Source organism: Xanthomonas sp. F14 (assembly GCF_014199865.1).
The window spans coordinates 55,429-110,800 of the sequence record NZ_JACHOM010000001.1; the positions used below are offsets into that span (position 1 = coordinate 55,429).

50 protein-coding genes, 10 tRNA genes and 1 other RNA gene are annotated in these 55,372 nt (G+C 66.0%); 40 read left to right on the forward strand and 21 right to left on the reverse strand.

Annotated features, from left to right (window positions below; genetic code table 11):
* The first annotated feature begins 390 nt into the window (after positions 1-390).
* Positions 391-1,644, forward strand: coding sequence for a zinc-dependent metalloprotease (locus GGR73_RS00315; RefSeq protein ID WP_024938410.1), 1,254 nt, complete (start codon positions 391-393; stop codon positions 1,642-1,644).
* Between the two features lie 135 nt (positions 1,645-1,779).
* Positions 1,780-2,199 (forward strand): hypothetical protein, encoded by a 420-nt coding sequence (locus GGR73_RS00320; RefSeq protein WP_102255759.1) that lies wholly within the window; start codon positions 1,780-1,782, stop codon positions 2,197-2,199.
* A gap of 319 nt (positions 2,200-2,518) precedes the next feature.
* On the opposite strand, the gene lpxH is transcribed toward GGR73_RS00320, so the two are convergent.
* From lpxH to GGR73_RS00360, 8 genes are all read right to left on the reverse strand, one after another.
* The gene (lpxH, locus tag GGR73_RS00325; protein WP_016902232.1) at positions 2,519-3,262 is read right to left on the reverse strand and encodes a UDP-2,3-diacylglucosamine diphosphatase; all 744 of its coding nucleotides are present in this window, start codon (positions 3,260-3,262) and stop codon (positions 2,519-2,521) included.
* 156 nt (positions 3,263-3,418) lie between these two features.
* Entirely contained in the window at positions 3,419-3,961 is a 543-nt protein-coding gene (locus GGR73_RS00330; protein WP_024938413.1) for a phosphatase PAP2 family protein, read from the reverse strand.
* Complete coding sequence (locus GGR73_RS00335; protein WP_184455151.1) at positions 3,942-5,078, reverse strand: glycosyltransferase family 4 protein; 1,137 nt, start codon at positions 5,076-5,078, stop codon at positions 3,942-3,944. Before GGR73_RS00335 ends, GGR73_RS00330 begins: the two co-directional genes overlap by 20 nt.
* Positions 5,079-5,294: 216 nt before the next feature.
* On the reverse strand, positions 5,295-6,815 hold the full coding sequence (ppx, locus tag GGR73_RS00340) for an exopolyphosphatase (RefSeq protein ID WP_024938415.1): 1,521 nt from the start codon (positions 6,813-6,815) through the stop codon (positions 5,295-5,297).
* A gap of 63 nt (positions 6,816-6,878) precedes the next feature.
* Complete coding sequence (gene ppk1, locus GGR73_RS00345) at positions 6,879-8,981, reverse strand: polyphosphate kinase 1 (protein ID WP_024938416.1); 2,103 nt, start codon at positions 8,979-8,981, stop codon at positions 6,879-6,881.
* 122 nt (positions 8,982-9,103) lie between these two features.
* A complete protein-coding gene (gene phoR / locus GGR73_RS00350) occupies positions 9,104-10,432 on the reverse strand; it encodes a phosphate regulon sensor histidine kinase PhoR (protein ID WP_016902237.1) in 1,329 nt (442 codons plus the stop codon).
* Between the two features lie 77 nt (positions 10,433-10,509).
* Positions 10,510-11,199, reverse strand: coding sequence for a phosphate regulon transcriptional regulator PhoB (gene phoB, locus GGR73_RS00355; protein WP_002806631.1), 690 nt, complete (start codon positions 11,197-11,199; stop codon positions 10,510-10,512).
* A 174-nt stretch (positions 11,200-11,373) separates the two neighbouring features.
* Positions 11,374-13,020, reverse strand: a complete 1,647-nt coding sequence (locus tag GGR73_RS00360; protein ID WP_102252690.1) for a tetratricopeptide repeat protein — start codon at positions 13,018-13,020, stop codon at positions 11,374-11,376.
* Between the two features lie 148 nt (positions 13,021-13,168).
* Here GGR73_RS00360 and grxC point away from each other — a divergent pair, with 148 nt between their 5' ends.
* The 3 genes from grxC (at position 13,169) to GGR73_RS00375 (ending at position 15,223) form a co-directional block, all read left to right on the forward strand.
* Entirely contained in the window at positions 13,169-13,477 is a 309-nt protein-coding gene (gene grxC, locus GGR73_RS00365; protein ID WP_016902239.1) for a glutaredoxin 3, read from the forward strand.
* Positions 13,474-13,869 (forward strand): carboxymuconolactone decarboxylase family protein, encoded by a 396-nt coding sequence (locus GGR73_RS00370; RefSeq protein WP_046345833.1) that lies wholly within the window; start codon positions 13,474-13,476, stop codon positions 13,867-13,869. The genes grxC and GGR73_RS00370 overlap by 4 nt, the downstream gene beginning before the upstream one ends.
* A 346-nt stretch (positions 13,870-14,215) precedes the next feature.
* Entirely contained in the window at positions 14,216-15,223 is a 1,008-nt protein-coding gene (locus tag GGR73_RS00375) for an isocitrate dehydrogenase (RefSeq protein WP_005998180.1), read from the forward strand.
* A 113-nt stretch (positions 15,224-15,336) separates the two neighbouring features.
* Here the strand turns inward: GGR73_RS00375 and GGR73_RS00380 are convergent, their stop codons facing one another.
* Positions 15,337-16,098 carry a Bax inhibitor-1/YccA family protein gene (locus GGR73_RS00380; protein ID WP_016902241.1) on the reverse strand — a complete coding sequence of 254 codons (762 nt, stop codon included), beginning with the start codon at positions 16,096-16,098 and terminating at the stop codon, positions 15,337-15,339.
* Positions 16,099-16,250: 152 nt separating this feature from the next.
* On the opposite strand from GGR73_RS00380, the gene GGR73_RS00385 reads away from it, so the two are divergent.
* From GGR73_RS00385 to GGR73_RS00405, 5 genes are all read left to right on the forward strand, one after another.
* Positions 16,251-16,327: transfer RNA gene (locus tag GGR73_RS00385), tRNA-Pro, on the forward strand.
* A gap of 42 nt (positions 16,328-16,369) precedes the next feature.
* Positions 16,370-16,446 (forward strand) — tRNA-Arg (locus tag GGR73_RS00390).
* A gap of 31 nt (positions 16,447-16,477) precedes the next feature.
* Positions 16,478-16,554, forward strand: a tRNA-His gene (locus GGR73_RS00395).
* 84 nt (positions 16,555-16,638) lie between these two features.
* Positions 16,639-16,714, forward strand: a tRNA-Lys gene (locus tag GGR73_RS00400).
* Between the two features lie 213 nt (positions 16,715-16,927).
* A complete protein-coding gene (locus GGR73_RS00405) occupies positions 16,928-17,374 on the forward strand; it encodes a hypothetical protein (protein WP_456362899.1) in 447 nt (148 codons plus the stop codon).
* A gap of 125 nt (positions 17,375-17,499) precedes the next feature.
* Here GGR73_RS00405 and GGR73_RS00410 read toward each other — a convergent pair whose 3' ends face one another.
* Positions 17,500-18,795 carry a sensor histidine kinase gene (locus tag GGR73_RS00410; RefSeq protein ID WP_104541546.1) on the reverse strand — a complete coding sequence of 432 codons (1,296 nt, stop codon included), beginning with the start codon at positions 18,793-18,795 and terminating at the stop codon, positions 17,500-17,502.
* 266 nt (positions 18,796-19,061) lie between these two features.
* Here GGR73_RS00410 and GGR73_RS00415 point away from each other — a divergent pair.
* The 10 genes from GGR73_RS00415 (at position 19,062) to GGR73_RS00460 (ending at position 28,381) form a co-directional block, all read left to right on the forward strand.
* Positions 19,062-19,146 (forward strand) — tRNA-Leu (locus GGR73_RS00415).
* Between the two features lie 201 nt (positions 19,147-19,347).
* Positions 19,348-20,640, forward strand: a complete 1,293-nt coding sequence (tig, locus tag GGR73_RS00420) for a trigger factor (RefSeq protein WP_104608469.1) — start codon at positions 19,348-19,350, stop codon at positions 20,638-20,640.
* Between the two features lie 98 nt (positions 20,641-20,738).
* Entirely contained in the window at positions 20,739-21,365 is a 627-nt protein-coding gene (clpP, locus tag GGR73_RS00425; protein ID WP_002806026.1) for an ATP-dependent Clp endopeptidase proteolytic subunit ClpP, read from the forward strand.
* 125 nt (positions 21,366-21,490) lie between these two features.
* Positions 21,491-22,777: an ATP-dependent Clp protease ATP-binding subunit ClpX gene (gene clpX, locus GGR73_RS00430; protein WP_003483788.1), complete on the forward strand. Its 1,287-nt coding sequence runs from the start codon at positions 21,491-21,493 to the stop codon at positions 22,775-22,777.
* Positions 22,778-22,922: 145 nt separating this feature from the next.
* Positions 22,923-25,394, forward strand: coding sequence for an endopeptidase La (gene lon, locus GGR73_RS00435; RefSeq protein ID WP_016904733.1), 2,472 nt, complete (start codon positions 22,923-22,925; stop codon positions 25,392-25,394).
* Positions 25,395-25,608: 214 nt separating this feature from the next.
* Positions 25,609-25,881 (forward strand): HU family DNA-binding protein, encoded by a 273-nt coding sequence (locus tag GGR73_RS00440; RefSeq protein ID WP_024938423.1) that lies wholly within the window; start codon positions 25,609-25,611, stop codon positions 25,879-25,881.
* Positions 25,882-25,892: 11 nt separating this feature from the next.
* A tRNA-Val gene (locus GGR73_RS00445) sits at positions 25,893-25,967 on the forward strand.
* A 28-nt stretch (positions 25,968-25,995) separates the two neighbouring features.
* Positions 25,996-26,072 (forward strand) — tRNA-Asp (locus GGR73_RS00450).
* A 95-nt stretch (positions 26,073-26,167) separates the two neighbouring features.
* Positions 26,168-26,244 (forward strand) — tRNA-Asp (locus GGR73_RS00455).
* Between the two features lie 166 nt (positions 26,245-26,410).
* Complete coding sequence (locus GGR73_RS00460) at positions 26,411-28,381, forward strand: peptidylprolyl isomerase (protein ID WP_184455154.1); 1,971 nt, start codon at positions 26,411-26,413, stop codon at positions 28,379-28,381.
* A 657-nt stretch (positions 28,382-29,038) separates the two neighbouring features.
* Here the strand turns inward: GGR73_RS00460 and GGR73_RS00465 are convergent.
* Both GGR73_RS00465 and gloB read right to left on the reverse strand, forming a co-directional pair.
* Positions 29,039-30,223, reverse strand: coding sequence for a lytic transglycosylase domain-containing protein (locus GGR73_RS00465; protein ID WP_184455162.1), 1,185 nt, complete (start codon positions 30,221-30,223; stop codon positions 29,039-29,041).
* Positions 30,220-30,987 (reverse strand): hydroxyacylglutathione hydrolase, encoded by a 768-nt coding sequence (gloB, locus tag GGR73_RS00470; RefSeq protein WP_184455170.1) that lies wholly within the window; start codon positions 30,985-30,987, stop codon positions 30,220-30,222. Before gloB ends, GGR73_RS00465 begins: the two co-directional genes overlap by 4 nt.
* Positions 30,988-30,999: 12 nt before the next feature.
* Here gloB and GGR73_RS00475 point away from each other — a divergent pair, with 12 nt between their 5' ends.
* The 3 genes from GGR73_RS00475 to dnaQ are packed head-to-tail and all read left to right on the forward strand — an operon-like array spanning position 31,000 to position 32,894.
* Positions 31,000-31,656 carry a hypothetical protein gene (locus GGR73_RS00475; RefSeq protein ID WP_024938427.1) on the forward strand — a complete coding sequence of 219 codons (657 nt, stop codon included), beginning with the start codon at positions 31,000-31,002 and terminating at the stop codon, positions 31,654-31,656.
* A gap of 31 nt (positions 31,657-31,687) precedes the next feature.
* Positions 31,688-32,140 (forward strand): ribonuclease HI, encoded by a 453-nt coding sequence (gene rnhA / locus GGR73_RS00480; protein WP_184455180.1) that lies wholly within the window; start codon positions 31,688-31,690, stop codon positions 32,138-32,140.
* A gap of 19 nt (positions 32,141-32,159) precedes the next feature.
* Complete coding sequence (gene dnaQ / locus GGR73_RS00485) at positions 32,160-32,894, forward strand: DNA polymerase III subunit epsilon (protein WP_024938429.1); 735 nt, start codon at positions 32,160-32,162, stop codon at positions 32,892-32,894.
* Between the two features lie 593 nt (positions 32,895-33,487).
* Here the strand turns inward: dnaQ and GGR73_RS00490 are convergent.
* Positions 33,488-34,192, reverse strand: a complete 705-nt coding sequence (locus tag GGR73_RS00490) for a PP2C family protein-serine/threonine phosphatase (protein WP_024938430.1) — start codon at positions 34,190-34,192, stop codon at positions 33,488-33,490.
* Between the two features lie 197 nt (positions 34,193-34,389).
* Here GGR73_RS00490 and GGR73_RS00495 point away from each other — a divergent pair.
* Together GGR73_RS00495 and GGR73_RS00500 are read left to right on the forward strand one after the other, a co-directional pair.
* Positions 34,390-34,480 (forward strand) — tRNA-Ser (locus tag GGR73_RS00495).
* Positions 34,481-34,736: 256 nt separating this feature from the next.
* On the forward strand, positions 34,737-35,141 hold the full coding sequence (locus GGR73_RS00500) for a DUF6165 family protein (RefSeq protein WP_039530440.1): 405 nt from the start codon (positions 34,737-34,739) through the stop codon (positions 35,139-35,141).
* Positions 35,142-35,378: 237 nt separating this feature from the next.
* Here GGR73_RS00500 and GGR73_RS00505 read toward each other — a convergent pair whose 3' ends face one another.
* Positions 35,379-36,428: a glycosyltransferase family 9 protein gene (locus GGR73_RS00505; RefSeq protein ID WP_184455183.1), complete on the reverse strand. Its 1,050-nt coding sequence runs from the start codon at positions 36,426-36,428 to the stop codon at positions 35,379-35,381.
* 20 nt (positions 36,429-36,448) lie between these two features.
* On the opposite strand from GGR73_RS00505, the gene GGR73_RS00510 reads away from it, so the two are divergent.
* The 6 genes from GGR73_RS00510 (at position 36,449) to GGR73_RS00535 (ending at position 40,240) form a co-directional block, all read left to right on the forward strand.
* Entirely contained in the window at positions 36,449-37,198 is a 750-nt protein-coding gene (locus GGR73_RS00510; protein ID WP_184455185.1) for a 3-deoxy-D-manno-octulosonic acid kinase, read from the forward strand.
* The gene (locus GGR73_RS00515) at positions 37,198-37,947 is read left to right on the forward strand and encodes an MBL fold metallo-hydrolase (RefSeq protein ID WP_016902535.1); all 750 of its coding nucleotides are present in this window, start codon (positions 37,198-37,200) and stop codon (positions 37,945-37,947) included. Before GGR73_RS00510 ends, GGR73_RS00515 begins: the two co-directional genes overlap by 1 nt.
* Complete coding sequence (gene moaA / locus GGR73_RS00520) at positions 37,947-38,978, forward strand: GTP 3',8-cyclase MoaA (RefSeq protein ID WP_024938435.1); 1,032 nt, start codon at positions 37,947-37,949, stop codon at positions 38,976-38,978. Before GGR73_RS00515 ends, moaA begins: the two co-directional genes overlap by 1 nt.
* A 76-nt stretch (positions 38,979-39,054) precedes the next feature.
* Complete coding sequence (gene moaC, locus GGR73_RS00525; protein WP_047128244.1) at positions 39,055-39,552, forward strand: cyclic pyranopterin monophosphate synthase MoaC; 498 nt, start codon at positions 39,055-39,057, stop codon at positions 39,550-39,552.
* Positions 39,549-39,794: a MoaD/ThiS family protein gene (locus GGR73_RS00530; protein ID WP_184455188.1), complete on the forward strand. Its 246-nt coding sequence runs from the start codon at positions 39,549-39,551 to the stop codon at positions 39,792-39,794. The genes moaC and GGR73_RS00530 overlap by 4 nt, the downstream gene beginning before the upstream one ends.
* Complete coding sequence (locus tag GGR73_RS00535; RefSeq protein ID WP_167708533.1) at positions 39,791-40,240, forward strand: molybdenum cofactor biosynthesis protein MoaE; 450 nt, start codon at positions 39,791-39,793, stop codon at positions 40,238-40,240. Before GGR73_RS00530 ends, GGR73_RS00535 begins: the two co-directional genes overlap by 4 nt.
* A gap of 247 nt (positions 40,241-40,487) precedes the next feature.
* Here the strand turns inward: GGR73_RS00535 and ffs are convergent.
* Positions 40,488-40,584, reverse strand: an RNA gene (gene ffs, locus GGR73_RS00540) — signal recognition particle sRNA small type.
* A 69-nt stretch (positions 40,585-40,653) separates the two neighbouring features.
* Positions 40,654-40,746, reverse strand: a tRNA-Ser gene (locus tag GGR73_RS00545).
* Positions 40,747-40,981: 235 nt separating this feature from the next.
* Here GGR73_RS00545 and dnaX point away from each other — a divergent pair.
* The 4 genes from dnaX (at position 40,982) to GGR73_RS00565 (ending at position 44,499) form a co-directional block, all read left to right on the forward strand.
* On the forward strand, positions 40,982-43,021 hold the full coding sequence (dnaX, locus tag GGR73_RS00550) for a DNA polymerase III subunit gamma/tau (RefSeq protein ID WP_184455190.1): 2,040 nt from the start codon (positions 40,982-40,984) through the stop codon (positions 43,019-43,021).
* A 6-nt stretch (positions 43,022-43,027) separates the two neighbouring features.
* The gene (locus tag GGR73_RS00555; protein ID WP_005913896.1) at positions 43,028-43,348 is read left to right on the forward strand and encodes a YbaB/EbfC family nucleoid-associated protein; all 321 of its coding nucleotides are present in this window, start codon (positions 43,028-43,030) and stop codon (positions 43,346-43,348) included.
* A gap of 100 nt (positions 43,349-43,448) precedes the next feature.
* Entirely contained in the window at positions 43,449-44,042 is a 594-nt protein-coding gene (recR, locus tag GGR73_RS00560; RefSeq protein ID WP_016902529.1) for a recombination mediator RecR, read from the forward strand.
* Between the two features lie 106 nt (positions 44,043-44,148).
* Complete coding sequence (locus GGR73_RS00565; protein WP_016902528.1) at positions 44,149-44,499, forward strand: histidine triad nucleotide-binding protein; 351 nt, start codon at positions 44,149-44,151, stop codon at positions 44,497-44,499.
* 111 nt (positions 44,500-44,610) lie between these two features.
* On the opposite strand, the gene GGR73_RS00570 is transcribed toward GGR73_RS00565, so the two are convergent.
* Genes GGR73_RS00570 through GGR73_RS00585 form a run of 4 tightly spaced genes read right to left on the reverse strand, consistent with a single transcriptional unit; the run spans position 44,611 to position 49,001 of the window.
* The gene (locus GGR73_RS00570; RefSeq protein ID WP_024938444.1) at positions 44,611-45,144 is read right to left on the reverse strand and encodes a Slp family lipoprotein; all 534 of its coding nucleotides are present in this window, start codon (positions 45,142-45,144) and stop codon (positions 44,611-44,613) included.
* The gene (locus tag GGR73_RS00575) at positions 45,141-47,093 is read right to left on the reverse strand and encodes a DUF3488 and transglutaminase-like domain-containing protein (protein WP_184455192.1); all 1,953 of its coding nucleotides are present in this window, start codon (positions 47,091-47,093) and stop codon (positions 45,141-45,143) included. Before GGR73_RS00575 ends, GGR73_RS00570 begins: the two co-directional genes overlap by 4 nt.
* The gene (locus GGR73_RS00580) at positions 47,086-48,042 is read right to left on the reverse strand and encodes a DUF58 domain-containing protein (RefSeq protein WP_184455194.1); all 957 of its coding nucleotides are present in this window, start codon (positions 48,040-48,042) and stop codon (positions 47,086-47,088) included. Before GGR73_RS00580 ends, GGR73_RS00575 begins: the two co-directional genes overlap by 8 nt.
* Positions 48,043-48,047: 5 nt before the next feature.
* Positions 48,048-49,001 (reverse strand): AAA family ATPase, encoded by a 954-nt coding sequence (locus GGR73_RS00585; protein WP_016902524.1) that lies wholly within the window; start codon positions 48,999-49,001, stop codon positions 48,048-48,050.
* Between the two features lie 36 nt (positions 49,002-49,037).
* Between GGR73_RS00585 and GGR73_RS00590 the strand changes: the two genes are divergently transcribed.
* Genes GGR73_RS00590 through GGR73_RS00600 form a run of 3 tightly spaced genes read left to right on the forward strand, consistent with a single transcriptional unit; the run spans position 49,038 to position 53,715 of the window.
* Positions 49,038-50,879: a glycosyltransferase family 39 protein gene (locus tag GGR73_RS00590; protein ID WP_184455196.1), complete on the forward strand. Its 1,842-nt coding sequence runs from the start codon at positions 49,038-49,040 to the stop codon at positions 50,877-50,879.
* 8 nt (positions 50,880-50,887) lie between these two features.
* Positions 50,888-51,883, forward strand: a complete 996-nt coding sequence (locus tag GGR73_RS00595; protein WP_184455198.1) for a glycosyltransferase — start codon at positions 50,888-50,890, stop codon at positions 51,881-51,883.
* Positions 51,883-53,715 carry a hypothetical protein gene (locus tag GGR73_RS00600; RefSeq protein ID WP_184455200.1) on the forward strand — a complete coding sequence of 611 codons (1,833 nt, stop codon included), beginning with the start codon at positions 51,883-51,885 and terminating at the stop codon, positions 53,713-53,715. Before GGR73_RS00595 ends, GGR73_RS00600 begins: the two co-directional genes overlap by 1 nt.
* A gap of 121 nt (positions 53,716-53,836) precedes the next feature.
* Here GGR73_RS00600 and GGR73_RS00605 read toward each other — a convergent pair whose 3' ends face one another.
* A complete protein-coding gene (locus GGR73_RS00605) occupies positions 53,837-54,412 on the reverse strand; it encodes a Maf family protein (RefSeq protein WP_054590838.1) in 576 nt (191 codons plus the stop codon).
* Positions 54,413-54,522: 110 nt separating this feature from the next.
* On the opposite strand from GGR73_RS00605, the gene GGR73_RS00610 reads away from it, so the two are divergent.
* Together GGR73_RS00610 and rpmF are read left to right on the forward strand one after the other, a co-directional pair.
* Complete coding sequence (locus GGR73_RS00610; protein WP_046341941.1) at positions 54,523-55,032, forward strand: YceD family protein; 510 nt, start codon at positions 54,523-54,525, stop codon at positions 55,030-55,032.
* A gap of 97 nt (positions 55,033-55,129) precedes the next feature.
* Positions 55,130-55,324 carry a 50S ribosomal protein L32 gene (gene rpmF / locus GGR73_RS00615; protein ID WP_003483870.1) on the forward strand — a complete coding sequence of 65 codons (195 nt, stop codon included), beginning with the start codon at positions 55,130-55,132 and terminating at the stop codon, positions 55,322-55,324.
* Positions 55,325-55,372: the final 48 nt, after the last annotated feature.

Here is a 55,372-nt window from a genome sequence, read left to right on the forward strand (position 1 = left end):
TTGAATCGGCCAGTACCGATGCCACGCTGGGTGATGCGCGTTTGCAGCCTCGCTCATGAAGTACCGAGCGCATTGCGCGGCAGAACGATCGCAGCGCACTGGGGCGATGCGCATCGCATCCCTTCGTCATGACATCGTGCCCCGCGCCTAGCTACCGCCAAACGCGACAGGCCATCTGCGCGGTAACGCGCGTTCGATCACCGGACTGTGCGCTGCGTCCTCCCGCACAGCTGCCGGAATCGCATCCATTCAACGGCAGACATCACAAAAACGTAATTTTCTTTTGTAACAACTTGCAATCGGCACGGACCGACGCGCCTTAATGGCGTCCCGGGGGCAGGGGCCCGGTGTTTCACATCCGTTACTTCCATGTCTAAGGAGAGAGAGACGATGAAGTCGAAGTCGATGTGCACCACGGTGGGTCTGATCGCCATGTGTCTGGCCGGTTCGGCCGCCGCTGCCGGCAAGCCGCTGTATCAATCCGGCCCTGCGCTGAGCCGCAGCGCAAGCGCCACCGCCACTGCCGAACCCTCGTTGCAGCGCCTGCTCAGCGCACCGTCCACCGCCAACGCGCAGGTGGTCCAGCTTGACGCCGGTGCCGTCACCGCCTCGGAAAAGCTGCTGGAACTGCAGCTGGATGGCCAGACCGTCACCGCCACCCAGGCCAAGGTCGATGCGCTGGAAGGCGGCGATAGCGTGTGGTACGGCAATCTCGGCCCGCGCGCCGGCACCCGTGCCCGCACGCTGTCGGGTGTGGATCCGCTGAACTCGGCCATCCTGGTACGCAGCGGCGATACCGTCACCGGCACCATCCGCTACGCCGGCAAGCTGTATCGGCTGCGGCCGCTCGCCGATGGCCGCCACGTGCTGGTGCAGGTGGAAGAAAGCCGCCTGCCGCAGGAACACCCTGCCGAATACAGCCTGCTGCCGAAGATCGACATGCCCAGCGACGGGCGCGTCACCGCGGCCGCCGCATCGTCGGGCAGCCCGGCGACCATCCGCGTGCTGGTAGTGGCCACCAATCAGGCGGTGGCCGCCTACGGCGGCAACATGCAGTCGCTGGTGCAACTGGCAGTGGCCGAGGCCAACCAGGGCTACATCAACAGCAATGTCGGCATCACCTTGCAGCTGGCACGTTACGAGACCACCAGCTATAGCGAAACCGGCAATTTCACCACCGACCTGCAACGCTTCCGCGTAACCAACGACGGTTACATGGACAGCATCCACACCAGCCGCAACACCTACACCGCCGATGTGGGCGTGATCGTATTGAACAACAGCAGTTACTGCGGCCTGGCATCGGGCATCGGCTCAACCGCAGCGACCGCGTTTGCCTCGGTGTACTGGGATTGCGCCACCGGCTATTACAGCTTCGCGCATGAAATCGGCCATCTGCAGAGCGCCCGTCACGACGCCACCAACGACCCGAGCACCTCGCCGTATGCGTACGGGCACGGTTATCGCTACGGCAACAGCTGGCGCACCATCATGGCCTACGACTGCAGCAGCAGCTGCCCGCGCTTGAACTACTGGTCCAACCCCAACATCAGCTATAACGGCGTGCCCATGGGCAACGCCAGCACCGCCGACAATCAGCGCGTGCTGGTCAACACCAAGGCCACCATCGCCGGCTTCCGCTGAGGACCAAGCCGATCGTTCCGTCGTCGGGCCCGGCACGCAGGTGCCGGGCCTTTGCCGCTACACGCAGGCGCAGCGATCGCGCAGACTAGAGGCACTGCCGGCAGCTGCCGGCGTGTCCTGCGGAGCGGAGCACCCATGTCCAAGTCCCTGCGTTATGCGGCGCTGTGCCTGGTCGCGCTGGCAGTTGCCGGCTGCAAACAGCAACCTGCCGACCCGGCCCCTGCGCCACCCAAACCGGCGGTGTCCGCGCCTGCAGCCACGACCGCCAACGATGCCCGCGCCCGCGCGCTGGATGTGCTGGAAACCCGCTTGCAGAACGACCATTTCTATCCGGACAACTGCATCAGCATCGTCGACGAAGACGACGCTGAGCCCGCAGCGGATGCGTTCGACTTCGCAGTGCGCGAGCGGCATGGCAACGAGTGCCCCGGCGATCCGCAGACCAACCCGGTGCGCGATCGTTTCCGCGTGCAGGCCGATGGTACGGTGCTCTGGTACGACATAGTCAATGGCGACTTTGTCGACTACGCCGAACATGCGCGCAGCATGCAGTGATGCGTCTGGAGACTGCAGGGACCGTGCGGTTGCGTACATCCCCGTCGCCTTTCGGGACGGTCATAGTCGAGCCGTTTCGTCACCCTTCCATCGATGGGACTGGACCGGTGGTTGACTAGCAGGCTGGCGCGATCAGGCGTGCCGACAACGCGTCAAGCTGCATTCCAGCACGGGTGAACAGCACACCGAGGGCGCGCAGGCATGATCTCGAAATCACGGCGCTCACCTCCATGTGCCCATCGCGGTCTGTCGCTTGCAAACGGGTGCCAGGCGAGCGGCCTGCGCCGAGCTGGCCGCTCGCTAGCTGCTGACAGCCACGTTAAAGCGGCAACTGCTCCAGCGACACGCCGTCGGCATCCACATGCAACACCGAGCCTTGTTCGTACCAGTCGCCCAGCACGATGCGTGTGCAGGTCTGGCCGCCGGCCTGCAGGGTGTGGATTGCAGGGCGATGGGTGTGACCATGGATCAGGCGATCCAGGCCATACCGCACGAAGGTGGCCTCCACCTCGGCCGGGGTGACATCGGTGACGGTCTCGAAGCGCGATTGGTCGCCCTGCTTGAGTTCTGCATGACGCGCCTGGCTGGCAGCGCGCGCCTGCTGCGCGAAGGCCACCCGCGCGGCCAGCGGCTGCGCCAGGAACTGCGCCTGAAAGACCGGATCGCGCGTTTGCGCACGGAACGCCTGGTAGGCGGTGTCGTCGGTGCACAGCAGATCGCCATGCATCAGCAAGGTCGGATGCCCGTACAGATCGACCACGGTGGGGTCGGGCAGGATGCGGAAGCCCGCGCGTTGCGCATACGCCTCGCCGACCAGGAAGTCGCGGTTGCCCGGCATGAAGAACACCGGCACGCCGCTATCGGCCACCGCATGCAGCGCCACGGCCACCGCATCGGCAGCGGTCGATGGCGTGTCATCGCCGATCCAGGCTTCGAACAGATCGCCAAGGATGTAGAGCGCGTCGCTACCGGGCACCTGCGTGCGCAGGAAGTCCAGAAACAGCTCGGTGATCGCCGGCCGGGCCGGATCCAGATGCAGGTCGGAAATGAACAGGGTCGTCATCGCGCCATTGTACGGCGGGAGCGCGGGACGGGAATCGGGAATGGGGAATCGGTGGAGCGCTGCATCGCGGAGCGAGTGCCGGGTGAATGGCCGGCTGCGGCAACGAGAGGATCGCTGGCCTGGTCGGGCCAACGCAGCGATGACAGGGCTTGCTCCTTACCCCAACAACACCGGCAATCCCCACAGCGACAGGCTGGCCAGCAGCACGCCGATCGCAGTGGCAGCGAGGACATCGCTGGGATAGTGCAGGCCCAGCACCACGCGCGATAGCGCCACGCCGGCCGAGAACGGCACCAGCAGGGGCGCCAGCCACGGGTAGTAGGCCAGTGCCACGATGCTGAAGGACACCGCATGCAAGGTGTGGCCGGACGGAAAACTGAACTCGTCCAGCGGCGCCACCCAGGCGCGGATGCGCACGTCGGCCGCGTACGGGCGTGGCCGACGCGTCCAGCGCTTGAGTGATTTGTACAAGGTCAGCGCGAGCACGCCGGTGGCGGCCATGTGCGCAGATGCGCGCACGCCGTCCATGCCGTCGAGCAGCACCAGCAAGCCCATCAGGCTGTACCAGAACACCCCATCGCCGAGCCGGCTGATGGTGGCGAATGCGCGCCGCACCGGGTGGCGCCGGCACCAGTGGTTGGCGCGCCGGCACCAGCGCGCTTCGTGACCGCGCAGAAGTTCAAGCCGCGTTGCCGACATAACGCCCCCGTGCCGCAGTGATGCCCATCAGCAAGGCCTCGAAGTCGGAGACCACGTTGTCCGGATGCAGTTTCTTCATCGCCTGCGCGGCCGCCGCACCCAGGCGCTGGCGCATCGCATCGTCGTCGGTGAGTGCGACGGCCGCCTGGATGAACGCCTCGTCGTTCTCCACTGCCGCACCGCTGTGCCCGCTGCGCAGATACTCGCGTGCGGCGCCGTAATCGAAGGCCACGGTGGCCACACCACTGGCCATCGCCTCCAGGGTCACGTTGCCGAAGGTCTCGCTGCGGCTGGGGAACAGGAACAGATCGCCGCTGGCGAAGTGGCGCGCCAGCGCCTCGCCGCGCTGGATGCCGCAGAAGATGAAGTCCGGATTCTCGTGCGCGATTTTTTCGCGTGCCGGGCCATCGCCCACCCAGACGAAGCGCGCCTTCGGGCGGATCTGCTGCAGCTTGCGGAAGGCGCGAATCGCCAGCGGCAGATTCTTTTCGTTGGCGATGCGTCCGACATAGATCGCGGCGAAGCCTTCGCCCTCGATGCCCCATTCGGCACGCAGGGCCGGATCGCGCCGGGCCGGATCGAACTGCTGGCTGTCCACCGCGCGTGCCAGCAACTGCACGCGCTCGAAGCCGCCGTCGCGCAGGAACTGCTGCAGCTCGCGCGTGGGTACCAGGGTGGCCTCGGCCTGATTGTGGAAGCGGCGCATCCAGCGCAGCGCAGTGCCCTGCAGCCAGGCGGCACCGTAGTCGGGCAGGTACTCGTCAAAGCGGGTATGGAAGCCGGTGGCGACCGGAATGCCGAGCCGGCGTGCGGCACGCATCGCCGACCAGCCCAGGGGGCCTTCCGTGGCCACATAGACCGCATCCGGTTGCGTGATTTGCCAATGACGAACGAGGCGTTGGGTTGCCGGCAATCCGAATTTCAGTCCCGGGTAGCGCGGCAGCGCCGCGCCGCGCACCAGCAGGGCGGTGGCCGCATCGGTATCGCCGCTCTGCCGTGGACGCACCACGTCCACCTGGTGTCCGCGTGCGCGCAGGCCGGTTTCCAGCCCGTGCACGGTCAGCGCAACACCGTTGACTTCGGGGGGATAGGTTTCGGTAACGATCGCGTAGCGCATGCCCGTTCTCCGGTTTTCGCTAGCTTCCGGGAGGGCGATGGCATGGATGTTGCGCGGATAAGTCGCGGCGGTGACAAGTGCGACGGGATTAGGAATTCGGGATTGGAGATTCGCAAAAGCGGTCTTCGCGCATCTGGGCGAGTACGCAATACATCACGTGCCGCGGTCAACGAATCCCGAATCCCGAATCCCAAATCCCGCCTGAGGCCGCAGGCCTCAGGTCACAAACGGTTTGAACGCGATCCCCAGCCCGGCCATGCTCTCGACTTCGCCGATCAGGTCGGCGCGCAGCAGCGGGCGCGAGTCGATCCAGCTTTGCGACAGGATCAACGACAGGCGGGTGTCGTCGGCGGTGAGTTCCAGGGTCGGAATCGGGTCCGATTCGTGGGCGCGATGCAGCAGCACCGCCAGCCGCAGCAGCGCGGCCTTGCGCCGGGTCGGCAGCAGCAGGCGGTCCGGCAGCGCATCGAACGCGGTCTTGGGCACGTTGCGCCGGTGCGTGCGCACCAGCGATGCCAGCACCTGCTGCTCCTGGCGCGAGAAACCGGCGATGTCCGAGTGCTCCAGGATGTAGCTGCCGTGCACGTGATACTGGCTGTGCGCGATGATCAGGCCCAGCTCGTGCAGGCGCGCAGCGCGGCGCAACACCTGCGCGTCGTCGCCATCCAGCTGCCAGGATTCGCAGACCTGGTCGAACAGGCGGCAGGCAGTGGCTTCCACGCGCTGCGCCTGCACTTCGTCGATGCCGTAGCGCTGCACCAGCGAGGCCACCGAGCTGTCGCGCGGGTCGTTCTCGCCACCGCGGCCGAGCATGTCGTAGAGAATGCCTTCGCGCATCGCCGCCTTGCTGACCATCAGCTTCTCCAGCCCCAGGGCCTGGAACGCCGCTTCCAGCACCAGGATGCCGCCAGCGATGATCGGCCGGCGTTCGGCGGCCAGGCCGGGCAACTGGATGTCCTCGATGCGCTTGGCCTTGAGCAGTTCATCGCGCAGCGCCGGCAGCGCCTCGGCGGTGATTGCGCCCTTGGTGAGCTTCATCGCCGCACAGATCTCGCCGATGGCCTTGTGTGTGCCGGACGAGCCGATCGCCTCGTGCCAGCCCAGCGCCTTGTACTGATTGGCGAACTGCTGGAATTCGGTGCCGATCTCGGTCAGCGCATCCTTCCATTTCTTCTTCGACAGCTTGCCGCCGGGAAAGAAGCGGCGCGTGCTGGCGATGCAGCCGGCCTGCAGGGACTCGCGTTCCAGGGTCTGGAATCCGCGGCCGATGATGAACTCGGTCGAGCCGCCGCCGATGTCGATCACCAGCCGGCGTTGATCGGGCTTGGGCGGTTGCGCATGCGCAACGCCGAGATAGATCAGGCGCGCTTCCTCGCGTCCGCTGACCACTTCGATCGCATGCCCGAGCGCGGTTTCGGCCGGCATCAGGAACGCCTGCGGCGAGCGCAGCTGACGCACCGTGTTGGTGGCCAGCGCGCGTACGCGCAACGACGGCACTTCCCGGATGCGCTGGCCGAAGCGCGCCAGGCATTCGAGCGCGCGCTGGCGCGCTTCGTTGGAGAGGCCACCCTTGCCATCCAGGCCGTCGGCCATGCGCACGGTTTCGCGCAGACGATCGACCACGCGCAGCTGACCCATCAGGTAGCGCGCAATGACCATGTGGAAGCTGTTGGATCCTAAGTCGATGGCGGCGAGGAAATCGCCATCGCGCAGGGGCGGGATCGTGGGGGAGGGCATTGGCATGGGCGCATGGTAGCCGATGGGCCGTTGGCCCCGTGAGGGGCCACGCCCGCGCCGCTTTCAGATCCGCTCGAGCAAGGTCATCTGCGCCGAATGGGCCGGCTCGCCAGGGCCTGGTAGGCGTTTGTGATAGACGCCGTCGGCATCCAGCTCCCAGGCGTTGACGTTGTCGTCCAGGTAGTTCTGCAGCACTTCGCGGTAGACGCGCTTGGCCAGATCCGGGTCCAGGATCGGGAAGCAGGTCTCCACGCGCCGCAGCAGGTTGCGCTCCAGCCAATCGGCGCTGGCGCAATACAACTCTGCCGCGCCATCGTTGCCGAACCAGTACACGCGGCTATGTTCCAGAAAACGCCCCACGATAGAGCGCACGCGGATATTGTCGGACACGCCGGGAACGCCCGGGCGCAGCGTGCAGGCGCCGCGCACGATCAGGTCGATCTGCACACCGGCTTGCGAGGCGGTATACAGCGCACGCACGACCTGCGGCTCGTTGAGGGCATTCATTTTGGCGATGATGCGGCCCGGGCGGCCGTTGCGGGCCAGCCGCGTTTCGCGCTCGATCCGCTTCAACACGCCGGCGTGCAGGGTGAAGGGCGACTGCAGCAACTGCTCCAGCTTCATGCGCGGGGCCAGCCCGGACAACTGCTGGAACAGCATGTGCACATCGTTGCCGATTTCCACATCCGCAGTGATCAGGCTGATGTCGGTGTACAGGCGCGCGGTGCCGCTGTGGTAATTGCCGGTGCCCAGATGCACATAGCGTTTGAGCTTGCGTCCCTCGCGGCGCACGATCAGCAGCATCTTGGCGTGCGTCTTGAAGCCGACCACGCCGTACACCACCTGCACGCCGGCTTCCTGCAGCTTGTCGGCCAGGCCCAGGTTGGCCTCTTCGTCGAAACGCGCGCGCAGCTCCACCACCACGGTGACGTCCTTGCCGTTGCGCGCGGCCAGGATCAGCGCATCGACGATCAGCGAGTCCTTGCCGGTGCGGTACAGCGTCTGCTTGATCGCCAGCACGTTCGGGTCGACCGCGGCCTGGCGGATCACGTCCAGCACCGCGGTGAACGCATCGAAGGGGTGATGCAGCAGCACATCGCCCTTGCTGACGATCTCGAAGATGCCGTCGTTGTCGCGCAGGGTGCGCGGATTGAACAACGGATACTTCAGTTCGGGGCGCTGCACCAGATCGTAGACCTGGGTGACGCGGCTCAGGTTGACCGGCCCGACGATGCGGTACACCGCGTTTTCGTTCAGGCCGAAGTTCTGCAGCAGGGTGCGCATGATCGGCGCCGGGCAGTCGTGCGCGATCTCCAGGCGCACCGCCGGGCGATAGCCGCGGGTGACCAGCTCGTCGCGCAAGGCCAGCGCCAGGTTCTCGACCTCTTCCTCGTCCACCACCAGCTCGGAGTTGCGGGTGACGCGGAACTGATACGAGCCCTTGACCTGCATGCCGGGGAACAGCTCGTCGACGAACTCGGACAGCACCGAGGACAGGAACACGAAGCTCTGCGCGCCCTCCGGCGACAGGCTCGCCGGCAGCTGGATGATGCGCGGCAACGAGCGCGGCGCACGCACGATGGCCAGATGACCGGCGCGCCCGAATGCGTCCTGGCCCTCCAGCACCACCACGATGTTCAAGGTCTTGTTGAGGATCTTCGGAAACGGATGCGCCGGGTCCAGCCCCAGCGGCGACAGCACCGGCATGATCTCGTTGCGGAAGTACGCCCGCAGCCAGCGCTTCTGACGCGAGGTCCAGGCCGTGCGGCTGAGCACGGCCACGCCGGCATCTTCCATCGCCGGGCGCAGCACTTCATTCCACGCGTGGTACTGCTGTTCGACCAGCTTGGCGGCGCGGTCGTGCACCGCGTTGAGGATGGCGGTCGGGCTCAGGCCATCCGGCGCCGGCGGCAGGCCGAACTCCTGCGCATGCCGCACGGTGGCGGCGCGGATCTCGAAGAATTCATCCAGGTTGGTGCAGGAAATGCACAGGAACCGCAGCCGTTCCAGCAATGGCACCTGCTCGTCCAACGCCTGTGCCAGCACCCGGAAATTGAAGTCCAGCTGCGACAGTTCCCGGTTGATGTACAGCGCCGGATCGCGCAACGGATCGGTGGCGATGTCCTCGGAAGGTGTGACGTCGTGCAGTTCTTTGGCGTGGCCCATTGGAATCGGTCATCAAGACGGAGATGGTGTGCGGCGTGGCAGCGCGCCAGAGGCAGCGCAGGCGATGCAGCGCGTCGTGCGCGCGTGCATCGCACCGCGGTGCGGCGCGCACCTCTTACATATCACGCCGAACGTGACAGTGGCAGGGACTGATCGCGCTGCACGACGCGCGCAGCGACAAAATGGCATGAGAATTCGCTCCCGCGTCCGACTTCGCTTTCGATTTCCAGACGCGCCTGGTGCAGTCCCAGGATGTGCTTGACGATCGACAGTCCCAGCCCGGTGCCGCCGCTCTCGCGCGAGCGGCTGCTGGAGACGCGATAGAAGCGCTCGGTGATGCGCGGCAGATGCGAGGCGGGAATGCCGTAGCCGGTGTCGCGCACCGCCAGGGCCGCGCCATCGCCTTCGCGCACGAAGCGGATCGTCACCGTGCCGCCGCCGGGCGTGTAGCGCACCGCATTGGTGACCAGGTTGGAGAAGGCGCTATGCAATTCCTTGTTGGAGCCGAGCAGGTCCACGCCGGCCTCGTCGAACACCTCCACGGTGTGGCGGCCCTGGCTGTGCGCTTCGGCCTCGCGCCGCAGCGTCGACAGCATCGGCGCCATCGCCACGTGTTCCTCGCCGAGTTCTTCCTGCGATTCCAGCCGCGACAGCGTCAGCAGGTCTTCGACCAGCTGCGCCATGCGCTGCGACTGCTTGCGCATCTCGGCCAGCATCGGGCCCGAATCGGGAAAGTCTTCCGGGTCGAGCATGTCCAGATAGCCGTGCACCACCGTCAATGGCGTACGCAGCTCGTGCGAGACGTTGGCCACGAAGTCGCGGCGCACCTGCTCCAGTCGCAGCAGTTTGCTGACATCGCGCGCCACCAGCAGCCAGTAATCGTCCGAGTAGGGGATCAGGCGCAGATTCAGGCGCAGATCCGGATCCACCGGCGAGGCGGCGTCGAGCATGGGCTCGGCATTGCGGCCGGCCGCCAGCCAGTGCGCCAGCGGCAACGGCTGCAACCGCTCCACCACCGACACGCCCATGTCGCCCGGATGATGCAGCCCCAGCAGTCCGCCCGCGGCGCGGTTGAACCACTGCACGCGCTGGCTGTTGCGATCCACCACCACCACCGCATCCGGCAGTGCCTGCGCGGCGGCGCGGTAGGTACGCAGCATCTCGATCAGGCGACGCTTGCGCCCGCGCATTTCGGCCTGGCTGCGATAGAGCAGGCGATCCAGCTCGTTCCAGGCGCCGATCCCGGCGGCGGGCTCGGCGCGCTGGCGCGCGGTCAGGCGCTGCAGCACCTGGCGCAACCGCCAGTAATGCCAGGCCAGCACCCCCAGCGCGGTCAGCGTCAACGCCATCCACACATGCTCGATCAGCACGCCGACCAGCACGGCAGCGCCCAGCAACAGCGCGAGAGTGCCGAGCGTCTTGAGCCAGGCGGAACGGATATGTTGAGGCATGGAAGGCGTTACCACGGAGCGTCAGGTGGGCGTGCGAGCCAGCCCAGCGGCAGGGCCGACCGGCTGTGCGGCAAGCACTAGGTTGCCGAAGAGAAACGGTAGCCCGAGCCACGCACGGTCTGCACCATGTTTTCCAGGCCGAACGGTTCCAGCGTCTTGCGCAGGCGGCGGATATGCACGTCGATGGTGCGCTCTTCCACATACACGCTGCCGCCCCAGACATGATCCAGCAGCTGGGTGCGGGTATACACGCGCTCGGGATGTGTCATGAAAAAGTGCAGCAGGCGGTACTCGGTCGGGCCGATCGGCACCGGCGCATCGCCGGCAAACACCCGGTGCGCGGCGCCGTCGATGCGCAGGCGGCCCACGGCCACGCTGCCGTCCTCGTCGTCCTCGCGGGTGCGGCGCATCACCGCGCGGATGCGCGCCAGCAACTCGCGCGCCGAGAACGGCTTGACCACGTAATCGTCGACCCCGGCTTCCAGGCCACCGACGCGGTCGTTCTCTTCGCCGCGCGCGGTCAGCATGATGATTGGAATCTCGCGGGTCAGCTGTTCCTTGCGCCAGCGCCGTGCCAGATCCAGCCCGCTGGTGCCTGGCAGCATCCAGTCCAGCAGGATCAGGTCCGGCACGCGGTCGGCGATGGCGGTCTGCGCCTCGCGGGCATCGCCGGCATGGATGGGTTCGAACTCGCCTTTGCGCAGCGCGAACGCCACCATGTCGCGAATCGCGGGTTCGTCGTCGACGATCAGAATGCGTTTTTGCACGCGGGGCTTACCGTCTGGCTTTAGGTTGATCGCCAGTAGACTACGGTTTTGTGACTCTAATGTGACATGCCTGAGGGCTGCCGCCGTGGTCAAAGCGGCCTGTGCCACTGGCAGGCGCGGTGCTGAACCCCTCGGCACACACCTAAATGACCGCTGCGCCAACCGTCACATGCGCTAGCGCGTCGACAGATCCGGGTCGCGGATGCCTTGCCGGCGCAGCTCCAGCACGGTCGGCGTGATCGCCGCGATGCGTGCATCCACCCGCGCCCGTGTCACATAGTCGAGATCTTTCTTCTTCAGCGCTTCCAACTGGATCAGCGCCTGTTCCGGGCGTCCGTTCAAGTACGCAGCTTCGGCATAGGCCTCGCTGGCACGCAGATGGTCGCCGGACAGCTCGCAGGCGCGAGCGTAGGTCTGTTGCAACAGGGGATCTTCGCTGCTGCGATGCAGGAGCGGCTCCAGCACCTGACGCGCGCGCTGGCCGGATTCCTTGCTGGCCTGCTCGTTGAGCGCGCCGGCATAGGTCAGCGCCACCGCGCGGTTGTTCGGCAGTTGCTTGAGCAGCGCGTCGAAACGCGCATTGGCCACCTCGCGCTGGCCCACCCGCGCCTGCGCCTCGCTCAGCCCCAGCGTCAGCCACAGGTTGTCGGGGTGCGTTTCCAGCAGGCTGGTCAGTTCGGCCACCGGTTCACTGGGCCGGCCGCCGCTGTTGCGCAGGCGTGCCAGCGCCAGCCCGTAGCGCTGCGCATCGGTCAGGCCGTGCTTGGCACTGCGGCGCAGGGTCTCGTATTCGCGGATGGCCGCATCCGGCGTGGTGGCGCTGAGCACGCGCAGGCGTTCCTTGGCCCAGTCGAAGTTCTGCTGGTCGCCGCTGCGGCTCAGCGCATCCACCGGCAGCCGCAGCGCATACGGCAGCAGTGCGTTGCCGTTGCGGCTCAGCGGTTCGGACAGCGACGGGTCGGCCGGGTCCACCCGTTCCTGGCGCGTGCCGCCCGGCACCGAGGTGGTCAGCACCACGGTGTTCTTCTTCATCTGCTCGGCGCGCGCCTTGGCCTCGCTGATGCGGGTGACCGTGACCGGGTGGGTCTGCAGAAAGTCCGGCGCGCTGTAGCCGCCTTCGTTGGCGCGCATCGCCACCGACATGCGCTCGAAGAAGCCGGCCATCGCATCCACGTCGTAGCCGCTGCGCACCAGCGTGCGGATGCCCAGCCGGTCGGCCTCGGATTCGTTGGAGCGGGTGTAGTCGATCTGGCGCTGCTGCATCAGCCCCATCGCACTGGTGATGCCGGCCATGGTGGCATCGCCCTTGGAATTGCCGCCGGCCTGTTGCGCGGCGACCACCGCCGCCAGCATGCCGAGCAGGATCGGGATCTGGTCGCGCTGCGCCCGTTCCACCCCGCGCAGCACATGCTGCTGGGTGACGTGGGCGATTTCGTGCGACAGCACCGCGGCCACCTCGTCCTCGCGCTCGGCGGTCAACACCAGCCCGGCATTGACCGCGATATAGCCGCCCAGCGTGGCGAAGGCGTTGATCTGGCGGTCGCGCAGCATGAAAAACGTAAACGGCTGCTGCGGCTGGTCGCTGTTGGCGCCGAGCCGGGTGCCCATGGTCTGCAGCCAGTCGGTGATCAGCGGGTCGTCCAGCACGTAGTCGTAGTTGCGCAACTCGGCCAGCATCATCTTGCCGTACTCGGCCTGGCGCGCCGGGGTCAGCAGCTCGCCGGCAGACGAGCCGATGTCGGGCAGGCGGTTTTCCTGCGCGGGTGCCACCCCCATGGCAACGGCCAGCGTGAGGGCGGTGGCGAGCGGTAGCAGGCGCAAGTGGAACTCCCAGGTGGTGCGCGGAGCATGCAGGCAGCACGGCGCGATGGCGTGAATCATCGGTTAATCCACAGTGTTGCGGTGACGACATGGAAATTCCAGTCGCCCGGTACCATTGTCAGACCTCAGACCAACCACGGAGTTTCCCGTGAGCCAAGACACCAACGTGCAGGATGCGGCCAGCGGCCCGCAGATCACCCTGTATTCCTCCGCCATTTGCCCGTACTGCGTGGCGGCCAAGAACTTCCTCAAGAGCAAGGGCCGGACCTGGACCGAGGTGCGCATCGACCTGGATCCGGCCGAGCGCAACAAGATGGTTGCGCTGGCCAAGCGCACCAGCGTGCCGCAGATCTTTGTCGGCGACGTCCATGTGGGCGGTTACGACGACATGATGGCGATGCACCGGGCCGGCAAGCTCGAGCCCTTGCTGGCCGGCAACACAGGCGGCCAGGCATGAGCGAGACCGGCAGCGGCAGCGACGACCGGCTGCGCGAGTTCACCGAATTCCGCCAGCGCATGAACCAGCGCATCCTGGCCGAGCCCAACCAGGTGGTGCGCCGGTTCTTTGCGCTGGACACCCAGACCTACCAGGCGGGCGCGCTGGATGTGAAGACCAAGGAACTGCTCGGCCTGGTCGCCTCGATGGTGCTGCGCTGCGACGACTGCATCAGCTACCACGTCGCCCAGTGCAAGGAGGCCGGCGTGACCCGCGAGGAATTCTTCGAAACCTTCTCGGTCGGCCTGGTGGTCGGCGGCTCCATCGTCATCCCGCATCTGCGTCGCGCGGTGGACTTCCTCGACCAGCTCGACGGCGGCGCCCCGGCACCGGAGCAGCACGCGCACGGGTGAGTGGGTGGGAGGGGGAGAGGTGATTCGGGATTCGTAACGGCGGGCGAGGGCGCGTGCCGCCTGTTGTTGGCGGCTTTGCGTTGAGGTGGTCCGATTTGGGCACCGGCCGCTGGCTGGGACGGCAGGTGCTTTCAGGCAGCTGCACTGAAGTTGTGCCTGCAGGCGGTGGTACGCGCGGCCGTTCGCTGCACCGAATGGCTGCCGTGCGCATCCGGGGGCTCTTAGACCAAGGTCGGTTTGGGCGCCTTCACCGGCATCGGGCATAATTGCCTGTGAAACCTCCTTGCGCCGCTCTGCCGGGTATTGCGGCTGGCGCTCCCCCCTTCAAGTTCGGAAACCCAACGTTATGACGCAGACAATCACGGTCATCCGCGGCGACGGTATCGGCCCGGAGATCATGGATGCCACGCTGTTCGTGCTCGACGCGCTGCAGGCTGGCCTGACCTACGAGTACGCCGACGCTGGCCTGGTCGCGCTGGAAAAGCACGGCGATCTGCTGCCCGAGTCCACCCTGGCCTCGATCACCAAGAACAAGGTGGCCCTGAAAAGCCCGCTGACCACCCCGGTCGGCGAGGGCTTCAGCTCGATCAACGTTGCCATGCGTCGCAAGTTCGACCTGTACGCCAACGTGCGTCCGGCCAAGTCGTTCCCCAACACCAAGTCGCGTTTCGCCGATGGCGTGGACCTGATCACGGTGCGTGAGAACACCGAAGGCGCCTACCTGAGCGAAGGCCAGACCGTGTCCGAGGACGGCGAGACCGCGTTCTCCGGCGCCCGCGTCACCCGCAAGGGCTCCGAGCGCATCGTGCGCTACGCCTTCGACCTGGCGCGCGCCACCGGCCGCAAGAAGGTCACCGCGGTGCACAAGGCCAACATCATCAAGTCGACCTCGGGCCTGTTCCTGAAGGTGGCACGCGATGTGGCCACGCAGTATCCGGAAATCGAATTCCAGGAAATGATCGTCGACAACACCTGCATGCAGCTGGTGATGCGTCCTGAGCAGTTCGACATCATCGTGACCACCAACCTGTTCGGCGACATCATCTCCGACCTGTGCGCCGGTCTGGTCGGCGGCCTGGGCCTGGCCCCGGGCGCCAACATCGGTGTGGACGCGGCGATCTTCGAGGCCGTGCATGGCTCGGCGCCGGACATCGCAGGGCAGGGCAAGGCCAACCCGTGCGCGCTGCTGCTGGGTGCCGCGCAGATGCTGGACCACATCGGTCAGCCGCAGAACGCCGAGCGCCTGCGCGAAGCGATCGTGGCCACCCTGGAAGCCAAGGATTCGCTGACCCCCGACCTGGGCGGCACCGGCAACACCATGGGCTTCGCCAAGGCCATCGCCAGCCGCCTCTGAGCGACACGGCGACAGCAAAAAAAGGGCGCCCAGGCGCCCTTTTTTTTGCGTTGAGTCCAGGGATTTGGGGAGTCGCTCTTACGAATCCCCAATCCCGACGCTCGATTCCCCGCTCAATTCCGCGACTGCAACTTCGACAGCAAGCGCAGGAACTCGATGTACAGCCACACCAGCGTCACCATCAGGCCGAACGCGCCATACCACTCCATGTGCTTGGGAGCGCCCTGTTCGACACCGCTTTCGATGAAGTCGAAGTCCAGCACCAGGTTCAGTGCAGCCACCACCACCACGAACAGGCTGAAGCCGATGCCGATCAGGCCAGAGTCGTGGATGAAAGGGATGCGCACGCCGAACAGGCCCAGCACGATGGTCGCCAGATACACCAGCGCAATGCCGCCGGTGGCTGCCACCACGCCCAGCTTGAAGTTCTCGGTGGCCTTGATCATGCCGCTGCGATAGGCAAACAGCAGCGCGAACATGGTGCCGAAGGTCAGCAGGACCGCCTGGAACACGATGCCGTTGAAACGCGCCTCGTAGACTGCCGAGATCGCGCCCAGGAAGAAGCCTTCCACCAGCGCGTACAGCGGCGCGGTGACCGGGGCCCAGGTCGGCTTGAAGCTGGTCGCCAGCGCGAACACCAGCCCGCCGATCGCGCCGGCGATCATGTACAGCCGCGCGGCAGGCAACGGAGCGCCATCGGCCCCGATCGACTGCGACCAGGCGAAGGCGGCGGTGACCACCGCCATCAGCAACAGCAGGCCGGTCTTGTTGACGGTGCCGTTGAGCGTCATCGCCTGACCATCGCGGGTGACTACCGAGCCGGAGCCGAGGTCGAGGAAGGTGGATTCCCGAAGGGCGGGATTGCCGCTACGCATGCGTGTTCTCCATGAAATGTAGATGCCTGCCGACTTGGCGAGCGATGCCGCGAGGATACCGGATCGTCCGATTTACACAGAGTGATTGACAGCAAGGCCAATCATTCCCAAAATAGCCGACCTTTCCAGCCTTCGGGATTGAAAGGTCCCGCCGGGGTATAGCGCAGTCTGGTAGCGCGCCTGCTTTGGGAGCAGGATGTCGGGGGTTCGAATCCCTCTACCCCGACCATTCCGAGCTCTTGACGGCGTGGGAATGCAAAGTTCGGTCCGGGCGCCCGTAGCTCAACCGGATAGAGCACCGGCCTTCTAAGCCGGCGGTTACAGGTTCGAGTCCTGTCGGGCGCGCCATCGGCGGTGCGGTAGGAAGTAGGTTTCAGTGGTGGCTGTAGCTCAGCTGGTTAGAGTACTGGATTGTGATTCCAGATGTCGGGGGTTCGAGTCCCCTCAGCCACCCCACTGATTGCAGGAAAAGTTGGACCCGATGCATCGCGGGGTGTTGCAACGACGCAAAAACGCGCATACAATGTGCGACCAGTTTCAGGGCCGTTAGCTCAGTTGGTAGAGCAGTTGACTCTTAATCAATAGGTCCAAGGTTCGAATCCTTGACGGCCCACCAAACAAAAGCACTTAGGCATCTGCCTAGGTGCTTTTCTTTTTGTGCTGAGGAAAAGATGACGCAAGGAATCGGCTGCAGCTTCGCTGTCGTCTCGGTCGGCGGCCGCGGCAACGCAGTGCTGATCTCGGCCGGGCACGATGTCTGGCTTGTGTCAGGTGCGCAATCGCCACCGGTCGTCGCTGCCCGGTCGAGCGAGCGCACATGAGGCCTGCTGTGTCCGGAGCATTGCGGCATTCGATCCTGGGCCAGGTTGGCGTCTTCGCGATCGTCGGTCCTCCGCTCGGCGGGCTGCTGGGCCTGGTGCTGTTGACCCGGTTCGACCTGCTGACCGCGTTGTTGATCGTTGCCTGGTCCTACGGCCTGGTGTTGCCGGTGATTGCCTGCGCCGCGGCGGGATGGCTGTGTGCGCGCATCTGTGCCTGGCGGTACCGTGGGCGCCCGCCAAACCTGCTGGTCCACGTTGGCATCGGTGCGTTGAGCGGTCTGCTCTCGACCGGGGTGATCGTGCTGCTGCTGGCGATCATCGGCGGCTGGTCGATGATGGCCGACCGCACGGTCATGCTGACGCTGCTGCAGTGTGGGTTGGCGGCAGGTGGCGCCTGCGCCGTGCTTGTCTGGCTGATGTGGTCGCGCCTGGCAGTGTCGCCTCGCGCGAGGTGACGGGCCGTCAGGCAACGTCCATCAGCACGCGCAGGAAGAGGTTCTTTGCTGCCCTGGATGGCGCTGACGGCCCCGAAGCGATGCGCTACGCCGGATCGGCGATGGGCAACTGCAGCCGTGGCCGCTTACGGCGCTGCGGCGGGCGCGGGCGCCGCGCTCTGCTGCATGCGTGGGAACGCCAGCGTAAAGCATGCGCCCTGGTCGGGCGCCGATGTCACTTCGACAAAGCCACCTGCCTGACGGACCGAGCTGTACACCTGCGCCAGCCCCAGGCCCGCGCCTTTGTCGGCATCCTTGGTGGTGAAATACGCTTCGAACAGGTGCGCCTGCACGTGCGCATCCATGCCATGCCCGTTGTCGGCCACGGCGATGGTGACGTAGCGCCCGGCCGGCCTGGCCAGGCTGGCCTGTTCTTCAGCGACCACGGCGTCGCCGGTCTCCACGCGAATGACGCCGCCACCCTGGCAGGCATCGCGGGAGTTGATCACCAGGTTCAGGATGGCGCGTTCCACCGTGTGGCGATCCACCATTGCGCAGCATCCACCTTCGGTGGTGCGCAGCTGCAATTGCAGATCCGCGCCGACCACCTGTTCGAGCAGGGGGCCGAGCTGTTCGGTCAAGGCAGCCAGGTCCACCGATTCCGGGCTGTACGGATATTGCCGCGAAAACCCGACCAGGCGCTGTGCCATGACCGAGCCATGTTGAAGCGCCGCGTCGGCCACGCTCAACAGCTTGGCATCGTGCGCATCGATCCTGGCGCGCTGTACCACCAGTTCGATGGCCGAGGTTGCCGCCTGCAGCACGTTGTTCAAATCGTGCACCACGCCGGCCAGCAGTTGTCCTACCGCTTCGCCCTTTTGCGCCTGCTCGGAAATCTTTTCGGCAGCGCTCTGTGCGGCGCGCGCAATGTCCAGGTCGCCTTCGATTCGCTCTTGCAGGTCGCGCAGGCTGTGCAGTTCGCTCGACAGCGAATGTTCGCGCGCGCGCGCCATGCGCAGCACGCCGCTGGAAAACGCGCGCTCTGCGGCCAGGGTCGAATCCAGTGTGCGAAACGCGGTCTCCAGCGCGCGGCGGTCGGAAATGTTCCTGCTCACCGCCAGGATTGCTTCGACCTTGCCAAGCGCATCGAACAGCGGGCTGGTGACGACCTGCCAGATCTGGCGCACGCCGGCGAAGTTCACGCCGGCGGCCTCGAATTCCTGGATCGAACCGGCACGGGAGCCGGCGATGGCCGCATCCACCAGCCCGGCTGCCTCCGCTGGCCACAGGTCGCGCCACTTCCGCGCGATCAGTTGATCCTGATGACTGGCGCCAAGCTCGGTCAGGCCATTGACGTTGATGGCCGTAATCCGCCCATCGAGGTCGATCTCCTTGATGCAGTCGCGGGACAGGGCCACGATCTGCCGATACCGATCTCTCATCGCGATGACTGCCTCTACTGGTGTTAACGGAATTTTAGCGAACCTAGGCTTTACCCAGCGCTAGCGGGGCGGAAGGTACGCCGCCAGGCCGGGTGGCATGATGAATGCATTTACCTTTAGTGTGTCGGATTCAGGGCCGCCTTGCATCGTGCTGCCCGTGCGGGCGGCAGGCACGCAAGCCGGCTCCTGTTTCTACCAGCCGCATCGCCCTCGCGATGCTTTTTCTTTCCCGGCATCCCTGCAACAATGGCCGGGCTGGCAGCATCGCGAAAGTGGCGGAATTGGTAGACGCACCAGATTTAGGTTCTGACGCCGCAAGGCGTGGGGGTTCGAGTCCCCCCTTTCGCACCAATGCAGTGCGGCCGTGCGTGTTCCGGCCGCTTCCCGCCGCAGGCCTGGGGGCTTTCCATTGCGCGGCGCAGTGACGCGTATTCCGCTGGCAGCGGCCGCCGTTATCGGCGAAACTACAAGGCTCGGCGGCTTTCTCGCCATCCGTCAACCCGCATCTTCCATCTCGTGCCGACGCTTGTGCAGTCGGTGGCAGGAGTCAACATGCAAGCATCGATCGAATCCACCGGCAATCTGGAACGCCGCCTGACCTTCACCCTGCCGCAGGAGCGCCTGGAGACGCATGTCGGTGGCCGCCTGCGCGAACTTGCGCGGACCACGCGCATCAAGGGTTTCCGCCCGGGCAAGGTACCCACCAAGGTCATCGAGCAGCGCTTCGGTCAGCAGGTGCGTGCCGAGGCGATGGAAGGCCTGCTGCGTGAGACCTTCGATTCGGCGGTGCGGGAGCATTCGCTGCGTCTGGCCGGCAACCCGCGTATCGACCAGGGCGAGAGCGATTTCGACTTCGTGGCCACCTTCGAAGTGGTGCCGGATTTTGGCGATATCGATGTGGCCAAGCTGTCGGTGGTGCGTCATACCGCCGAAGTGACCGATGCCGACATCGATCAGATGATCGAGAACCTGCGTTTGCAGCGCCGCACCTGGAACCCGGTCGAGCGCGGCGCGCAGGTCGGTGACCTGGTGGCACTGGAGACCTGGTCGCAGGCCGGCGACGAGCGTCTGCCCGCCGAAGGCGTGGAGACCGGCAGCAGCGTGCTGGGCTCGGGCGTGATGTTCGACCAGATCGAAAAGGGCCTGGAAGGCCTGGTCAAGGGCGAAGACAAGACCCTGACCATCGACTTCCCGGCCGAGTGGCGCGTGCCGCAGCTGGCCGGCAAGACCGTGCAGGTGCACGTCAAGGCGGTCGAGGTCTCCGAGCCGGTGCTGCCGGTGGTGGACAAGGAGTTCATCAAGAGCTTCGGCGTGAAGAGTGGCGATGCCGAGCAGTTCCGCGCCGACATCCGCACCAACCTGGAGCGCGAGCTCAAGGGCGCGCTGATGAACCGCCTGCGTCGCGAAGTGGGCGAGCAGCTGATCGCCGCCTATGCGCACGTGGAAATGCCGCCGCGTCTGGTCGAGAACGAAGCCCGTTCGATGCTGGCGCAGCAGGTCGAGCAGGTCCGCCGCAGCGGCCGCAACCCGGGCGAGATTCCGGCCGATGCCCATCAGGGTTTCATGGACGCGGCTGCCAAGCGCGTGCTGGTCGGTCTGCTGGTGGGCGAGGTGGCCCGTCGCAACGAGCTGCGCCTGGAATCCAAGCGCGTCAGCGAAACGCTGCGTCTGATCGCCTCGACCTACGAAGAGCCGGAGCAGGTCATTGAGATGTACCGCAACGACCCCCAATTGATGAGTGGACTGCAGAGCCGTGTCATGGAAGAGCAGGTGATCGACTGGATCGCCGAGCGCGCACAGCACACCGAGCAGTCGCTGTCGTTCCAGGACGCCATTCGGGTCTAAGGTAAGCGACCGCGTGACACCAACCCGCATCCCGATGGCTGGGATGCGGATGTCAAACCCGGGCATCGGCGCAAGCCGCTGCCACTACAGGAAGACTGATGAGCATTGTGACCAAAGCCCTGAACCTGGTGCCGATGGTGGTCGAACAGACCAGCCGCGGCGAGCGTGCGTATGACATCTACTCGCGTCTGCTGAAGGAGCGTCTGATCTTCCTGGTCGGTCCGATCGACGACCACATGGCCAACGTGATCGTGGCCCAGCTGCTGTTCCTGGAAGCGGACAACCCGGAAAAGGACATCAGCATCTACATCAATTCGCCGGGCGGCGTGGTCACCGCCGGCATGGCGATCTACGACACCATGCAGTACATCAAGCCGGACGTGAGCACCATCTGCGTCGGCCAGGCCGCCTCGATGGGCGCGCTGTTGCTGGCATCGGGTGCGGCCGGCAAGCGCTATGCGCTGCCGAACTCGCGCGTGATGATCCACCAGCCGCTGGGCGGCTTCCAGGGCCAGGCCACCGATATCGACATCCATGCGCGTGAGATCCTGACCCTGCGTTCGCGTTTGAACGAGATCCTGGCCAAGCACACCGGCCAGTCCCTGGAGACGATTGCGCGCGACACTGAGCGCGACAACTTCAAGAGTGCGGTCGATGCGCAGGCCTATGGCTTGGTCGACCAGGTGCTGGAACGCCGTCCGGAAGAGTCGATCCAGCCGTCTTGATCGCCAGATTGCTGAAATTGCAGGAAAAACCGGCAGGGTCGGGCTGGGCGGATGTCCTCCCGACCCTGTGCTATTCTCGAAATCGAACCCCCGTGCATCGGGTGGGGTAACTGGGTAACAGAAGCATGAGCGAAGACCGCCAAGGTCGTTCCGGCGACAGCAACAAGATTCTCTACTGCTCGTTCTGCGGTAAGAGTCAGCATGAAGTCCGCAAGCTGATTGCCGGTCCCAGCGTATTCATCTGCGATGAGTGCGTTGAGCTGTGCAACGACATCATCCGCGAGGAACTCGAAGAGAAGGCGCAGTCGGCACGCTCCAGTCTGCCCAAGCCGCGCGAGATTCTTGAGGTGCTGGATCAATACGTGATCGGGCAGTTGCGCGCCAAGCGCACGCTCGCCGTGGCGGTGTACAACCACTACAAGCGTATCGAGAGCCGCAGCAAGAACGATGACGTCGAGCTGGCGAAATCCAACATCCTGCTGGTCGGTCCGACCGGCTCGGGCAAGACGCTGCTGGCCGAAACGCTGGCGCGCCTGCTCAATGTGCCGTTCACGATCGCCGATGCCACCACGCTGACCGAAGCCGGCTATGTCGGCGAGGACGTGGAAAACATCATCCAGAAGCTGCTGCAGAAGTGCGATTACGACGTCGAGAAGGCCCAGCAGGGCATCGTCTACATCGACGAAATCGACAAGATCTCGCGCAAGAGCGAGAACCCGTCGATCACCCGCGATGTGTCCGGCGAAGGCGTGCAGCAGGCGCTTCTGAAGCTGATCGAAGGCACGGTGGCCTCGGTGCCGCCGCAGGGCGGTCGCAAGCATCCGCAGCAGGAATTCCTGCAGGTCGATACCAAGAACATCCTGTTCATCTGCGGCGGCGCGTTCGCCGGGCTGGACAAGGTGATCCAGCAGCGTTCCAACGATGCTGGCGGCATCGGCTTCGGTGCCAAGGTCAAGAGCAGTGAGCGCAAGCAGGAAGTTGGCAAGATCCTGGCCGAGGTCGAGCCGGAAGATCTGATCAAGTTTGGCCTGATCCCCGAGTTCGTCGGCCGCCTGCCGGTGGTCGCCACGCTCGAGGAACTGGACGAGCCGGCGCTGATCAAGATCCTGACCGAGCCCAAGAACGCCATCACCAAGCAGTTCAAGAAGCTGTTCGACATGGAAGGCGTGGAGCTGGAGTTCCGCCCCGATGCGCTGTCGGCGATCGCCAAGAAGGCGCTCAAGCGCAAGACCGGCGCGCGAGGTCTGCGCACCATCGTCGAATCGGTGCTGCTGGATACGATGTACGAGCTGCCCTCGCAGGAAAATGTCAGCAAGGTGGTGGTGGACGAGTCGGTGATCGAGCACAAATCCGAGCCGTATCTGATCTACCAAGCGCAACCGGCGCCGGCCAAGGCCGCGTCCGGCGACTGAGGCCTGGATGCCGTCGCGCCGGGCCCCGGCCTCGCTCGCGGATAAAGGGTTTCCGAACGCTACTTGCAACACCTGGCCGATGGCCCCATAACGGGGCCATCGGCTTTTTTTACGCCCCAAAACCCCCATTCCTGCGGAGCGCCCCATGGCCCAGTCCCAACCAGAAGTTCTCGATCTGCCGGTGTTGCCGCTGCGCGACGTGGTGGTGTTTCCGCACATGGTGATTCCGCTGTTCGTCGGCCGTGACAAGTCGATGCGCGCGCTGGAAAAAGCCATGGAGGCGGACAAGCGCATCCTGCTGGTTGCGCAGAAGTCGGCCGAAACCGACGACCCGACCGCCAGCGACCTCTATACCGTCGGCACGCTCGCGCAGGTGCTGCAGCTGCTCAAGTTGCCCGACGGCACCATCAAGGTGCTGGTCGAAGGTCTGTCGCGGGTCACCGTCGACAAGGTCGTCGAGCTGGATGGCGCACTGCAGGGCCAGGGCATCGAGATCGAAGCCAGCGACGCGCGTGAGCCGCGCGAGGTGGAGGCCATCGCACGTTCGCTGATGTCGCTGTTCGAGCAGTACGTCAAGACCAACCGCAAGCTGCCGCCGGAGCTGCTGCAGACCCTGGCCGGCATCGACGAGCCGGGCCGTCTGGCCGACACCATCGCCGCGCACATTGGCGTGCGCCTTGCCGACAAGCAGCGCCTGCTGGAAATCACCGAGATCGGCGAGCGGCTGGAGCTGCTGGTCGGGCTGGTGGACGGCGAAATCGACGTGCAGCAGCTGGAAAAGCGCATCCGCGGCCGCGTCAAGTCGCAGATGGAAAAGAGCCAGCGCGAGTACTACCTCAACGAGCAGATGAAGGCGATCCAGAAGGAGCTGGGCGATTTGGACGATGCGCCGGGCGAGCTGGAGGAGCTGGCGCGCAAGATCGCCGAGGCGGGCATGCCCAAGCCGGTCGAGACCAAGGCCAAGGCCGAGCTCAACAAGCTCAAGCAGATGTCGCCGATGTCCGCCGAGGCGGCCGTGGTGCGCAACTATCTGGACTGGCTGCTGGGCGTGCCGTGGAAGAAGCGCACCAAGGTCCGCAAGGACCTGAAGGTCGCGGAGGACACCCTGGACGCCGATCACTACGGACTGGACAAGGTCAAGGAACGCATCCTCGAGTATCTGGCGGTGCAGTCGCGCGTGAAGCAGATGAAGGGGCCGATCCTGTGCCTGGTCGGGCCGCCGGGCGTGGGCAAGACCTCGCTCGGGCAATCGATCGCCAAGGCGACAAACCGCAAGTTTGTGCGCATGAGCCTGGGCGGTATCCGCGATGAGGCCGAGATCCGTGGCCATCGCCGGACCTATGTCGGTTCGATGCCCGGCCGCCTGGTGCAGAACCTCAACAAGGTCGGCAGCAAGAATCCGCTGTTCCTGTTGGACGAGATCGACAAGATGTCGATGGACTTCCGCGGCGACCCGTCCTCGGCGCTGCTGGAGGTGCTCGACCCCGAGCAGAACAACTCCTTCAACGACCATTATCTGGAAGTGGACCTGGACCTGTCGGAGGTGATGTTCGTCGCCACCTCCAACTCGCTCAACATTCCCGGTCCGTTGCTGGATCGCATGGAAGTCATCCGCATCCCCGGCTACACCGAGGATGAGAAGCTCAACATCGCCATGCGTTACCTGGTGCCCAAGCAGATCAAGGCCAACGGCCTGAAGCCGGAAGAGATCGAGATCGGCAGCGATGCGATCCAGGACATCGTGCGTTACTACACGCGCGAATCGGGCGTGCGTAACCTTGAGCGCGAAGTGGCCAAGATTTGCCGCAAGGTGGTCAAGGAGATCGCGCTTGCCGGCCCGCAGCCGGATGCCAAGAAGGTGGTCGCCAAGAAGGGCAAGCCCAAGGCCCTGGTCACGGTCAACGCGAAGAATCTCGACAAGTATCTGGGCGTGCGTCGCTTCGATTTCGGCCGTGCCGAAGAAGAGAACGAAATCGGCCTGGTCACCGGCCTGGCCTGGACCGAAGTCGGCGGCGAGCTGCTGCAGGTCGAGTCCACGCTGGTGCCGGGCAAGGGCAACCTGATCCTGACCGGTCAGCTCGGCAACGTCATGAAGGAATCGGCATCGGCCGCCTTGTCGGTGGTGCGTTCGCGCGCCGAGCGACTCGGCATCGACGTGGATTTCCTGCAGAAGCAGGACGTGCACGTGCATGTGCCCGATGGCGCGACACCGAAGGATGGCCCGAGCGCCGGTATCGCGATGGTGACCTCGCTGGTGTCGGTGTTGACCAAGGTGCCGATCCGCGCCGATGTGGCGATGACCGGCGAGATCACCTTGCGTGGTCGCGTGTCGGCGATCGGCGGCCTGAAGGAGAAGTTGCTGGCAGCGTTGCGCGGTGGCATTCGCACCGTGTTGATCCCCGACGAGAATCGCAAGGATCTTGCCGACATCCCGGCCAACGTCACGCGCGATCTGAAGATCGTGCCGGTCAAGTGGATCGACGAAGTGCTGGATCTCGCGTTGGAACGTCCGTTGGCACCGAAGAAGGCGGGCAAGGAAAAGGCCCGCAAGACGGCTTCGCGGGTTGCGGTCCGCGGCAAGTCGCGCACTACTCCCGGTACCCGCGTCAAGCACTAAAACCGCTTGTCTAAACCCAGGCAAAACAAGCCAAAACCCGCGTCGTTATTGGGTTTTGGCTTGCGTGCGGTTGGGGGCGCTGGTATAAATGCACGACTCGTGGGCGCGGCAAATTGTGATGCGTCATGCGATACCACTTGTGTCGGGTTCTTCGCTAACGGCAAGAGCGCCGATTGTCGATTCCGCGGCATCTGCCGCAAAGGGAGTTTCAAGAATGAATAAAACCGAATTGATCGATGGCGTTGCCGCTGCCGCTGACATCTCCAAGGCTGAGGCCGGCCGTGCTGTTGACGCGGTTGTGAGCGAAATCACCAAGGCGCTGAAGAAGGGCGATGCCGTCACCCTCGTCGGCTTCGGCACCTTCCAGGTCCGCGCGCGCGCTGAGCGTACCGGCCGCAATCCGAAGACCGGCGACAGCATCAAGATCGCTGCTTCGAAGAATCCTGCATTCAAGGCTGGCAAAGCCCTGAAGGATGCAGTAAACTAATCGACTCGCTAGGGTGCTTAGCTCAGCGGTAGAGCGTCTCCCTTACACGGAGAGGGTCGGGGGTTCGAAACCCTCAGCACCCACCATTAAGCACCAGGCAAATGTTTCAAGCGCGGAGCGGTAGTTCAGCTGGTTAGAATGCTGGCCTGTCACGCCGGAGGTCGCGGGTTCGAGTCCCGTCCGCTCCGCCAGTTATACCGAAGCCCCTGAGCGATTGGGGGCTTCGTTTTCTCCACCGGATTCGCATTGCGGAAATGGTGGAGAAGCAGCAGTCCAAGTTTGAAGCGGAGCGGTAGTTCAGCTGGTTAGAATGCTGGCCTGTCACGCCGGAGGTCGCGGGTTCGAGTCCCGTCCGCTCCGCCAGTTATACAAAGCCCTCGGCTCCGTGCCGGGGGCTTTTTTTTTGGCCGCTATGGCGGCAATTGCGCGCCGAAAGCCATGTCGGATCCGGTGCGGTGCGGGATTGGGCTGGGTGCCCGGCGTCAGGCGCGTTACACTGCGCGGCTCGCCCACAGGCCGTGATTTGCCAATGCTGCAGAAACTTCGCGACAAGACGTCAGGCTGGATCGCTACCGCCATCCTGGGGTTGCTGATGATTCCGTTCCTGTTCGTCATCGACAACAGCTACCTCGGCGGCATTGGCGCCAATAACGTGGCCAAGGTGCAGGCACCGCCGACATGGTGGAAATCGGCACCGTCGTGGTGGCCGGTCTCGCTGCTGTGGCAGCACCATGAAATCAGTACCCAGGATTTCCGCGCCCGCTTCGAGCAGGCACGCATGCAGGAGCGGCAGCGCCAGGGCGAGAATTTCGATCCGCGCACGTTCGAATCCCGCGAAAACAAATTGCAGGTGCTCGACCAGTTGGTCGACGAGCAAGTCGTGCGTCTGGGTGCCGAAGATGCCGGCATCGTGATCGGCGATGCGACGGTGCGCGATTACATCGCCGGCATTCAGGCGTTCCAGGTCGACGGCAAATTCAGCCCCGACCAGTACCGCGCTGCACTTGCGCAGGGCACGCCGCCGCGCACGCCGGCGCAGTTCGATGCGTTGGTGCGCGACAGCTTGCAGCAGTCGGTGATTCCGCAGGCGATTGCCGAGTCGGGCTTTGCCACCAAGGCCGAGTTCGAGCGCTTGCTCAAGCTGATGGGCGAAACGCGCGACGTGCAGCTGGCCATGCTGCCGCCACCGGCCGCCGATACCGCGCCGGTCAGCGATGCACAGATCAAGCAGTGGTACGACGGGCATACCCAGGATTTCCGTCAGCCGGAGACGGTGACGATCGAGTATGTCGAACTCGATGCCGCCAAGTTGCCGCCGGCAACCGCCGCTGACGAGGCGACGCTGCGCAAGCGCTATGACGAAGAGAAGGCGCGTTTTGTCGAGCCGGATCAGCGTCTGGCATCGCACATCCTGATCACCGCCGGTAGCGATCCTGCCGCGCAGAAAGCCGCCGAGGAAAAAGCGGCCAAGCTGGCTGCGGAAGCCAAGCAGCCCGGCGCCGATTTCGCCGCATTGGCCAAGGCCAATTCGCAGGACCCTGGTTCCAAGGGCGCTGGTGGCGATCTTGGCTGGGTCGAGAAGGGCACGATGGTCAAGCCGTTTGAAGATGCCTTGTTCTCGATGAAGGCTGGCGAGGTGGTCGGCCCGATCAAGAGCGAGTTCGGTTACCACGTGATCCAGCTGCGCGAGGTCAAGGGCGGCCAGGGCAAGTCGTTCGAGCAGGTGCGCGATCAGCTCGCCGCCGAGCAGCTCAAGGCCGATGCCGACAAGGCATTTACGGATGTGAGCGGCAAGCTGGTGGATCAGGTCTACAAGAATCCCACCGCGCTGGAGCCGGCAGCCAAGCAGGTCGGTCTGCCGGTGCAGACGTTGGGTCCGTTCTCGCGCGCCGATGCCAGCGGTATTGCGGCCAATCCGGCGGTGCTGCGTTCGGCATTCTCCGAAACGCTGGTGCAGGACGGCACGGTGAGCGATCCGATCACCATCGGTCCGAACCACAGCGTGGTGTTGCGTGTGACCAACCACACCGCCGAGGCGGCCCTGCCGTTGGACAAGGTGCGCGAGAAGGTGATCGCCGCCGTCCGCGCGGACCGCACCGAGAAGGCCGCCGCAGCGGCTGCCGACGCGTTGCTGGCACGTGTGCAGAAAGGCGAGACCCTGCAGGCGCTGGCCGCCAGCGAGAAGTTGCAGGTGCAGCCGATTCCGGGCTTGCCGCGCACCGCGCCGATTCCGACGCCGGCGGCAAACCGCGCCATCTTCAGCGCGCCGCGTCCGACCGACGGCAAGCCGTCGGTGGGCAAGGTGGAGCTGGATGGCGGGCGCTTTGCGGTGTTTGTCATCAACAAGGCGACCCCAGGCGACCTGAAGCAGATGCCGGCCGAGCAGCAGACCATGCTGCGCGAGCAGCTGAGCCAGATCGACGGCAACAATGCGGCGCAGGCGTACGTCAAGGAAATGCGCAAGAGCTACAAGATCCAGATCGAAGAGGCGCAGCTGTAACCGCTGCTGTTCGACTGGTGGAGAAAGAGCCCGGGGAACCGGGCTTTTTCTTTGGCCGATGCCGTCGTGGGCAGGTGCCAGCGTTCGTGTGGGGTATCCCGCCGCTGGCGCTGCGGCGAGTCTGTGGTCGCGTGGACCAGGCACTGGATGCCCGCAGCAACTGGCACAGGCACTGCGATGGCCCGCCGCAACTGATCTGACGTCGTGCGTATTGCCATCCGTTTGGGATAGGTCTGCCGGGGTTGCGGATTTCGCGCGTCATGCTTGCAGGCGTGCGGTCGCAAAGACGTGCGTCATTTAGCGCGCTGATCTGCCAGGCCAATCTGCCAGGCCAGAAAAGCCAGTCTCGGGTTGCGCGTTTGGTGCGCCTACGGGTGGCTGCCTGTCGGTTGGCGGCAGACGCTGCAAGCGCGCTCGATCAACTGCGATGTCGGTCGGCTTGCAACGATAGCGGGCCAATCGGCTGCGAGTACGCCCGTTTCCGATTCCATACGGCGTCGCAAGCAGCGCACGCAAAAGGTAAGTGTCAGGCGCTCTCTTCGCAGCCGACCTACGCCTGCGCAGCGCGGCGCTCAACTTCCCCGTGCAAGGTCGACGAAAAGCATGCCGCTGTGGTGTCAGCGGCGCCGGAACGGCGCCGGAGGCAGGCGGCTTAGGTCAGGGTGTGTCGTCGAACGACAACACCATGCCGGGCTTCAGCACGGCACGCTTGTCCAGGCCATTGCTGGTCAGCAGTGTCGTGACTGTCACGCCATAGCGGCGTGCGATGGCCCAGGCGGATTCGCCGTTGCGGACCGTATGCGTGGTGCGCGCCTGTGGCCTGGAGGCATCCGTCGTCGCGGCGGCAACGACCGTGGGAGTGGCAGCGCTGTTGTCCGCAGTGCTGCCCGTGTCGGCAGATGCGACCGCGGCACCTGTAGCACCTGGCTGCGCAGGCGCGATCGGGGCGAGCACATGCACGCCGCGCGGTGCGGCGCGCGCGCTGGCCAGCGCCGGATTCAGCCGGGCCAGCAGCTGCGGCTCGATGGCGCGTTGTCCGGCGAAGGCGTTGAGGCTGGTGCCGGCCGGCAATGCATGTTCGGTGAGTACCGGTACCGGGCGGTCGAGCGAGGTCAGCAGATTGCCCTGCTGCTGCGCATGGTCCAGCACACAGGCGAGCGCGTGCAGCTTTTCCACGTACTCGTAGGTGACCTTGGACATGCCGGGCAATTCGGACGGGCGAGCGTTGTGCGCGTTCATCCCGGCCGTGCGCATGGCCTGCAGCACGCGATACTCGCCCGCGTTGTAGGCCATCAGCGCCAGGCGCCAATCGCCGCCGAACATGCCATACAGCGTCTTGAGATAACGCACCGCCGCCGTGGTGGAGTCCACTGCCGAGAGGCGTCCGTCGTATTGCGCGCCAACCGGCACATGGTGGTTGCGCGCAGTGGTAGCGATGAACTGCCAGAGGCCGGCGGGGCCACTGCCGTTGCGGGCGCCCGGGCGGTAACCGCTCTCGACGAACGGAATCAGCGCAAATTCGGTCGGCATGTCGGCTTCGCGCAATTCATCGACCACGTAGCCGAACAGCGGCAAGACATCCTGTGCGTCGTCTGCCAGACGGGCCGGCGCGCGCGAGAAATGTTGTTCCCAGCGGGTATCGCTATGTTCGCTGTCGCAGCCTGGATCGGCGCGACCGTCCAGGAACGACGAAAAGATCTCCCGACCGTTGCGCACCTGGGGTGTGGCGGTCTGGGCGATCGAGCTCTCTGCGGGTTTGGAGCGGCTTGCGTCGTTGGACGATGCGGCTGCGGGTGCGATGACCGCTGATGCGGTCAGCACTGCCAGAAGCAGGCGCCTCATGCGCGAAATTCGTCTTTCCAGCGCCGAAGTTCGGCGAAAACGTCAACTTCAGAGGAAATTGCCCCACCTGCGCGAGATGCCACCGCAGCGCGGATTTCGGGACTGCTGGTGCGTAAGAACGGATTGGTGGCCAGTTCACTCTTGAGCGAAATCGGCAGGGTAGGACGGGCTGCATGACGCATGGCCTGGGCTTCCTGTTGACGGCGCTGCAAGGCAGCGTTGGTGGGATCGACGTGCAGCGCAAAGACCGCATTGGCCAAGGTGTATTCATGGCCGCAACACACGAGTGTTTCGCCAGGCAGGGAGGCCAGGCGCTGCAACGCGTCGAACATCTGAGGAGCGGTACCTTCGAACATCCGCCCACAGCCTAGGCTGAACAGGGTATCACCGCTAAACAGATGGCGTTCGGTGACGAAGGCGATATGGCTGCTGGTATGGCCGGGCACTTCCAGCACATCGAAGCTGTTGCCAAGCAGGCTCAAGCGATCACCCTGGCCCACCCGGTGGGCATCTGCCGGGATGCGTTGGTCGGCCGGACCGTACAGTGCAAGGTCCGGCCAACGCTGCTGCAGCGCTGCCACGCCGCCAATGTGGTCGGCATGGTGGTGGGTCAGCAGGACGGCGCTGGGGCTGAAGCCTTCGCGCTCTGCGGCGGCGAACACCGGCTCGGCTTGGCCCGGATCGACGATGACTGCGCGGCCATCGCTGGCGACCAGCGCCCAGATGTAGTTGTCGTCGAATGCGGGCAGGGCGGTCAGTCGCATAGAATTGGGACCATGCCTGCCACGCCATTCTCCCGTCAAGCTGGCGTCTCATCCTGGTTTGAAACAGGTGCAGGGCGCAGCCTGCTCCTGCTGGAGCGCAAATTGGCGCTTGCGGCGTTGCAAACGCGTCCCTCGCAGCCCTGGTTGTGGCTGACGCCGACGCCCGAGCTGCCGCCGCGCGAGCTGCTGCAAGGGCGCGGGCTGCGGCTGACTCGCAGCGCTGGCCGCTTTGCGGGCGATGCGCGTTGCGCCATGCCGTTTCCGTTGCCGACCGAAAGCCTGCAGGCCATCGTGGTGCAGCATGCGGTGGTGGGCGGCGCGGCGGAATTCCTGGCCGAATGCGAGCGGTTGCTGATGCCGGGCGGACGGCTATGGCTGTTCACGCTCAATCCGCTGAGCCCGTACCGCTTTCGCTGGGCGCGGCGCGGTCCGGTGGCGCTGCGGCCGGATCGCTGGCGGCTGCTGGCGCAGCGTGCGGGGCTGCAATGCGTGGAGACCGAGCGCTACCTGGGGCCGATCTGGCGCACCGGGCGTGGCGTTACCGGCACCGATCGCGCACCCTGGCGCGCGGTGTATCTGCTCGAAGTGGAAAAGCGCGCCGCCGCTTCGATCGGGCCGACCCCGATCGCGATGCCCTCGCGCTGGCCGCAGCCTGTAGCCACGATCTGACGACCGACCACTTTCCAAACACCAGAAGCTGATGAAATCCATTGAAGTGCATACCGACGGCTCCTGCCTCGGCAATCCCGGGCCGGGCGGTTGGGCGGCCCTGTTGCGTTACAAGGGCCGCGAGAAGGAATTGTCCGGCGGCGAAGCCACATCCACCAACAACCGCATGGAGTTGATGGCGGCAATCATGGCGCTGGAAACGCTCACCGAGCCATGCCAGATCGTGCTGCATACCGACTCGCAATACGTACGCCAGGGCATTACCGAGTGGATGTCCGGCTGGGTGCGCCGCGGTTGGAAAACCGCCGGCGGCGACCCGGTCAAGAACCGTGAACTGTGGGAGCGCCTGCATGCGGCCACGCAACGCCACAGCATCGATTGGCGTTGGGTGAAAGGCCACAATGGCGACCCGGACAACGAGCGCGTCGACGTGCTCGCCCGCAATCAGGCCATCGCCCAGCGCGGTGGCAGCGCAACCGCGTAAGCAATCAGCAAGAGGATTCATGCGTCAGATCATTCTCGATACCGAAACCACCGGCCTGGAATGGCGCAAGGGCAACCGCGTCGTCGAAATCGGTGCGGTGGAGCTGCTGGAGCGGCGCCCGAGCGGCAACAACTTCCATCGCTACCTGAAGCCCGATTGCGATTTCGAACCGGGTGCGCAGGAAGTGACCGGGTTGACCCTGGAGTTCCTGGCCGACAAGCCGCTGTTTGCCGATGTGGTCGAGGAGTTCCTGGCCTACATTGACGGCGCGGAGCTGATCATCCACAACGCCGCGTTCGATCTGGGCTTCCTGGACAACGAGCTGTCGCTGCTGGGTGACAACTACGGCCGTATCGTCGAGCGCGCCACCGTGGTGGATACCCTGATGATGGCGCGCGAGCGCTATCCGGGGCAGCGCAACTCGCTGGATGCCTTGTGCAAGCGCCTGGGCGTGGACAACTCGCATCGCCAGTTGCATGGCGCCTTGCTCGATGCGCAGATCCTGGCCGATGTGTACATCGCGCTGACCTCGGGCCAGGAAGAGATCGGCTTTGCCAGCGCCGATACCGGCCAGCGCAGCGAGCATGGCGAGGGCATGATCACCTTCGATCCGGCGTTGCTGTTGCCGCGCGCACGGGTGGTGGTGACCGCGTCGGAGTCGCAGGCGCATGAGGCGCGTCTGGCGTACCTGCGCAAGAAGGCCGGGCGCGCGCTGTGGGATGCGCCGGTTGAAGAGGTGGCTGCTGCCGGGTAGTGCGGCTGTCGGCAACGGGTGTCCGGCTGTCGCGTGGGGCGGCGATGTGGTGGGAGTGGTGCAGTGCGCCGCTGAAGCCTGGCGATTCTGGGCGTGAGTAGCGCGCTGCCGTGCAGGTTCGATGTCAGCGCTTGGCGCGGCTAACAGCTACTTCGATCCGGTCTATTGCGGAGCGCGATGAGCTTGCTCTTGGCTGTAGGCCGGTGATCTGCGGCCTGGCTGCAGGGCCCTTGCCCGCCGACCCTCGCGGGACACGCCGCAAGTACGTCCGTGTAGGCTCTTACGCGGCATCCATGCCGCGTCAGGTCCCGCGACGGTGGGCGGGCAAGGACTTGTCGAGATGGTCGGTGTGCATGGTATTCAACTAGGCAGCCGACTCACGCTCTGGTGCAGTGCTCTCGACGCCTCCGGGATCCTTGGCGGCCTGGATGCTGCCAGGAAGTCTTCAGGGCTAGATTGACGGCGTGGTCCGCAGGCGGTGAGGACATCGCGCCCTCGACCGACCAGGCGTTTGTCTGCATCCAACCATATGCGGCCAACGAAATTCTGCGCTCACCGCCAGCCGGGCGCTCGCTAGGCCTTGTTGGCCGCTTTCAGTAGCTGCGCACCAGGATCGCAGTGATGTTGTCCGAGCCGCCGCCATCGAGTGCGGCGGCGACCAGGCATTCGACACATTCCTGCGCGCTGCAATCGGCCTGCGACAGGGTCGCGGCGATCGCGGCATCGTCGACTTCTTCGGTGAGACCGTCGCTGCACAGCAGCAGTTGCATGCCGGATTTGAGCTCACCCTGCATGGTGGCGACATTGAGGTGGACCGGATCGGTGACGCCCAGCGCCTGGGTCACCACGTTGCGATGCGGATGCGCGCGTGCCTGCTCGCTGGTCAGCGTGCCCTGGGCGATCAGTTCCTGCACATAGCTATGGTCCTGGCTCAGCTGCGCCAGCCGGCCGTCGCGCCACAGATATGCGCGGCTGTCGCCGACCCAGGCCACTTCGAAGCGCTGGCCCAGCACGCGCGCAGCGACGACAGTGGTGCCCATCGGCAAGGTGTCGTTGCAGCGACGCGAGGTCTTGATGATCTCTTCGTCGGCGATGCGTACCGCCTGGGCCAGCGGGGTGCCGGCGCGCACCTCGCGCACGATGGTTTCGCGCGCCAGGGCGCTGGCCACTTCGCCGCAGGCATGCCCACCCATACCATCGGCCACTAGCCACAGCCCCAGCTCGCTGTCGCCGTAGTACGTGTCCTCGTTGAGGTCACGGCGCAGGCCGACATGGGTAAGGTGTCCGAATTCGAGCATGGGGGCGGGTCGCCAAGGAAGGAGGTGCGTGACCATCATCGCGGCGCGGCCGGCCCGCAGCAACACGCCGATCGCCGGTGCCGCAGGGCGGGTTCACGCCCGGACCTTCGATCGTGCCGGCGATGCCGGCCCGGGCCGCTTGTGGCTGGGCGCCGGTGCCCGTATGATGCACGGCCCCGGGACACTGGGGACCATCTGGAGAGGTGGCAGAGCGGTTGAATGTACCTGACTCGAAATCAGGCAGGCGTTTATAGCGCCTCGGGGGTTCGAATCCCCCCCTCTCCGCCAGATTGAGGCGAGCAGTTGTGCCAGTGCCGCGTGAGTTTCGCCGGCGGCATTGGGGGGTGAGAAGCCCCGGGTTCGACAGACAGCAGCGCTGTCTGCACGGCGAAGCCGCCCGCAGGGCGAAGGCACGAAATGCCGAGTGAATCCCCCCTCTCCGCCAGATTCGCATCAGCCCCCGCAAGGGGGCTTTTGTTTATGTGTCGCCGCCGCGCGCTGCTGCGCTGGCTACAATCCGCCCGATATCCGTTGGAGGCCTGTCATGTCCGAGATCCTGGTGCCCGTGTCCTTTGGTGAGCTGCTCGACAAGATCGCGATCCTGCAGATCAAGTCCGAGCGCATGAGCGACCCCGTCAAGCTGGCCAATGTGCGCAGCGAGCTGTCCGCGCTGGAGACCAGCTGGATGGCGCATCCGGCCGCCGGCCACGACATCGTGCGTCTGCGTGCTGCGCTCAAGGCCGTCAACGAGCGGCTGTGGGTGATCGAGGACGACATCCGGCTCAAGGAGCAGGCGCAGACCTTCGACGACAGCTTCGTGCAGCTGGCGCGCAGCGTCTATATCGAAAACGACGAACGCGCGCGCATCAAGAAAGAGATCAACCTGGCGCTGGGTTCGTCGTACGTGGAAGAGAAGTCGTATCAGGACTACCGCGCTAGCGGTGTCTGAGAGCCGCTGACTGCAGGTCTGCGTAACCGATACACGTGGTGGTCGGTGGGTGCGCGGCGCTTTCTGGTGCGCCGCCACACTTCGAGTCGGCCGGCACCGCGGTGATTGGCTGCCGCGGACGTGAGCCGGCGGTGTTTGGCTCCTGCTTCCCGGCTGTCCTGGGCGTCTGCACCGCGGCGCAGCGCGCAGCTGCGCCGCGATTGAACGCCTGTTCGAGCGACGATCCGACGCCGATTCTCAGCGCGGATGATCGCTGCGATAACGCTCGAATGCGGCGATTGCATCGTCCACAGTGATCAGCGCCATCACCTGGTCGAATTCGATCTTGGTGCCCCATTTCAGTTGGTCGGCCGGCTTGCCCAGGTATTTGCGGGCGGCCGCGTCGTAACGGTCTACGCAATAGCGCACGTCCGAGTACGGGCCGCTGCGCAGCGGGTTGCTGGCCGCATGCAGGCCCAGCACCTTGGTGCCCATCGCGTTGGCGATGTGCATCGGCCCGGAATCAGGGGTGACCACCAGATCGGCGCGGGCGAGCAGGGCGGGGAGTTGTTTGAGCGTGTCCTTGCCGACCAGGTCCAGCACCGGCGTGCGCGCGGCCGCGACGATGGCATCGGCGGTGCTGCGTTCCAGCTCGCTGCGGCCGCCGCACAGCACGACCCGCCAGCCTTGCGCTGCGGCATGGTCGGCCAGCGCGGCATGGCGGTCGGGATACCAGTTGCGGCGTGCGTGGCTGGAGCACGGCGAAATCATCAGCACCGGGCGGCTATCGTCGTCCCATTGCGCGCGTGCCCAGCGATGCGCCTCGTCGGGGACCGGCAAGTCCCAGCGCACCTGGGTCTGGGTCAGGCCGAGCGGCTGCGCGAAGCTGCCGATGGCGTCGAGTACGTGGATGCCAGGGCGGTCGGCGATGCGTTCGTTGACGAACAGGCCGTGCAGGTCCTTGGAACGGCTGCGGTCATAGCCGATCCGTCGCCGCGCCGGCACGAAGGCCGACAGCACATTGGCGCGTAAGGCCACCTGCATCTGCAGCAGCGCGTCGAAGCGACCCAATGGCGCCAGCGACCGGCGGAGCGCGCGCATACCGGCCACGCCGGTGCGCTTGTCGTAGGCATGGAACTGCACGCCGGGCAGGCCGTCGAGCAATTTCAGCCCGGCCTTGTCGATGATCCAATGCAGCTGGCTTGCCGGAAACCCCGCCTGCAAGGTGCGCACCAGCGGCACCACATGGGTGACGTCACCCAGGGCGGACAGGCGCAGCAGGCATAACGAGGCGGGCGTAGAAGCCATGGTGTTGTTAGACTCGATAGATGGTTTCTTTCGACGCCACTGAAGCGCTGGCGCCGTACCGCGAAGGCCGCGGCTATGGCGCCATTCTGTTCGACCGCGAACGGCTGCGGCAAGCCGATGCCGGGCTGTTTTCGCCGCAACGCTGGGGTGACAGGGCACGGCCGGTCGACGAAGGCGGACGGGGTGGGGCGTGGTTCGTGGATGCGCCGTTCGGTCACAGCGTGTTGCGGCAGTACCTGCGCGGCGGCATGGCCGCGCGCGTGAGCCGCGATCACTATATGTGGAAGGGCGCCGGGCGCACGCGCAGCTTTGCCGAGTTCCGGCTGATGCGCGAACTGCTCAAGCGCAAGTTGCCGGTGCCGCGCCCGTTGGCGGCCTGTTATCTGCGCGAGGGGCTGAGTTATCGCGCTGCATTGTTGATGGAGCGCCTGGAGAACGTGCGCTCGCTCGCCGATCATGCGCAGGTCGCCGGGCGCGGTGCGCCGTGGGAAGAAACCGGGCGGCTGATCGCGCGCTTTCATCGCGCCGGCCTGGATCATGCCGATCTCAACGCGCACAACATCCTGTTCGATGCCGGCGGGCATGGCTGGTTGATCGATTTCGACCGCGGCGTGTTGCGCATTCCGGCTACGCGCTGGCGCGAACGCAATCTCAAGCGCCTGCATCGCTCGCTGCTGAAATTGCGCGGCAACCGCAGCCGAGAAGAGGTCGACAAGGATTACGAACGCCTGCACCGCGCGTACGAACTGGCCTGGGGCCGGGGCTACTGATGAACTGGGCATTGCGGGTGCAAGGGGTCGGCAATGCGTCAGCGGTGGCGCTCGGTTCGCCGATGGCCACCATCGAGCGCGCCGGCGCGCCGTGGCTGACCATCGATTGCGGCAGCGAAGGGCTGACCGCCTACCAGGCCCAGTACGGTCATCTGCCGCAGGCGGTCTTCATCACCCATGTGCACCTGGACCACGTCGGCGGGCTGGAACGGCTGTTCGTGGACAGCTATTTCTCCCAACGCCGCGGCCGCACGCGCCTGTACGTGCCGGCGCCGGTGGTGCCGTTGCTGCAGCGGCGGATCGCCGACTACCCGAACGTGCTGGCCGAGGGCGGCGCGAACTTCTGGGATGCCTTCCAACTGGTGCCGGTCGGCGACGCGTTCTGGCACGACGGGGTGCGGCTGGAAGTGTTCCCGGCGCGCCACCACTGGCCGGAGACCGCCTACGGGCTGCGGCTGAAGGGGGCGCTGGTCTGGAGCGGCGACACCCGGCCGATCCCGGAAATGCTGGCCCGGTATGCCGATGACAGCGAGCTCATCGCGCATGACTGCGGCGTTCACGGCAACCCGTCGCATACTGGGGTGGACGATTTGGAGCGGGAATACCCGCAGGACCTGTTGAGCCGCATGCTGCTGTACCACTACGCCAGCGACGCCGACGGCGACGTGCTCCGCGCACGCGGCCATCGCGTGGCCGTGCCTGGTCAACATCTGCCGCTGGCGGAGCCGACTGCCGCCATGGTGCCCTGATGAGCGCCCTGCTGTTGCCGAACCTGACCGCCGCGCCGATGCAGGACCGCTATGGCCGGCCGCTGCGCGACCTGCGTCTGTCGGTCATCGAGGCCTGCAATTTCCGCTGCGGTTACTGCATGCCGGCCGATCGCGTGCCCGACGACTACGGATTCGATGCGCAGCAGCGCCTGAGCTTCGATCAGTTGGAAACGCTGGTGCGTGCCTTCGTCTCGGTCGGCGTCACCAAGGTACGCCTGACCGGTGGTGAGCCGCTGTTGCGTCGTGATCTGCCCAGCCTGATTGCGCGCCTGACCACGATCGAGGGCATCGAGGATCTGGCGCTGACCACCAACGGCACCTTGCTCGCGCGTCAGGCGGTGGCGCTGCGCCAGGCCGGGCTGCGTCGGATCACGGTGAGCATGGATGCGCTGGATCCGGAGCTGTTCAGACGCATGAGTGGCAACCGTGGCGAGATCGCGCAGGTACTGGCCGGTATCGCCGCTGCCGAGCAGGCCGGCTTCCAGCGCCTGAAGATCAACTGCGTGGTGCAGCGCGGCGTCAACGAAGATCAGGTGCTGCCCCTGGTGGAACACTTCCGTGGCAGCGGCCATGTACTGCGCTTCATCGAGTTCATGGATGTGGGCAGTTGCAATGGCTGGACCGCCGATGCGGTGGTGACTTCGGCGCAACTGCACGCGCGCATCCACGCGCGCTGGCCATTGCTGCCGCTGGATGCCAATTACACCGGCGAAGTGGCGCAGCGGCATGCATTTGCCGATGGCGCCGGCGAGGTGGGTTTTGTCAGTTCGGTCAGCGTGCCGTTCTGCGGTGATTGCCAGCGCGCACGCGTGTCGGCCGACGGGCAGTTGTACACCTGCCTGTTCGCCAGCCAGGGCCATGACCTCAAGCCGGCCCTGGCCGAGGGCGAGCATGGATTGTCCGAGCATCTACGTGCGCGCTGGAGCATACGTGGCGACCGCTACAGCGAGGTGCGCGCATCGACACCGCGCCGTGGCAAGCCGGTGGAGATGTTCCTGATCGGCGGGTAAGGCACTGCTGTTCCATCCAGGCGCCCCGTTCACCGAGAATGTCGCATCCTGAGCGCCTGTCATCGTGTCGTTTCCCATGCCTGCAAAATCCCGTTCCGCACGCCTGACCCACCTGGACGATTCCGGACTGCCCACGATGGTGGATGTCTCGGACAAGGCGGTCACCGCGCGCAGCGCCACCGCGCAAAGCCGGGTGCGTTTTCCGGCCGCCGTCGCCGCGCAGTTGCGCGCCAACGGCTTGCGCAGCGCCAAGGGCGGCATCGTGGAAACCGCGGTGATCGCCGGCACCATGGCGGTCAAACGCACGCACGAGTTGATTCCCTTCTGCCATCCGTTGCCGATCGATGCCTGCCGGTTCGAGATCGACTGGGCGGGCGAGCAGCTGCTGGACATCCGTTGCACGGTGCGCTGCGTGCATCGCACCGGTGTGGAAATGGAAGCGCTCACCGGCGCCAGCGTGGCGGCCCTGACGGTCTACGACATGTGCAAGGCGTTGTCGCACAGCATGAGCATCGGCCCGACCAGGCTGGTGTCCAAGCGCGGTGGCAAGCGCGATATCGGAGCAAACCAATGAGCACGACAGTGACGGTGCTGTATTTCGCCAGCTTGCGTGAGGCAGCGGGCATTGCCAGCGAGCAGGTGCAATCGCAGGCGCAGGACCTGCGCGCGCTATATGCCGAACTCGATACGCGCCATGGCCTGCGCTGGATGCCGGCGCAGCTGCGCGTGGCGGTGGATGGCGCGTTTGCGCGCTGGGAGGACGGCGTGCGCGATGGCAGTGAAATCGTGTTTATTCCGCCGGTGTCGGGAGGTTGAGCATGAGCGAGCAGACTTCCGCCCTCTTTGCGCTTTCCGACGTGCCTTTGCCGGTCGACAGCTTGCGCGCTGCGCTGGAGCACCCGCATGCCGGCGCATTCGCCAGTTTCGAAGGCTGGGTACGCGACCACAATGAGGGCCGCAGCGTGGCCGGGCTGCGTTACGAGGCCTACGCCGCACTGGCGCAGGCCGAAGGCCAGCGCGTGCTCGACGAGGCAATGGGTCGGTTTGCCATCGTCAACGCCTACTGCGTGCACCGCGTGGGCGAGCTGCGCATCGGCGACATGGCGGTATGGGTCGGCGTCAGCGCGGCGCATCGCGGCGCCGCATTCGATGCCTGCCGCTTCATCATCGACGAGGTCAAGGCGCGCGTGCCGATCTGGAAGCACGAACATTACCTGGAAGGCGATGCCGGCTGGCTGCATCCGGAGTCGCAGACGCAGTAGCGCGTCTTGCAGGTCAGGCGCTGCGGGAACATCAAGAGATCAGTTGGTGTCCGCCGGTTGAGCGCGCCGGAAAGTGCCTGACGCTGCGCATATTTCCGAGCCATCGCTGCAGCCGGTGCAAATCACTGGCCAGCCTTGAGCATGGCCGCGAAGTGCCGCGTCGCAGTGGCGGCTTCACACCGTCAGCATTACGCGCCGAATGCGTGCGGCATCTGTCGATGCGCCATCAGTCTGGGTTGGGGTGGTGTCCCCGCCGGTTGACCTCGGCGCCCGCATCAATCGATACCGTTGCTGCCTTCCGGCCCTGGCGGGATTTTCGATCTAGCGTCGCGAGGGACCGACGGGGCCACCATAAGACGTGGGTCACTGGCGTGACCCTGGATCCATGCAATCGCATTGCAGGATCATGAAACTGGCGGAGAGAGGGGGATTCGAACCCCCGAAGCGCGGTTTAGACGCTTACACACTTTCCAGGCGTGCTCCTTCAACCACTCGGACACCTCTCCGTACCTGCCGTGCGACCAGGTCGTCGGCAGGAGCGGGATTCTAGCCGCCACGGGCGCCATTAACAAGGTAAAGGATCTGCCGGTCGGGCGTGACGGTGCCAGCGCAGGTGTCTGGCCGGCCCCCGACGCTGTCCGGCAGTCCTCCGGTGGGTGGCGACGCCGGGGCGCACGGCCGCTGAACGATCCACTTGACGTGCCGTGGCACAATATCGGTTCAGAGGAAGCTGGTTGCCCGATGTCTTATCTTGTTCTCGCCCGCAAGTGGCGCCCGAAGCGTTTTGCCGAACTCGTAGGCCAGGAACACGTGGTCCGCGCGCTCAGTAACGCGCTCGACAGTGGGCGTGTGCACCACGCATTCCTGTTCACCGGCACCCGCGGCGTGGGCAAGACCACAATCGCGCGCATTTTCGCCAAATCGCTGAACTGCGAGACCGGCACCAGTGCCGATCCGTGCGGCCAGTGCCCGGCCTGCCTGGATATCGACGCCGGCCGCTACATCGACCTGCTGGAAATCGACGCCGCGTCCAACACCGGCGTGGACGATGTGCGCGAGGTGATCGAGAACGCCCAGTACATGCCCTCGCGCGGCAAGTTCAAGGTCTATCTGATCGACGAAGTGCACATGCTCTCCAAGGCGGCGTTCAATGCGCTGCTGAAGACGCTGGAAGAGCCGCCCGAGCACGTGAAGTTCCTGCTGGCCACCACCGACCCGCAGAAGCTGCCGGTGACCGTGCTGTCGCGCTGCCTGCAGTTCAATCTCAAGCGGCTGGACGAAGACCAGATCCAGGGCCAAATGACCCGGATCCTGGCCGCCGAGCAGATCGAATCGGATCCATCGGCGATCGTGCAGCTGTCCAAGGCCGCCGACGGCTCGCTGCGCGACGGTCTGTCGCTGCTCGATCAGGCCATTGCCTATGCCGGCGGCGCGCTGCGCGAGGACGTGGTGCGTACCATGCTCGGCACGGTCGATCGCACCCAGGTCGGCGCGATGCTGCAGTCGCTGGCCGACGGCGATGGCGCGCGCCTGATGCAGGTGGTCGCCGCGCTGGCCGAGTTCTCGCCCGACTGGAGCGGCGTGCTGGAGGCGCTGGCCGAGGCCTTGCATCGCATCCAGGTGCAGCAGTTGGTGCCGTCGGTGGCATTCGTCGGTGATGGCATCGACCCGACCGCCTATGCCGCGCAGCTGCGGCCGGAAGTGGTGCAGCTGTGGTACCAGATGGCGCTCAACGGCCGTCGCGATCTGTATCTGGCGCCGAGTCCGCGCGCCGGTTTCGAGATGGCGGTGCTGCGCATGCTGGCCTTCCGCCCAGCGGCGGCAGTGCCGGCTGGCGGCAGTGACGATGGACGTGGTGCCAGTGCCGGGGGGCATGCGCGTTCTACGGCAACCGGCGTGCAGGCCGCCGCACCGGTGGCAGCCGCGCCCGCACCCGCAGCGGTGGCGAAACCGGCCGACCTGGAGGCCGCGCCTGCTGCCGTGGCTGCGGTCGCCGCGCCGGCGCCGGTCGCTGCTGCGCCCGCTGCGCCCGCGCCTGTCGTGGTGCTGCCCGCTGCGCAAGCATCGACCGATAGCCGCCCATCGACAGCTCCCACGCGCAGCGACGACACGCCGCCCTGGGCGATGGACGATGCGCCGGTGCGCGCCAACGCTGCCCCCGTCGCTGCGGCGACGCCCGTGCTGGCGCCGGAAGCGGCAATGGCGCCACCCGCAGCAGTCGATGCGGCGTTGCCGGCCGCGGTCGCGCCCGAAGCGGCAGTGGCAGTTGCCGCAGCGGCTGAGGTACCTGCATCTGCAGCGGCGGTGCTGTCGATGCCATCGGTTGCCGCACCCTCCATATCGGCACCGGCACAGACAACCGATCCATCGCCCCTGCTCGACAATGGCCACATCGACGATGCCGAGCAGTGGCTGGATCTGGTCACCCGCAGCGGCTTGAACGGCCCCTCGCGACAGCTCGCCGCCAATGCGGCCTTCATCGGCCATCGCGACGGCGTGCTGCGCCTGGCGCTGGCACCGGGCTTCGAATACCTCAATTCCGAGCGTTCCATCGCCAACCTTGCGCAGGCACTCGCGCCCGAGTTGGGAAATACGCCGCGCATCGTCATCGAGACCGGCAACGCCGATGTCGAGACCCTGCACGAGCGGGCCAGTCGCCAGAAAGGCGAGCGCCAGAGCGCGGCCGAAACAGCGTTCATGAACGACCCGAACGTGCAGCAGCTGATTCAGCAGCAAGGCGCGCGGGTCGTCCCCGATTCCATCCGCCCTTACGACGAGTAACGACACATGCGTGGGAACATTGCCCAATTGATGCAGCAGGCGCAGAAGATGCAGGAAAACCTGCAGCGCGCCCAGGAAGAACTGGCCAAGCTGGAAGTCACCGGCACCGCCGGCGGCGGCATGGTCAGCGTGACGCTGACCGGCGCCAAGGAGTGCCGCAAGGTCCGCATCGACCCGAGCATCCTCTCCGACCAGGAAATGGCCGAGGACCTGATCGCCGCCGCCTTCAACGACGCCTCCAACAAGATCGACGCCGAATCCAAGGACCGCATGGGCTCGGCCACTGCCGGCATGCAGCTGCCGCCGGGCATGAAGTTGCCGTTCTGAGCGAGGGGATTCGGGAGTCGGGATTGGGGATTGGCTGGAAGCGAGATCCGCTTCTGCATTTGCGAATCCCAAATCTCCAATTCCCAATCCCGGCCACCCAATGTCCTCTCTTCTCGAACAACTGATCGAGGCCTTCCGGGTATTGCCGGGTGTGGGCCAGAAATCGGCCCAGCGCATGGCCTACCACGTGCTCGAACGCGAGCGCGAGGGTGGCCGCCGCCTGGCCGCGGCGCTGGCCAATGCGGTGGAAAAGGTTGGCCATTGCGTGCAATGCCGCGACTTCACCGAGGCGGAGATCTGCGCGATCTGTGCCAGCAGTAGCCGCGACCGGCAGCAGCTGTGCGTGGTGGAATCGCCGGCAGATCGCCTGGCGATCGAGCACGCCACCGGCTACCGCGGGCTGTACTTCATCCTGCAGGGCCGGCTGTCGCCGCTGGACGGCATCGGCCCGCGCGAGCTGGGCCTGGACCGGCTCGGCGAGCGTCTGGCCACCGGCGAGGTCACCGAAATGATCATCGCCACCAATGCCACCGTGGAAGGCGAGGCAACCGCGCATTACCTGGCGCAGCTTGCCCGCCAGCATGCGGTGCGCCCGAGCCGGCTCGCGCAGGGCATGCCGTTGGGCGGCGAGCTGGAATACGTCGATCGCGGCACCTTGTCGCATGCCTTTGGCACCCGGGGTGAGGTGCTTTGAGGGCGGGGATTGGGGAGTTGGGATTGGGGATTCGTAGAAGCGAAAAGCGGAGGCATGCGCGGTAAGCTCTTGCCAATCCCTAATGACCAATCCCCAATCCCCACCCATGACCGACACCATCTTCGGCAAGATCATTCGTCGCGAAATCCCGGCCAACATCGTCTATGAAGACGACGAGGTGCTGGGCTTTCAGGACATCGCACCGCAGGCGCCGGTGCATGTGCTGTTCATTCCCAAGCAGCATGCGATTCCCACGCTGGACGATGTGCCGCCGGAGCAGGCGCTGTTGGTGGGCAGGCTCGCACTCGCTGCAGCGTCGTATGCACGCGAGCAGGGGCTGGCGCAGGACGGCTATCGCATCGTGATGAACTGCCGCGAGCATGCCGGCCAGACGGTGTTCCACATTCATCTGCATCTGCTGGCCGGCGCGCCGCTGGGACGGTTCGGCACGCCCTGACCTGGTTACACGATCGAGCGCATCAGCGCCTGTTCGAGCAGCCGTATCGCATAAGCAAAAACGCCGCTCCCTGCGAGCGGCGTTTTTGCGTGTCACTGACTCAGCGGTCGATTACCACCAGCCGCGGCCCCAGCCCCAGCCGCCGCCCCAGCGCGGGCCCCACGGGTCGCCCCACGGGCCGTACGGGTAGGCCGGCACCACATCCACCTCGCGCACGACCGGCCACAGGTAGACCACGTCGGCATTCACCTTTGGCAGCTTGTAGTCGTACTCGCCGATCTTGGTGGTTTCGTAGCCTTCGATCTTGCCGATGAAGGTCACTTCGCGGCCGGGCTCGAACACGGCCGGGTCGTAAAAGCCCGAGCGGCAAGCCAGGAAGCGGCCATCGCTGGCGTCCACGGCGTTGCGGTCCGGACGGCCACTGGCATTGAGCGGACGCGAGATCAGCTCGAAGCAGGTCTGGCCCTGCCCGGGCTTGGTCTGGATGATCTTGCCGCCCCAGCGCACCGACGTGCCGACCTGGGCGCTGGCGGTGGAATCGCTCGGACTGACCGTAGGGAACTGACCCTGCAGCGGCTTGGGCGCGGTCGCGCAGGCGGCGAGCCCGAGCACGGCGACAATGGGAAGAAGAAAGCGGGTACTCATGAGGAAGCTCCGGTTCGCGGGCGATGCTGCTGCAGATCTTTGAGGAGTGAGGCGCTGTCCGAATCAGCGCCAGCGTAGCGCGCGGCAGCGAAACGTTGGCTGAGTGCCAACAATGCCGGATTCGGGTGTGAACGGGCGACACGTTGCGCCCAGGCAATGGCCGGTTCGTGCGGTTCGCGGGCCAGGCCGAGCTTGCCGTAGCGACGGCCCAGGCGATGCCAGGCGCGCAGCAGCGGGTCGCGTTCACGCTCGCCGCGCGCCAGCAGCCAACCCATCCACGCCAGCGCGCTGACCGCAAACACGCCGAAGATGGCGGCCAGCTGCGAGCTGTCCAGGCGATCGATGCCGAAGGGTTGCAGCAGCCGTTGCTGGCGGTCGGCATCGAAGGACAGCACCAGATCGTTCCAGCCGCGACGCAGCAGGTCACTGACCTGGCCCAGGCTGGCCCACACGCCGAGCTGGGCGAAATTGTTGCCCGCGCCGACCTGCACGCGGTCTTCCAGCGTGTCGTAGATGCGTTCCGGCGCCACCGCAGCGGTGGGGTCCACCCGCACCCAGCCGCGCCCGGCCAACCAGACTTCGGTCCAGGCATGCGCATCCATGCGCCGCACCACCCAGTAATTGCCGAAGCCGTTGTAGGTGCCGCCGGCATACCCGGTGACCACGCGCGCCGGGATGCCGGCCGCGCGCATCAGCACCACGAACGAAGAGCTGAAGTGCTCGCAGAACCCGGCCTTCTGCTGGAACAGGAATTCGTCGACGCTGTTGCGGCCGAGCAGGGGGGTATCCAGGGTGTAGGCGAAGTCGCGGGTGATCCACTGCAGCGCGCGCTGCACCACGGCATCGTCGTTGCTGCCGGCTTCCGCGCGCCATTGCCGTGCCAGCGCGAGCGTGCGTGGATTGAAGCCCGGCGGCAGGGCGAGGGCGCGCTTGCGCAACTGGTCGGGCAGGTCGGTGTCGAAGCGTGCCGGTGGCGCCGATTGCAGCTCCCAGCGGGTCAACGCACTCAATGGCCGCTGCGCGAACAGTTCGTAGTCGGGCGACAGCTCGGTATTGGCCACCGCCTGCGTGGGCAGGTCCAGCGACACCAACTGGCGACGATCGGTGGGCTCGTAGTCCAGGCGATAGCGATAGCGCTGCGGCCCGGCGGTGACCGAGGCGGGTTGGCCGCGGCCGGTCCAGCGCGCGCGCTGCCAGGTCCGGCCATCGAAGTCCCACATCACCGGCCCGCGCCAGTAGCGTTGCTGCGGCGGTGGCGCGTTGCCGGTGAACTGCACGCGCAGCGCCGGGCTGTCGTCGGCCATCAGGTCGATCCATTCGCCCGGCGACATGTTGTCCGACAGGCCCGGCCGCGACAGCGCGCGCTCGGGCACGCCCCACAGCGGCGAGCTCAGGCGCGGCAGCAGCCAGAACGTGGCCAGGGCCAGCGGCACGCCGATGGCGACCAGCTTGCCGATGCCGCGCAACTGCATCCGCAGCGCAGGCGTGGCGGTGCGGTGTTCCTCGTCGGCCAGCCGCTGCATGCTCAGCAGCGCGCTCACCACCGCCAGCAGCGCCAGCCCCATCGTCGCCGGCCCCTGGTCGAGCAGAAATGCCGCAAACGGGGCGAACAACGCAAAGCCGAGCAGGCTGCGCGCATCGCGCAAGGTGCGCAGCTCGGAGGCCTTGATCGCCAGCATCGCGGCCAGCACCGCGCAGCCGGTGTCGCGGCCGAAGCGCATGCCGATCTGCCAGTACACCGCGCCCAGCATTGCCACCACCAGCAACAGCCGCACCGGTGCCATCACGGTGCCGCGCCAGCTCAGCACCCCGACCAGCACGGCGGCCACGGCAATGGTGCCGGCGAGCGGGCCGGGCAGCTGCAACAGCAACGGCGCCAGCGCCAGCCAACTGGTGACCAGCACCCAGGCGCGGCTGGCCTGGGTGATCGGGACGGACGGCTCAGTCATGGGGAAGCAGGGCCAGGGCGCGCAGACACAGGTGATGGTGGGCCGGACCTTGTGCAGGCCCCAGCGGCGGTTGGCCCGGCAACAACAAGCGGTAGCGCCGCCCGTCGCGCTCGGCCAGGTTGACCCAGCTGGCAAGCCGCGCGATGCGGCGCTCGTACGGCAGCGCATTGAGCGTGCGCCAGTCCAGCGTGACTTCGATGCCCAGCGGTTGCTCGTATTCGCGCACCAGCAGGCTGTCGCGGCGTGCCGAGTGCTTCCAGGAAATCGTGCGTGGCGCATCGCCGGCGCGATACGGGCGCAGTTGGTGCAGCTCCTCGCCTTGCGGGTGCAGGCGGGTCTGGTTGGGCGAACCGGCGCCCTCGGGCAATGCCGGCCCCTGTTCCTCGGGCCTGGGATACGCCAGCAGCGGTGTCTCCGGCCAGACCCACGACCAGGCGCGCACCAGCCCCAGCGGCTGGGTGCTGGACAGGCGGATGCGTTCGATGTCCTGCCAGCCGCGCCGCTCGGTGGGCACCGGCAGGTCGACCTCGGCCATATCGTGCTCGAGCAACGCACAGAAGCCGCTGCTGTCCAGGTGATCCAGGCGCAGCCCACGCCGTACGCGGCTGTCGCGGCGTGCCAGCGACACCCGCATGCGCAACGGTTCGCCGGCGACCACCGGTTCGGCCGACACCGCCTCGACGCGCAGTGCCGACAACTGCAGGTGCGCCATGATGCTGCTGGCAATCCCGGCGGTGGCCAGTAGCAGCGCCAGCAGCAGGGCCGGGTTGTTGTTGTAGTTCAAGGCGCCCAGCAGCATCGCCAGCAGCAAGGCGGTGACAAACAGCCCGAAGCGCGTCGGCAGCACGTAGATACGCCGCCGATCCAGCACGATCGGCAAGGCCTCCGCGCCCCGCGGACGCGCCAGCAGGCTGAGTCGGCGACCGATGCCGCGCACGTGCGCACGCACCTGGGTCAGTCCACCGGCACGCTGTGCAGCAGCGCCTTGGCCAGCGCCGGCCCGGACGAGGATTCGGCCTCCGGCACCAGCCGGTGCCCGGCCACCGCCACGAACAACGCCTGCACGTCTTCCGGCAGCACGTGCTCGCGCCCGAGCAGCAGCGCGTAGGCCTTGGCCGCGCGCAGCAGCGCGATGCCGGCACGCGGCGACAGCCCCACGCGCACTCCGGCGTGCTGGCGGCTGCGCAGCAGCAAGGCCTGCACATAGCCGATCAGCGCATCGCTGGTATGGATCTGGCCCACCACCGTGCGCAGCGCCACCACGTCGGCGTCGCTGAGCTGCGGTGCGGCCTGGGCGATCAGTTCGCGCCGATCCACGCCCGACAGCAACGCGCGCTCGGCGTCGGCGCTGGGATAGCCCAGGCTGAGCCGCAGCAGGAAGCGATCCAGTTGCGAGTCCGGCAGCGGAAAGGTGCCGGACAGGTCGACCGGGTTCTGCGTGGCGATCACGAAGAACGGCTCCGGCAACGCATGGGTGACGCCGTCGAGCGTGACCTGCTGTTCGGCCATGGCCTCCAGCAGCGAGCTTTGCGTACGCGGTGGCGCGCGGTTGATTTCGTCGGCCAGCAGCACGTTGGTGAACACCGGGCCGGGATGGAACTGGAACTGGCGCGAGGCGGCGTCGTAGACCGATACGCCCAGCACGTCTGCCGGCAGCAGGTCGGAGGTGAACTGCACGCGCTGGAAGCCCAGCCCCAGGCTGGAGGCCATCGCGTGGGCGAGAGTGGTCTTGCCCAGGCCGGGCAGGTCTTCGATCAGCAGATGGCCGCCGGACAGCAGTGCCACGAACGCCAGGCGCACTTCCTGCGCCTTGCCCAGCAGCAGCGAATTGACCTGGTCCTGTGCGCGCCGCAGCGATTGGCGCAGCGCATCGGTTAGCATTTCCGTGGAACGCAGCGGTGTCGACATCACAATTCCGTAGGTGGAAGAAGAGTGCACAGGGCAATGCAAGGGGACCAACGCGCACATCGCACCTTCGTGATCCTGTGGACACTGGCGACGGCCGTCAAGCTGTTGATCGCCGCGCGGCTGCCGCTGTTCGTCGACGAGGCGTTCTACTGGCAGGAAGGCCAGCATCTGGCCGCCGCGTATTCGGATCTGCCGGGCATGACCGCCTGGCTGGCGCGGCTGGGCGTGGAACTGGGCGGGCATCATCTGCTGGCCCTGCGCCTGCCGTTTCTGGCCATTGCCGCGCTGATTCCCTGGTTGATCGCGCATATCGCCACGCGCTGGTTCGGCTCCACGCTGGGCTGGCAGGCCGGCAGCCTGACCCTGCTGATGCCGCTGTCGGCCACGCTCGGCATCCTGGCGGTGCCGGATGTGCCGATGGCGCTGGCGGCGGTGCTGTGCATGGATGCCGGCGCGCGGCTGCTGCGCGAGGTCGATGCCACCAGTGCGCTCGAGCTCGCCATCGGCCTGGTGATCGGCGCGCTCAGTCATTACCGCTTTGCCGGGGTGATCGGGGTGGGCTGCATCGCGCTGCTGTGCATTCCGCAGGGGCGCGCGGTCATGCGCGACCCGCGCATCTGGATGGCGCTGACGGTGGGTGCGGTGAGCTGGCTGCCGCTGCTGTTCTGGAATACCGAGCATGACGAGGCCGGGCTGCGCTTCCAACTGGTCGACCGGCATCCCTGGCGCTTTCAGATCACCGGGCTGTGGTTCTTGCTGATACAGGCGGTGCTGGTGACCCCGCTGCTGGCCTGGGCGATGCTCAAGGTCGGCCTGGCCGGCACGCGCGCCGGTGGCGGTTCGCGTGCGCAATGGCGGTATTTCGGCCTGCTGGGCGGGATTTCGACCGTGGCGATCTTCGTGCTCGGCTTCTTCAGCGATGCCGAGCGGATCAGCTTCCACTGGCCGCTGCCGGGCTACCTGGCCTTGCTGGTGGCGGTGCCGGTGATCCTGATGCGTTGGCCGCATACGCTGCGTCGCGCGGCCTGGGCGATTGCGCTGCTCGGCACCCTGGGTGCGTACGGCTATTACCTGGCCGTGTCGGTGCCCTCGATTCGCGCGCATGCGGCCGGCGAAAAATACTATCCGCGCAACTTTGCCGGGTGGAAGGACCTGGCGCGCGCGGTCAAGCTCCGGCTTGCGCAGATGCCGCCGGGCACGCGCGTGCTGGCGGAAAACTTCAAGGTCGGTGCCGAGCTTGGCTTTCAACTGCACGATGCCAACGTGGAAGTGCTGCGCGCGGAGTTGAACGACAAGCACGGGCGCAGCGCGCAGTTGCAGCAGTGGGGGCTGCTCAGCGACGGCACGCGCGCCGGGCCGCGGCTGCTGGTGCTCTCGCCCAGCGATCAGCGGTATCGCGACCTGTTGAAGCGCTACCACGACATCTGCGAGATGGTCGGGCCGCTGCCGCCGCCCACCGTGGTGTCCACCGATCACGGCTACCAGCGCTTCCTGCTGTTTGCGCTGCCGGCGCAACGCCAGCCCGGGCCGTGCATCGCTCCGGCGATGGCCTGGATCGACACGCCGCTGCCGGACGTGCGCGTGGCCGGGCAGGTGCAGGTGCGCGGCTGGGCATTCAAGGACGGCGTCGGGCTGTCGCAGGTGGAGCTGCTGCTGGACGGGCGCCCGGTCGCGCAGGCCGAGTACGGCACGCCGCTGGATGTGCGCCCGTACTGGAAGATCTCCACCGACCCGCAGCACCCCAACGTCGGTTTCAACGCCACCTTCGACACGCATGCGCTGCCGCCGGGCACGCATTGGCTGGGACTGCGCCTGCATGGCCGCGACGGCAGCGTCGAGGACTGGTGGGAACAGCCCATCACCGTTTCCGCACCTTAGATCACGCAATGACCGACGCCATGACTGTTGTCCCTCCCGTGCCTGTGCCCGGGATCCGAATCGCCGTGCTGGTGCCCTGCCATAACGAGGCGGCGACGGTCGCCTCGGTGGTCACTGCGTTTGCCGCTGCCTTGCCGGGCGCGGCGATCCATGTGCTGGACAACAATTCCAGCGATGCCACCGCGACGATCGCCGCGGCGGCCGGCGCGCAGGTGTGCCGCGTGGCGCTGCAGGGCAAGGGCAATGTGGTGCGGCGTGGATTTGCCGATGTGGAAGCGGACATCTATGTGCTGGTCGATGGCGATGCGACTTACGATGCGGCCGCCGCACCGGCGCTGGTGCGCAAGCTGATCGACGAAGGCCTGGACATGGTGGTCGGCGCGCGCCGCGAGCAGCAGCAGGCCGCGTATCGGCCCGGTCATCGCGTCGGCAACGTGTTGCTGACGCGGTGCGCGGGGCTGCTGTTCGGACGCAGTTTCGACGACATGCTGTCCGGCTATCGGGTGTTCTCGCGCCGCTACGTCAAATCCTTCGCTGCGCATGCGCAGGGATTCGAAACCGAAACCGAACTGGCCGTGCACGCATTGCAGCTGCGCATGCCGGTGGCCGAGGTCGAAACCGCCTACGGTGTGCGCCCGGAGGGCTCGCAAAGCAAATTGAATACCTGGCGCGATGGCTGGCGCATCCTCACCACCATCGCCAAGTTGTTCAAGGCCGAGCGGCCGTTGTTGTTCTTCTCCATCGGCTTTGTGCTTAGCGCCACGTTGTCGATCGTGCTGGCGATTCCGTTGTTCGAAACCTATTTCCAGACCGGGCTGGTGCCGCGGTTTCCCACGGCGATCCTGTGCGTGGCGCTGATGCTGCTGGGTTTCCTGCTGCTGGCGTGCGGGCTGATCCTGGATACGGTCACGCGCGGACGCGTCGAGGCCAAGCATCTGGCGTATCTGGCCGAGCCGGGCGTCGCCACTGTTGTCGCTGCGCGTGCACCTGGAGCCGCCCGCTGATGGCAGCCATCGCGACATCGACGCCGGTGGGCCGGCGACAGCGGCTGTTGGGCTGGGCCGATCGCCATTTCGGCTTTCATTCACCACGCCAGATCGCCGCGGCGGTGACGGCGGTCGTGCTGCTGGGTGCGCTGCTCTCGCTTGGGCTGGGCCAGGACGCCAACTGGGACCTGCGCAACTACCACCTCTATATCGGCGATGCCTGGGCGCACGACCGGCTGGGCGTGGATCTGGCGCCGGCGCAGATGCAGAGTTACTTCAGCCCATTGCTCGATGTGCTGCATGCCTGGCTGATGCTGCAGCTTCCCGGGCCGGTGGCCGGGCTGCTGCTGGGCGGCTTGCATGCGCTGGTGTTCGTTCCGGTGGCGGCAGTGGCATGGCGCGTATTGGCCGGGCAAACGCGGCGCGCGCAGTGGGCACCGCTGCTTGCAGTGGCCGGCATGTGCAGCGCGGTGTTTCTGTCCGAGCTCGGCGGCACCATGGGCGACACCGCCAGCGCGATCGCGGTGCTGGCGGCGCTGGCGCTGGTGTTGTCGGCGCAGGCGCGGGCGCGGCAGGGCGCGCATGCGGTGCATCGATGGGCCATCGCCGGCGCACTGATCGGCCTGGCCGTCTCGCTCAAGCTCACCAATGCGCTCTACGCGTTGGCGCTGGTGCCGGCGGTCCTGTGCGATGGCGGGCGCCTGCGCTCCCGCGTGCTGGGCCTTGGTGTGCTTTCCGGCGTTGCGGCGCTGGTGTTGGTGCTGGTGGCCGGGCCCTGGTATTGGCAGGTCTGGCAACACCTGGGCAATCCGCTGTTTCCGCAGTTCAACGGAGTCTTCAAATCGCCGCTGGCGCAGCCGGTGTCGATCGCCGATGTGCGGTGGTTGCCGCGCAATCTCGGCGAGCAGCTGATCTGGCCGCTGCTGTTTACCTTCAAGCCGCAGCGGATCGGCGATCTCGGTCTGGTGCAGGCCGGTTGGGCGGTGCTGTATGCGGTGACGCTGGTCGCTGCAGGGCGCGGGTTGCTGCGTCGGCCCGTGCGACAGGTCGGGCTGGATCGCTCGGCCGTGGTCCTGTTGGTGTTCTTCGGCGTTGCGTACGCGCTGTGGCAGGCCATTTTCAGCATTCATCGCTATCTGGTGGTGCTGGAGCTGCTTGCGCCGCTAGTGCTCTGGATCGTGAGCCGGCACGCATTTGCCGCACGCGCCGATCGCAAGGCGGCCTGGTTGATCGGGCTATGTGCCCTGGTCGCGGTGGTCGGGTGGAAGGATTGGGGGCATGAAGCCTGGGCGCGCGACAGCTTCCAGGTGCAGCAACCGGCGATGGGCGAACCTGCCGCCTCCACGGTGTTGCTGGTCGGCGACGAGCCGCAATCCTGGCGGGTGCCGCTGCTTCCGCGGCAGGCGCGTTATATCGGTGTGGCGACGAATATCGCCGAGACCGACCAGTACCGGCAGCGCGTGCGCACGCTGATTGCCGGGCGGCCGCAGCTCTACGCCGTGCTGGGCGCGGCGCGCGACAAGCAGCAGCTGCGGATCGACCGGATGAATCGCTGGGCGCAGCAACTGGGCTGGAGCGTGCAACCGCAATGCACGAGCCTACGCTGGTTGATCGCACATGGTCTGCGTGCCGAATTGGATGCATCGCAGCCGGGCCGCTGCGTGCTCAACATTGCCAAGGGTAGGGCGCTGGACATCGCCGCCGTCGACCGTGCCGTGCGCGAGGCCGCGCAGCAGCGCCTGGCCGCGTACGGGCTGACGCTGGACCCTGCGCGCTGCCGCACGCTGTCCTCGCATGTGGGGCAGGCTGATTATCCGTATCAGTTCTGTGAGCTGACTCGGCCCGGTTAGGGCTGCGTGCCTGGTGCAGGGATTGGGGATTGGGGATTCGGGATTCGAGATTGGGGAGTTTTGCTCGTGCCCGATCTTTTCCGTGCGTGCGCGGCCTTCACTCCTGGTCGCACGGCAATTCTTACGGAATCTCGAACCCTGCCTGGCGCAGCAGCCGTGCCAGCGCGATCAGCGGCAGACCGACCAGGGCAGTGGGGTCCTGCGAGCGAATGGCGTCGAACAGGCTGATCCCGAAGCCCTCGCACTTGAAGCTGCCGGCGCAATCCAGCGCCGGCTCGGCGGCCAGGTAGCGGTCGATTTCGGCGGGCATCAGCGGGCGCAGCTGCACCTCGGTCAGGTCCAGCGCGTGCGCAGTGCGGCCAGGGCCGACCAGACTCACTGCCGTATGGAAGCGCACCACGCGGCCGGACATCGCGGTCAGCTGCGCATGCGCCCGCTCCAGCGTGCCTGGTTTGCCCAGGGCCAGGCCGTCCAGGTCGGCGACCTGGTCCGAACCGATCACCCAGGCGTCGGGCGCCTGCGCAGCCACCGCTGCTGCCTTTTCGGCAGCCAGCCGGCTGGCCAGCGCGTCCGGGCGCTCCCCAGGCTGCGCCTGCTCGTCGACCTCCGGCCGGGCGGTGCTGAACTCCAGGCGCAGCCGGCCGAGCAGCTCGCGTCGATAGACAGAGGTGGAGGCAAGAATCAGGCGTGGCATCATGGGGCGCTGCACAGGAGGGGCAGGGAAGTCTGCCAGCGTTGGCGCCTTGCGAGGCGCGTGAATAGGGGTATTTGACAGGGCGTCGGCGGGTCTTTAACATTCTGCGGCTTATGTCCGCGAACGTACCCGAAATGCTGGATGCTTGGCGGATGGTCGTAGCGCGCAGGCGTTTCGATGGCCGCATCCCGCTCTCTGCGATGACCCGCCTGCAAGGGAGCTTGGTCGATACCGAGGGCGAGTGTGTCTATTCGCTCCAATTCGATCATGACGACCTGTTGAAGGTCGCCTATGTCGAACTCAGTGTCGATGTCGAGCTTCCGCTGGCCTGCCAGCGCAGCCTGCAGCGTTTTCTGTATCCGGTGCAAATCAGACAGCGTCTTGGTTTGATCCGTGACGAAGCCGACGAAGCTGCGTTGCCGGCCGAGTACGAGGCCTTGCTGGTGCCGGAAGATGGCATGCTGCGGGCCGCGGATCTGGTCGAGGACGAACTGGTGCTGTCGATACCGGTGGTGCCGATGGCGCCGGGTAGCGAAGCCGTCGAGGCCGAGTGGGTTCCGACCCAGGAAGAGCAAGACAAGGCCAGTCCGTTCGCGGCGCTGGCAGCGTTCAAAAAACAGTAACCGCCGCTGTGAAGGGCGGAAAGACAGGTCGGCGCGGGCGTTAAGCGTCCTGTTCGACTCGACAGACAAGTTATCGAACTTAAGTTGGAGCAATCCCATGGCTGTGCAGAAATCCCGAGTTACCCCGTCGCGTCGCGGCCAGCGTCGTTCGCACGATGCCCTGACCGCCAAGCAGCTGTCGACCGATCCGACCAGCGGCGAGATCCATCTGCGCCACCACATCACCGCTGACGGTTACTACCGCGGCAAGAAGGTGATTGCGACCAAGTCGTCGGCCGTCCAAGAAGATTGATTCGTGGCACCCGGCGCGTTCGACGCTGCCGGGTGACCCTCGCTTCTT

What these genes read in the sequence shown, in the direction of transcription:
- GGR73_RS00320 (WP_102255759.1), top strand. Translation starts at nt 1,780, where the DNA reads ATGTCCAAGTCCCTGCGTTATGCGGCGCTGTGCCTGGTCGCGCTGGCA.
- GGR73_RS00315 (WP_024938410.1), top strand. Translation starts at nt 391, where the DNA reads ATGAAGTCGAAGTCGATGTGCACCACGGTGGGTCTGATCGCCATGTGT.
- dnaQ (WP_024938429.1), top strand. Translation starts at nt 32,160, where the DNA reads ATGCGTCAGATCATTCTCGATACCGAAACCACCGGCCTGGAATGGCGC.
- GGR73_RS00460 (WP_184455154.1), top strand. Translation starts at nt 26,411, where the DNA reads ATGCTGCAGAAACTTCGCGACAAGACGTCAGGCTGGATCGCTACCGCC.
- GGR73_RS00595 (WP_184455198.1), top strand. Translation starts at nt 50,888, where the DNA reads ATGACCGACGCCATGACTGTTGTCCCTCCCGTGCCTGTGCCCGGGATC.
- GGR73_RS00600 (WP_184455200.1), top strand. Translation starts at nt 51,883, where the DNA reads ATGGCAGCCATCGCGACATCGACGCCGGTGGGCCGGCGACAGCGGCTG.
- lpxH (WP_016902232.1), bottom strand. Translation starts at nt 3,262, where the DNA reads ATGACGACCCTGTTCATTTCCGACCTGCATCTGGATCCGGCCCGGCCG.
- GGR73_RS00375 (WP_005998180.1), top strand. Translation starts at nt 14,216, where the DNA reads ATGACGCAGACAATCACGGTCATCCGCGGCGACGGTATCGGCCCGGAG.
- GGR73_RS00500 (WP_039530440.1), top strand. Translation starts at nt 34,737, where the DNA reads ATGTCCGAGATCCTGGTGCCCGTGTCCTTTGGTGAGCTGCTCGACAAG.
- moaC (WP_047128244.1), top strand. Translation starts at nt 39,055, where the DNA reads ATGCCTGCAAAATCCCGTTCCGCACGCCTGACCCACCTGGACGATTCC.
- clpX (WP_003483788.1), top strand. Translation starts at nt 21,491, where the DNA reads ATGAGCGAAGACCGCCAAGGTCGTTCCGGCGACAGCAACAAGATTCTC.
- GGR73_RS00330 (WP_024938413.1), bottom strand. Translation starts at nt 3,961, where the DNA reads ATGTCGGCAACGCGGCTTGAACTTCTGCGCGGTCACGAAGCGCGCTGG.
- GGR73_RS00575 (WP_184455192.1), bottom strand. Translation starts at nt 47,093, where the DNA reads ATGACTGAGCCGTCCGTCCCGATCACCCAGGCCAGCCGCGCCTGGGTG.
- recR (WP_016902529.1), top strand. Translation starts at nt 43,449, where the DNA reads ATGTCCTCTCTTCTCGAACAACTGATCGAGGCCTTCCGGGTATTGCCG.
- GGR73_RS00440 (WP_024938423.1), top strand. Translation starts at nt 25,609, where the DNA reads ATGAATAAAACCGAATTGATCGATGGCGTTGCCGCTGCCGCTGACATC.
- GGR73_RS00510 (WP_184455185.1), top strand. Translation starts at nt 36,449, where the DNA reads ATGGTTTCTTTCGACGCCACTGAAGCGCTGGCGCCGTACCGCGAAGGC.
- ppx (WP_024938415.1), bottom strand. Translation starts at nt 6,815, where the DNA reads ATGCCCTCCCCCACGATCCCGCCCCTGCGCGATGGCGATTTCCTCGCC.
- ppk1 (WP_024938416.1), bottom strand. Translation starts at nt 8,981, where the DNA reads ATGGGCCACGCCAAAGAACTGCACGACGTCACACCTTCCGAGGACATC.
- dnaX (WP_184455190.1), top strand. Translation starts at nt 40,982, where the DNA reads ATGTCTTATCTTGTTCTCGCCCGCAAGTGGCGCCCGAAGCGTTTTGCC.
- GGR73_RS00555 (WP_005913896.1), top strand. Translation starts at nt 43,028, where the DNA reads ATGCGTGGGAACATTGCCCAATTGATGCAGCAGGCGCAGAAGATGCAG.
- GGR73_RS00570 (WP_024938444.1), bottom strand. Translation starts at nt 45,144, where the DNA reads ATGAGTACCCGCTTTCTTCTTCCCATTGTCGCCGTGCTCGGGCTCGCC.
- GGR73_RS00410 (WP_104541546.1), bottom strand. Translation starts at nt 18,795, where the DNA reads ATGAGAGATCGGTATCGGCAGATCGTGGCCCTGTCCCGCGACTGCATC.
- GGR73_RS00490 (WP_024938430.1), bottom strand. Translation starts at nt 34,192, where the DNA reads ATGCTCGAATTCGGACACCTTACCCATGTCGGCCTGCGCCGTGACCTC.
- GGR73_RS00605 (WP_054590838.1), bottom strand. Translation starts at nt 54,412, where the DNA reads ATGATGCCACGCCTGATTCTTGCCTCCACCTCTGTCTATCGACGCGAG.
- GGR73_RS00505 (WP_184455183.1), bottom strand. Translation starts at nt 36,428, where the DNA reads ATGGCTTCTACGCCCGCCTCGTTATGCCTGCTGCGCCTGTCCGCCCTG.
- GGR73_RS00530 (WP_184455188.1), top strand. Translation starts at nt 39,549, where the DNA reads ATGAGCACGACAGTGACGGTGCTGTATTTCGCCAGCTTGCGTGAGGCA.
- GGR73_RS00515 (WP_016902535.1), top strand. Translation starts at nt 37,198, where the DNA reads ATGAACTGGGCATTGCGGGTGCAAGGGGTCGGCAATGCGTCAGCGGTG.
- lon (WP_016904733.1), top strand. Translation starts at nt 22,923, where the DNA reads ATGGCCCAGTCCCAACCAGAAGTTCTCGATCTGCCGGTGTTGCCGCTG.
- GGR73_RS00465 (WP_184455162.1), bottom strand. Translation starts at nt 30,223, where the DNA reads ATGAGGCGCCTGCTTCTGGCAGTGCTGACCGCATCAGCGGTCATCGCA.
- GGR73_RS00370 (WP_046345833.1), top strand. Translation starts at nt 13,474, where the DNA reads ATGAGCGAGACCGGCAGCGGCAGCGACGACCGGCTGCGCGAGTTCACC.
- moaA (WP_024938435.1), top strand. Translation starts at nt 37,947, where the DNA reads ATGAGCGCCCTGCTGTTGCCGAACCTGACCGCCGCGCCGATGCAGGAC.
- phoR (WP_016902237.1), bottom strand. Translation starts at nt 10,432, where the DNA reads ATGCCTCAACATATCCGTTCCGCCTGGCTCAAGACGCTCGGCACTCTC.
- clpP (WP_002806026.1), top strand. Translation starts at nt 20,739, where the DNA reads ATGAGCATTGTGACCAAAGCCCTGAACCTGGTGCCGATGGTGGTCGAA.
- rnhA (WP_184455180.1), top strand. Translation starts at nt 31,688, where the DNA reads ATGAAATCCATTGAAGTGCATACCGACGGCTCCTGCCTCGGCAATCCC.
- GGR73_RS00475 (WP_024938427.1), top strand. Translation starts at nt 31,000, where the DNA reads ATGCCTGCCACGCCATTCTCCCGTCAAGCTGGCGTCTCATCCTGGTTT.
- gloB (WP_184455170.1), bottom strand. Translation starts at nt 30,987, where the DNA reads ATGCGACTGACCGCCCTGCCCGCATTCGACGACAACTACATCTGGGCG.
- GGR73_RS00380 (WP_016902241.1), bottom strand. Translation starts at nt 16,098, where the DNA reads ATGCGTAGCGGCAATCCCGCCCTTCGGGAATCCACCTTCCTCGACCTC.
- GGR73_RS00610 (WP_046341941.1), top strand. Translation starts at nt 54,523, where the DNA reads ATGTCCGCGAACGTACCCGAAATGCTGGATGCTTGGCGGATGGTCGTA.
- tig (WP_104608469.1), top strand. Translation starts at nt 19,348, where the DNA reads ATGCAAGCATCGATCGAATCCACCGGCAATCTGGAACGCCGCCTGACC.
- rpmF (WP_003483870.1), top strand. Translation starts at nt 55,130, where the DNA reads ATGGCTGTGCAGAAATCCCGAGTTACCCCGTCGCGTCGCGGCCAGCGT.
- GGR73_RS00585 (WP_016902524.1), bottom strand. Translation starts at nt 49,001, where the DNA reads ATGTCGACACCGCTGCGTTCCACGGAAATGCTAACCGATGCGCTGCGC.
- GGR73_RS00335 (WP_184455151.1), bottom strand. Translation starts at nt 5,078, where the DNA reads ATGCGCTACGCGATCGTTACCGAAACCTATCCCCCCGAAGTCAACGGT.
- GGR73_RS00590 (WP_184455196.1), top strand. Translation starts at nt 49,038, where the DNA reads ATGCAAGGGGACCAACGCGCACATCGCACCTTCGTGATCCTGTGGACA.
- GGR73_RS00565 (WP_016902528.1), top strand. Translation starts at nt 44,149, where the DNA reads ATGACCGACACCATCTTCGGCAAGATCATTCGTCGCGAAATCCCGGCC.